The 54,363-nt window shown below is 71.1% G+C and carries 58 protein-coding genes and 2 tRNA genes (1 of these 60 running past the window's edge); 34 read left to right on the top strand and 26 right to left on the bottom strand.

Features of this window, described 5'->3' with window-relative positions; translation table 11 throughout:
- Positions 1–117: 117 nt before the first annotated feature.
- From CRP27_RS10335 to CRP27_RS10325, 3 genes are all read left to right on the top strand, one after another.
- Positions 118–834, top strand: coding sequence for an alpha/beta fold hydrolase (locus CRP27_RS10335; RefSeq protein WP_097180592.1), 717 nt, complete (start codon positions 118–120; stop codon positions 832–834).
- 49 nt (positions 835–883) lie between these two features.
- Complete coding sequence (locus CRP27_RS10330) at positions 884–1,720, top strand: alpha/beta fold hydrolase (RefSeq protein WP_097180591.1); 837 nt, start codon at positions 884–886, stop codon at positions 1,718–1,720.
- 177 nt (positions 1,721–1,897) lie between these two features.
- Entirely contained in the window at positions 1,898–2,293 is a 396-nt protein-coding gene (locus CRP27_RS10325; RefSeq protein WP_141399739.1) for a hypothetical protein, read from the top strand.
- Positions 2,294–2,458: 165 nt separating this feature from the next.
- Here CRP27_RS10325 and CRP27_RS10320 read toward each other — a convergent pair whose 3' ends face one another.
- Positions 2,459–2,866, bottom strand: coding sequence for a hypothetical protein (locus tag CRP27_RS10320; protein WP_097180589.1), 408 nt, complete (start codon positions 2,864–2,866; stop codon positions 2,459–2,461).
- Between the two features lie 176 nt (positions 2,867–3,042).
- On the opposite strand from CRP27_RS10320, the gene CRP27_RS18490 reads away from it, so the two are divergent.
- Entirely contained in the window at positions 3,043–3,177 is a 135-nt protein-coding gene (locus CRP27_RS18490) for a hypothetical protein (protein WP_255257537.1), read from the top strand.
- An 82-nt stretch (positions 3,178–3,259) separates the two neighbouring features.
- On the opposite strand, the gene CRP27_RS10315 is transcribed toward CRP27_RS18490, so the two are convergent.
- Positions 3,260–4,636 (bottom strand): MFS transporter, encoded by a 1,377-nt coding sequence (locus tag CRP27_RS10315; RefSeq protein ID WP_255257536.1) that lies wholly within the window; start codon positions 4,634–4,636, stop codon positions 3,260–3,262.
- Between the two features lie 101 nt (positions 4,637–4,737).
- On the opposite strand from CRP27_RS10315, the gene CRP27_RS10310 reads away from it, so the two are divergent.
- The gene (locus CRP27_RS10310) at positions 4,738–6,159 is read left to right on the top strand and encodes an LLM class flavin-dependent oxidoreductase (protein WP_097181020.1); all 1,422 of its coding nucleotides are present in this window, start codon (positions 4,738–4,740) and stop codon (positions 6,157–6,159) included.
- A complete protein-coding gene (locus CRP27_RS10305) occupies positions 6,156–7,421 on the top strand; it encodes an acyl-CoA dehydrogenase family protein (protein WP_097180588.1) in 1,266 nt (421 codons plus the stop codon). The genes CRP27_RS10310 and CRP27_RS10305 overlap by 4 nt, the downstream gene beginning before the upstream one ends.
- A gap of 162 nt (positions 7,422–7,583) precedes the next feature.
- Here the strand turns inward: CRP27_RS10305 and CRP27_RS10300 are convergent, their stop codons facing one another.
- The 5 genes from CRP27_RS10300 to CRP27_RS10280 all read right to left on the bottom strand — a co-directional run bounded on the left by CRP27_RS10300 (position 7,584) and on the right by CRP27_RS10280 (position 11,079).
- On the bottom strand, positions 7,584–7,928 hold the full coding sequence (locus CRP27_RS10300; protein ID WP_097180587.1) for a metallopeptidase family protein: 345 nt from the start codon (positions 7,926–7,928) through the stop codon (positions 7,584–7,586).
- Between the two features lie 81 nt (positions 7,929–8,009).
- Positions 8,010–8,085: transfer RNA gene (locus CRP27_RS10295), tRNA-His, on the bottom strand.
- A 66-nt stretch (positions 8,086–8,151) separates the two neighbouring features.
- Positions 8,152–8,778 (bottom strand): oligoribonuclease, encoded by a 627-nt coding sequence (gene orn, locus CRP27_RS10290; RefSeq protein ID WP_097180586.1) that lies wholly within the window; start codon positions 8,776–8,778, stop codon positions 8,152–8,154.
- A gap of 616 nt (positions 8,779–9,394) precedes the next feature.
- Positions 9,395–10,636: an MFS transporter gene (locus tag CRP27_RS10285; protein WP_097180585.1), complete on the bottom strand. Its 1,242-nt coding sequence runs from the start codon at positions 10,634–10,636 to the stop codon at positions 9,395–9,397.
- Entirely contained in the window at positions 10,633–11,079 is a 447-nt protein-coding gene (locus CRP27_RS10280) for a MarR family winged helix-turn-helix transcriptional regulator (RefSeq protein WP_176505552.1), read from the bottom strand. The genes CRP27_RS10285 and CRP27_RS10280 overlap by 4 nt, the downstream gene beginning before the upstream one ends.
- Positions 11,080–11,140: 61 nt before the next feature.
- On the opposite strand from CRP27_RS10280, the gene CRP27_RS10275 reads away from it, so the two are divergent.
- Complete coding sequence (locus CRP27_RS10275; RefSeq protein WP_097180583.1) at positions 11,141–11,431, top strand: hypothetical protein; 291 nt, start codon at positions 11,141–11,143, stop codon at positions 11,429–11,431.
- Positions 11,432–11,469: 38 nt separating this feature from the next.
- On the top strand, positions 11,470–11,730 hold the full coding sequence (locus tag CRP27_RS10270) for a thioredoxin family protein (protein ID WP_097180582.1): 261 nt from the start codon (positions 11,470–11,472) through the stop codon (positions 11,728–11,730).
- Here CRP27_RS10270 and CRP27_RS10265 read toward each other — a convergent pair.
- Genes CRP27_RS10265 through CRP27_RS10255 form a run of 3 tightly spaced genes read right to left on the bottom strand, consistent with a single transcriptional unit; the run spans position 11,674 to position 14,713 of the window.
- Positions 11,674–13,116, bottom strand: a complete 1,443-nt coding sequence (locus tag CRP27_RS10265; protein ID WP_141399737.1) for a DUF6716 putative glycosyltransferase — start codon at positions 13,114–13,116, stop codon at positions 11,674–11,676. The two genes, CRP27_RS10270 and CRP27_RS10265, sit on opposite strands and share 57 nt — an antisense overlap.
- Before the next feature lie 17 nt (positions 13,117–13,133).
- Positions 13,134–14,006 (bottom strand): N-acetylneuraminate synthase family protein, encoded by an 873-nt coding sequence (locus tag CRP27_RS10260; RefSeq protein WP_097180580.1) that lies wholly within the window; start codon positions 14,004–14,006, stop codon positions 13,134–13,136.
- Positions 14,003–14,713: an acylneuraminate cytidylyltransferase family protein gene (locus CRP27_RS10255; RefSeq protein WP_097180579.1), complete on the bottom strand. Its 711-nt coding sequence runs from the start codon at positions 14,711–14,713 to the stop codon at positions 14,003–14,005. The genes CRP27_RS10260 and CRP27_RS10255 overlap by 4 nt, the downstream gene beginning before the upstream one ends.
- A 158-nt stretch (positions 14,714–14,871) precedes the next feature.
- Between CRP27_RS10255 and CRP27_RS10250 the strand changes: the two genes are divergently transcribed.
- The 3 genes from CRP27_RS10250 (at position 14,872) to CRP27_RS10240 (ending at position 17,862) form a co-directional block, all read left to right on the top strand.
- Positions 14,872–16,956 carry a glycosyltransferase family 39 protein gene (locus CRP27_RS10250; protein WP_097180578.1) on the top strand — a complete coding sequence of 695 codons (2,085 nt, stop codon included), beginning with the start codon at positions 14,872–14,874 and terminating at the stop codon, positions 16,954–16,956.
- A 258-nt stretch (positions 16,957–17,214) separates the two neighbouring features.
- Positions 17,215–17,775 (top strand): AAA family ATPase, encoded by a 561-nt coding sequence (locus CRP27_RS10245; RefSeq protein ID WP_097180577.1) that lies wholly within the window; start codon positions 17,215–17,217, stop codon positions 17,773–17,775.
- A gap of 14 nt (positions 17,776–17,789) precedes the next feature.
- A tRNA-Arg gene (locus tag CRP27_RS10240) sits at positions 17,790–17,862 on the top strand.
- A gap of 57 nt (positions 17,863–17,919) precedes the next feature.
- Here CRP27_RS10240 and CRP27_RS10235 read toward each other — a convergent pair.
- Both CRP27_RS10235 and CRP27_RS10230 read right to left on the bottom strand, forming a co-directional pair.
- The gene (locus CRP27_RS10235) at positions 17,920–19,206 is read right to left on the bottom strand and encodes a hypothetical protein (RefSeq protein WP_097180576.1); all 1,287 of its coding nucleotides are present in this window, start codon (positions 19,204–19,206) and stop codon (positions 17,920–17,922) included.
- 92 nt (positions 19,207–19,298) lie between these two features.
- Positions 19,299–19,565 carry a hypothetical protein gene (locus CRP27_RS10230; RefSeq protein WP_097180575.1) on the bottom strand — a complete coding sequence of 89 codons (267 nt, stop codon included), beginning with the start codon at positions 19,563–19,565 and terminating at the stop codon, positions 19,299–19,301.
- 176 nt (positions 19,566–19,741) lie between these two features.
- Between CRP27_RS10230 and msrA the strand changes: the two genes are divergently transcribed.
- From msrA to CRP27_RS10215, 3 genes are all read left to right on the top strand, one after another.
- A complete protein-coding gene (gene msrA / locus CRP27_RS10225) occupies positions 19,742–20,269 on the top strand; it encodes a peptide-methionine (S)-S-oxide reductase MsrA (RefSeq protein ID WP_097180574.1) in 528 nt (175 codons plus the stop codon).
- A gap of 37 nt (positions 20,270–20,306) precedes the next feature.
- A complete protein-coding gene (locus CRP27_RS10220; RefSeq protein ID WP_079238537.1) occupies positions 20,307–20,510 on the top strand; it encodes a hypothetical protein in 204 nt (67 codons plus the stop codon).
- Between the two features lie 118 nt (positions 20,511–20,628).
- The gene (locus CRP27_RS10215; protein WP_097180573.1) at positions 20,629–21,273 is read left to right on the top strand and encodes a single-stranded DNA-binding protein; all 645 of its coding nucleotides are present in this window, start codon (positions 20,629–20,631) and stop codon (positions 21,271–21,273) included.
- A gap of 26 nt (positions 21,274–21,299) precedes the next feature.
- Here CRP27_RS10215 and CRP27_RS10210 read toward each other — a convergent pair whose 3' ends face one another.
- Positions 21,300–22,022 carry a hypothetical protein gene (locus CRP27_RS10210; RefSeq protein WP_079238539.1) on the bottom strand — a complete coding sequence of 241 codons (723 nt, stop codon included), beginning with the start codon at positions 22,020–22,022 and terminating at the stop codon, positions 21,300–21,302.
- A gap of 162 nt (positions 22,023–22,184) precedes the next feature.
- Between CRP27_RS10210 and ettA the strand changes: the two genes are divergently transcribed.
- Positions 22,185–23,870, top strand: coding sequence for an energy-dependent translational throttle protein EttA (ettA, locus tag CRP27_RS10205; RefSeq protein WP_097180572.1), 1,686 nt, complete (start codon positions 22,185–22,187; stop codon positions 23,868–23,870).
- 29 nt (positions 23,871–23,899) lie between these two features.
- The gene (locus tag CRP27_RS10200) at positions 23,900–24,355 is read left to right on the top strand and encodes a thioesterase family protein (protein WP_097180571.1); all 456 of its coding nucleotides are present in this window, start codon (positions 23,900–23,902) and stop codon (positions 24,353–24,355) included.
- A 55-nt stretch (positions 24,356–24,410) separates the two neighbouring features.
- Here the strand turns inward: CRP27_RS10200 and CRP27_RS10195 are convergent, their stop codons facing one another.
- Together CRP27_RS10195 and CRP27_RS10190 are read right to left on the bottom strand one after the other, a co-directional pair.
- A complete protein-coding gene (locus CRP27_RS10195; RefSeq protein WP_097180570.1) occupies positions 24,411–25,268 on the bottom strand; it encodes an acyl-CoA thioesterase II in 858 nt (285 codons plus the stop codon).
- A gap of 9 nt (positions 25,269–25,277) precedes the next feature.
- Positions 25,278–25,547: a hypothetical protein gene (locus CRP27_RS10190; RefSeq protein WP_097180569.1), complete on the bottom strand. Its 270-nt coding sequence runs from the start codon at positions 25,545–25,547 to the stop codon at positions 25,278–25,280.
- Between the two features lie 111 nt (positions 25,548–25,658).
- Here CRP27_RS10190 and CRP27_RS10185 point away from each other — a divergent pair, with 111 nt between their 5' ends.
- Both CRP27_RS10185 and CRP27_RS10180 read left to right on the top strand, forming a co-directional pair.
- Complete coding sequence (locus CRP27_RS10185) at positions 25,659–26,360, top strand: hypothetical protein (protein WP_097180568.1); 702 nt, start codon at positions 25,659–25,661, stop codon at positions 26,358–26,360.
- A gap of 37 nt (positions 26,361–26,397) precedes the next feature.
- Positions 26,398–27,240 carry an NAD(P)H-binding protein gene (locus CRP27_RS10180; RefSeq protein ID WP_097180567.1) on the top strand — a complete coding sequence of 281 codons (843 nt, stop codon included), beginning with the start codon at positions 26,398–26,400 and terminating at the stop codon, positions 27,238–27,240.
- Positions 27,241–27,322: 82 nt separating this feature from the next.
- Here the strand turns inward: CRP27_RS10180 and CRP27_RS10175 are convergent, their stop codons facing one another.
- From CRP27_RS10175 to pepN, 4 genes are all read right to left on the bottom strand, one after another.
- Positions 27,323–28,813, bottom strand: coding sequence for a chitinase (locus tag CRP27_RS10175; protein WP_176505551.1), 1,491 nt, complete (start codon positions 28,811–28,813; stop codon positions 27,323–27,325).
- Positions 28,814–28,951: 138 nt separating this feature from the next.
- Complete coding sequence (locus CRP27_RS10170; protein WP_097181019.1) at positions 28,952–29,356, bottom strand: globin; 405 nt, start codon at positions 29,354–29,356, stop codon at positions 28,952–28,954.
- A gap of 65 nt (positions 29,357–29,421) precedes the next feature.
- Positions 29,422–30,486, bottom strand: a complete 1,065-nt coding sequence (locus CRP27_RS10165) for a mechanosensitive ion channel family protein (RefSeq protein WP_097180565.1) — start codon at positions 30,484–30,486, stop codon at positions 29,422–29,424.
- 77 nt (positions 30,487–30,563) lie between these two features.
- Complete coding sequence (gene pepN / locus CRP27_RS10160; protein ID WP_097180564.1) at positions 30,564–33,143, bottom strand: aminopeptidase N; 2,580 nt, start codon at positions 33,141–33,143, stop codon at positions 30,564–30,566.
- 202 nt (positions 33,144–33,345) lie between these two features.
- Here pepN and CRP27_RS10155 point away from each other — a divergent pair, with 202 nt between their 5' ends.
- Together CRP27_RS10155 and CRP27_RS10150 are read left to right on the top strand one after the other, a co-directional pair.
- Entirely contained in the window at positions 33,346–33,906 is a 561-nt protein-coding gene (locus CRP27_RS10155; RefSeq protein WP_217990734.1) for a disulfide bond formation protein DsbA, read from the top strand.
- Between the two features lie 186 nt (positions 33,907–34,092).
- Positions 34,093–34,548, top strand: a complete 456-nt coding sequence (locus tag CRP27_RS10150) for a hypothetical protein (protein WP_097180562.1) — start codon at positions 34,093–34,095, stop codon at positions 34,546–34,548.
- A gap of 9 nt (positions 34,549–34,557) precedes the next feature.
- Here CRP27_RS10150 and CRP27_RS10145 read toward each other — a convergent pair whose 3' ends face one another.
- Positions 34,558–35,085, bottom strand: coding sequence for a GNAT family N-acetyltransferase (locus tag CRP27_RS10145; protein ID WP_097180561.1), 528 nt, complete (start codon positions 35,083–35,085; stop codon positions 34,558–34,560).
- On the opposite strand from CRP27_RS10145, the gene CRP27_RS10140 reads away from it, so the two are divergent.
- From CRP27_RS10140 to CRP27_RS10130, 3 genes are read left to right on the top strand one after another with little or no spacing between them, the layout of a single operon-like run.
- The gene (locus CRP27_RS10140; RefSeq protein ID WP_097180560.1) at positions 35,084–35,722 is read left to right on the top strand and encodes a helix-turn-helix domain-containing protein; all 639 of its coding nucleotides are present in this window, start codon (positions 35,084–35,086) and stop codon (positions 35,720–35,722) included. The genes CRP27_RS10145 and CRP27_RS10140 overlap by 2 nt on opposite strands.
- A gap of 45 nt (positions 35,723–35,767) precedes the next feature.
- On the top strand, positions 35,768–36,256 hold the full coding sequence (locus CRP27_RS10135) for a ribose-5-phosphate isomerase (protein WP_097180559.1): 489 nt from the start codon (positions 35,768–35,770) through the stop codon (positions 36,254–36,256).
- A gap of 27 nt (positions 36,257–36,283) precedes the next feature.
- Positions 36,284–37,213 (top strand): Fpg/Nei family DNA glycosylase, encoded by a 930-nt coding sequence (locus tag CRP27_RS10130; protein WP_097180558.1) that lies wholly within the window; start codon positions 36,284–36,286, stop codon positions 37,211–37,213.
- A gap of 9 nt (positions 37,214–37,222) precedes the next feature.
- On the opposite strand, the gene CRP27_RS10125 is transcribed toward CRP27_RS10130, so the two are convergent.
- Entirely contained in the window at positions 37,223–38,716 is a 1,494-nt protein-coding gene (locus CRP27_RS10125) for an amidohydrolase (protein WP_097180557.1), read from the bottom strand.
- Entirely contained in the window at positions 38,713–39,339 is a 627-nt protein-coding gene (locus CRP27_RS10120) for an FMN-binding negative transcriptional regulator (protein WP_097180556.1), read from the bottom strand. Before CRP27_RS10120 ends, CRP27_RS10125 begins: the two co-directional genes overlap by 4 nt.
- A gap of 157 nt (positions 39,340–39,496) precedes the next feature.
- Here CRP27_RS10120 and CRP27_RS10115 point away from each other — a divergent pair, with 157 nt between their 5' ends.
- From CRP27_RS10115 to CRP27_RS10085, 7 genes are read left to right on the top strand one after another with little or no spacing between them, the layout of a single operon-like run.
- Positions 39,497–41,086 (top strand): ABC transporter substrate-binding protein, encoded by a 1,590-nt coding sequence (locus CRP27_RS10115; protein WP_255257535.1) that lies wholly within the window; start codon positions 39,497–39,499, stop codon positions 41,084–41,086.
- Positions 41,087–41,094: 8 nt separating this feature from the next.
- Positions 41,095–42,492 carry a M14 family zinc carboxypeptidase gene (locus CRP27_RS10110; protein ID WP_097180555.1) on the top strand — a complete coding sequence of 466 codons (1,398 nt, stop codon included), beginning with the start codon at positions 41,095–41,097 and terminating at the stop codon, positions 42,490–42,492.
- A complete protein-coding gene (locus CRP27_RS10105; RefSeq protein WP_097180554.1) occupies positions 42,492–43,433 on the top strand; it encodes an ABC transporter permease in 942 nt (313 codons plus the stop codon). Before CRP27_RS10110 ends, CRP27_RS10105 begins: the two co-directional genes overlap by 1 nt.
- Complete coding sequence (locus CRP27_RS10100) at positions 43,430–44,320, top strand: ABC transporter permease (protein WP_097180553.1); 891 nt, start codon at positions 43,430–43,432, stop codon at positions 44,318–44,320. The genes CRP27_RS10105 and CRP27_RS10100 overlap by 4 nt, the downstream gene beginning before the upstream one ends.
- Positions 44,321–44,359: 39 nt before the next feature.
- Positions 44,360–45,769 (top strand): serine hydrolase, encoded by a 1,410-nt coding sequence (locus CRP27_RS10095; protein ID WP_255257534.1) that lies wholly within the window; start codon positions 44,360–44,362, stop codon positions 45,767–45,769.
- Positions 45,766–46,302 carry a GbsR/MarR family transcriptional regulator gene (locus tag CRP27_RS10090; protein WP_255257533.1) on the top strand — a complete coding sequence of 179 codons (537 nt, stop codon included), beginning with the start codon at positions 45,766–45,768 and terminating at the stop codon, positions 46,300–46,302. Before CRP27_RS10095 ends, CRP27_RS10090 begins: the two co-directional genes overlap by 4 nt.
- A complete protein-coding gene (locus CRP27_RS10085) occupies positions 46,299–47,951 on the top strand; it encodes an ABC transporter ATP-binding protein (protein ID WP_097180552.1) in 1,653 nt (550 codons plus the stop codon). Before CRP27_RS10090 ends, CRP27_RS10085 begins: the two co-directional genes overlap by 4 nt.
- Positions 47,952–48,049: 98 nt before the next feature.
- Here the strand turns inward: CRP27_RS10085 and CRP27_RS10080 are convergent, their stop codons facing one another.
- Positions 48,050–48,628 (bottom strand): hypothetical protein, encoded by a 579-nt coding sequence (locus tag CRP27_RS10080; protein ID WP_141399736.1) that lies wholly within the window; start codon positions 48,626–48,628, stop codon positions 48,050–48,052.
- A gap of 96 nt (positions 48,629–48,724) precedes the next feature.
- Between CRP27_RS10080 and CRP27_RS10075 the strand changes: the two genes are divergently transcribed.
- From CRP27_RS10075 to CRP27_RS10065, 3 genes are read left to right on the top strand one after another with little or no spacing between them, the layout of a single operon-like run.
- A complete protein-coding gene (locus CRP27_RS10075; RefSeq protein WP_097180550.1) occupies positions 48,725–50,224 on the top strand; it encodes a sensor histidine kinase in 1,500 nt (499 codons plus the stop codon).
- A 39-nt stretch (positions 50,225–50,263) separates the two neighbouring features.
- Positions 50,264–50,926: a response regulator transcription factor gene (locus CRP27_RS10070; protein ID WP_097180549.1), complete on the top strand. Its 663-nt coding sequence runs from the start codon at positions 50,264–50,266 to the stop codon at positions 50,924–50,926.
- 10 nt (positions 50,927–50,936) lie between these two features.
- Complete coding sequence (locus CRP27_RS10065; protein WP_097180548.1) at positions 50,937–51,812, top strand: DMT family transporter; 876 nt, start codon at positions 50,937–50,939, stop codon at positions 51,810–51,812.
- A 35-nt stretch (positions 51,813–51,847) separates the two neighbouring features.
- Here CRP27_RS10065 and CRP27_RS18235 read toward each other — a convergent pair whose 3' ends face one another.
- The 3 genes from CRP27_RS18235 to CRP27_RS10055 all read right to left on the bottom strand — a co-directional run bounded on the left by CRP27_RS18235 (position 51,848) and on the right by CRP27_RS10055 (position 53,708).
- Complete coding sequence (locus CRP27_RS18235; RefSeq protein ID WP_156794738.1) at positions 51,848–52,000, bottom strand: hypothetical protein; 153 nt, start codon at positions 51,998–52,000, stop codon at positions 51,848–51,850.
- A 101-nt stretch (positions 52,001–52,101) separates the two neighbouring features.
- The gene (locus tag CRP27_RS10060; protein WP_097180547.1) at positions 52,102–52,425 is read right to left on the bottom strand and encodes a hypothetical protein; all 324 of its coding nucleotides are present in this window, start codon (positions 52,423–52,425) and stop codon (positions 52,102–52,104) included.
- Between the two features lie 251 nt (positions 52,426–52,676).
- On the bottom strand, positions 52,677–53,708 hold the full coding sequence (locus tag CRP27_RS10055) for a LacI family DNA-binding transcriptional regulator (RefSeq protein WP_097180546.1): 1,032 nt from the start codon (positions 53,706–53,708) through the stop codon (positions 52,677–52,679).
- Between the two features lie 155 nt (positions 53,709–53,863).
- Between CRP27_RS10055 and CRP27_RS10050 the strand changes: the two genes are divergently transcribed.
- Positions 53,864–54,363: the 5' portion of a sugar ABC transporter substrate-binding protein gene (locus CRP27_RS10050; RefSeq protein ID WP_097180545.1), read on the top strand. 799 nt of this gene lie beyond the right edge of the window; the window shows 500 of its 1,299 coding nt (coding positions 1–500); its start codon is at positions 53,864–53,866; the stop codon falls past the right edge of the window.

The following is a 54,363-nucleotide window of genomic DNA, read 5'->3' as shown; positions in this document are numbered from 1 at the left end:
GGTCATCGTGACCGATGTGCCCAGCCGGCCCCCGGCCCTACCGTCACGGACGGGAGCACGTGCTCCCACCACCGACACAGGTCCACGGCATCGCCACGGACCGGGAAGCGACGCACCGTGCCCGGATCACCCACCATCGTCCTCGTCCACGGAGCCTTCGCCGACGCCGCCAGCTGGGCGCCCGTCACGAAGCTGCTCCTCGACCAGGGGTACGAGGTCCACGTCCCGCCCGTGTTCAACCGCAGCCTGTCCGGCGACGCCGCCTACATCAAGTCCTTCGTCGAGCAGATCGACGGACCGGTCCTGCTCGCCGGGCACTCCTACGGGGGCGCGATCCTCACCGTCGCGGGCGTCGCGGAGAACGTCGTGGGTCTCGTCTTCGTCGCCGCCTACGCCCTCGAGGAGGGCGAGAGTCTCGGCGCACTCCAGGGCGGGTTCCCCGACAGCGACCTCGCCGCGAACCTCGTCTACGCGCCGTACCCCGTCGAGGGCGCCGAACCCGGCACCGACGTCTCGGTCGCCGTCGACGCCTTCCCGGCGGTGTTCGCGGGCGGCCTCGACCTCGAGAAGGCGAAGGTCCTCGCGGTCTCGCAGCGCCCGTTGTCGGCCGTCGCGTTCGGCGAGCCCGCGTCCGTCGCGGCGTGGAAGACCAAGCCGTCCTGGGGCATCGTCTCCAGTGCCGACCACACCATCAACCCGGACGTCGAGCGCTTCGGCTACCAGCGCGCCGGCGTCCGCAGGGTGATCGAGATCGACGGACCGCACCTGGTGATGCAGACGCACCCCACCGAGGTCGCGGCGTTCATCACCGACGCCGTCGCCGAGCTCGGCTGACCACCCACCGACCACCACGACCGAACAACCACAACAGGAGCGAGCAACCATGGGTTACGTGACCACCGACGACGGTGCAGAGATCTACTTCAAGGACTGGGGTGACGCCGACGCGCAGCCGATCGTCTTCCACCACGGTTGGCCGCTGTCCTCGGACGACTGGGACGCGCAGATGCTGTACTTCCTGGCCGAGGGCTTCCGGGTGATCGCGTCCGACCGGCGCGGACACGGGCGGTCGTCCCAGATCGGCACCGGCCACGACATGGACCACTACGCCAGCGACGTGTCGGCCGTCGTCGAGCACCTCGACCTGCACGACGCGATCCACATCGGCCACTCCACCGGCGGGGGCCAGGTCGCCCGGTACGTCGCCCGGTTCGGCCAGCCGCAGGGGCGGGTGGCGAAGGCCGTGCTCGTGTCCGCGGTGCCGCCGCTGATGGTCAAGACCGACGCGAACCCGGACGGCACCGACATCTCGGTCTTCGACGGGTTCCGCGCTGCGCTCGCTGCCAACCGGGCCGAGTTCTTCCAGGCGGTGGCCTCCGGTCCGTTCTACGGCTTCAACCGTGACGGTGCGACGCCGTCGGAGCCGGTGATCGCGAACTGGTGGCGGCAGGGCATGACGGGCAGTGCTCTTGCCCACTACGAGGGCATCAAGGCGTTCTCGGAGACGGACCAGACCGAGGACCTGCGGGCCATCACCGTGCCCGTCCTCGTCCTGCAGGGTGACGACGACCAGGTCGTGCCGTACCGGGACGCGGCCCTGAAGCAGGCGGAGCTCCTCAGCGACTCGACGCTCACGATCTACGAGGGGTACCCGCACGGCATGCTGACCACGCACGCCGACGTCATCAACCCCGACATCCTCGCGTTCATCCGCAGCTGACGGTCGATGTGCCCGCCGGGGCGCGGCCAGCCGTGGCTGCGCCCCGGTCCACCGTCGCGGGTGCGGGCGCACTGCGGTTGGATGGTCCACGTGAGCGAGCAAACGCCTGCCCGGGTCCTCCGGCCTCCGAGTCGACTCCGACTGGCGATGCAGGTCGGATCGGCGATCGCCGTCGCGGTGGCCGTCACGCTGCCACTCGCACAACGGAGCGCCTGGCCGGTCAGCGCGGCACTGCTGGTGGCCGCGGCGCTCGTCCTGGCCCGTGGGGTGCGTGCGCGGGTCGAGCTGTGGGGCGACGAACTGGTGGTGCGTGACTACCTGTTCTCGACGCGGATCCCTCGCGACCGCGTCCTGACGGTGGACCGGTTCCCGTCGATCGACTGGCGGGGCGCGGACGGGATCCCCCGGGAGACACTGGTCAACGCGTTCAATCCGCAACGGCTGGAGCTCTTCGGTCCGACCGATGCGGAGCTCGACCGGATCCGTGCGGTGCTCCAGCGCTGGCTGACGGGCGTTGACGCGCACCATGAGAGCCCACGAGGCAGCACCGGCGTTGGGGAGCGGCCGGACTAGAGTCGCGGCATGCCCGACAGGACGCCGACGCAGGGCCATGCTGGATCACGAGGGTCCGCTTCTCGAAGTCGTGGTCGACGCATTCCTGCTCGGAGTGCCCCTGCCGGGGAGGGAGCGCGGCTGATCCGCACCAGCGGCTCGAGGATCGTCCGGTCAATGCCGTGCTCAGCGCCCCGGAATCGCCTCGAGACGACGGAGGTGCTCTGCGACCTCGACACGACTCGAGGAGCCGATTCGGTCGAGACCATCCACTGCGACGACCTTCGGCCACTCCTCGCCGTCGAACAGGACGTACCGGAGCCCGGAGGGCAGGTCCGGCCCGTGCTCGTCCGTGACGATGACGCCCTGCAACCCGACGAGGTGTCCGGAGCCGCTCGCGTAGTGCACACGGTCACCGACCACGGGCAGGATGACGGTGTCTGCCTCCGGCTCGTCGGTGTCGCGTTCGATCACCGAGGGCGAGGACACCGCGAGCGCCAGCCCACCCCAGGTGACGGGGGACATCGGTGCTGCCCGTGTGCCGTCCCGCGCGGTGCGCAGAGTGCGGAGCCGTCGTTCGTCGTGCTCGATCATCGGGTCGCCTTCGGGTCTGCTCGCAGCCTCGGGTCAGGCTGGTCCCCGGACCGTACTGCCGCTCGGGCATCGGTTGCGAGGGTTCCTCGATGACTTTGCGGGAAGCAGCAACGCTGCAGCGGCACCGCTGTCGAGTGAGCGTGTCAACCGGCACGACGGCCCGTTACCGTGAACGCATGAGTGCGCAGCAGCAGCGGCGGAACCCCTGGTGGGCGGTTGCCCTCGTGTTCGTGTTCGGCGGGTTCCTGTCCCTCGTCGCCGGCAGGATGCTGCCGTGGCAGGACCAGGACCGTCAGGATCCCGACTCCTGACGCGGACGCCCGAGTCGCGCGCGCTGCCCCGAGTCTCGGGCTGAGCGACGGGGCTCGGGGCTCGGAGCGCGAGAACGGTCGCTCAGCCCGAGACTCGCCCAGCCGTGCCGGCGCCGGCCGCGGCGGCCTCCCGCCGCGCCGCCGCCACCGGGTCCACCGCGAACACCGCCGCCACGATCGAGAGCACCGCGTACACCCCGAGGTACCCGCACAGGATCCACGGCGAGCCCCCACCGAGCTCGACGAACACGGCCGCGAGCAACGGCGTCAGCCCCACCGAGAAGATCGACCCGATCTGGTACCCGAGCGACATCCCCGAGTAGCGCCGACCGGTCGGGAACTGTTCCGCGAACCAGGCGGCCTGCGGCCCGTAGATGCTGTCGTGGAACACGCACATCCCGATCAGGGCGACGAGCGGCAGGAGCACGAGCGGTCCCGCGTCGAGGAACGCGAAGAACGGCCAGATGAGCACCGCGATCCCGACAGCAGACCAGATCGTCAGCACGCGCCGGCCGACCCGGTCGGAGAGCCAGCCCCAGAACGGCGTCGACACGAGCGACACCGCGGAGGTGACGAGCACGGCCTGGAGCCCGGCCGCCGACCCCGCCTCGCCGCGCTTCGCCAGCAGGTACGTCAGCGAGTACGTCGTCAGGATCGAGTAGAGCGCCGGCTGCACGAGCCGGAGGCCGGCGGTGACCAGGATCGCCCGCGGGTGGCGCCGGATCGCCTGCCAGACCGGGAACCGCTCGATGTTCCCGGAGGCGCGCAGCTCCTGGAACACGGGCGCGTCCTGCACGCCCAGCCGGATCACGAGCCCGACGGCGACGATCACGGCGGAGAACAGGAACGGCAGCCGCCAGCCCCACGCCAGGAACACCTCGTTGCCGAGCACGGTGCGCACGAGGGTGAAGACACCGGTCGCGAGCAGCATCCCGCCCGCCGAGCCCATCTGCGTGAACGCACCGAACAGGCCGCGGTGCCGGACGGGCGCGTGCTCGACGGACAGCAGGGCGGAGCCGCCCCACTCCGCCCCCGCGGCGACGCCCTGCAGCAGCCGGAGGAACACGAGCGCGACGACGGCACCGACGCCGATGGTCGCCGCCGAGGGGACGACACCGATCAGCGTCGACGCGACCCCCATCAGCACGAGCGACGCGACGAGCAGCTTCTTCCGCCCGATCCGGTCACCCAGGTGACCGGCGATGATCCCGCCGAGCGGGCGTGCGACGAAGCCGACGCCGTAGGTCGCGAACGACGCGATGACCCCGACGGCCGGGGTCACGGAGGGGAAGAAGGTGGGCGCGAAGACGAGCGCCGACGCGGTCGCGTACAGGTAGAAGTCGTAGTACTCGACGGTCGTGCCGACGAACGACGCCAGCGCGACACGACGGCGGGTCGCGTTGGTGGACGGTGCGGTGGAACGGACTGGAGGCGCGGCTGCGGTTGTCGGGTTCGGCACCCTCAGGAGCATGGTCGGGTCCGGCACCGCGGGGAACACCCCGCGTAACGCGAGGTCACGTCATGGCCTCCCGTGACGCCACGACGGGGAACATGGACCGCATGAGCGATGCACCGAACCGCCCGCTGCGCTTCGCGGCCTTCGTCATGAACACGACGTCGCACATCCAGCACGGCCTCTGGCGGCACCCGGACGCCCGCCAGACGGACTTCGACGACGTGACGCTGTGGACCGACCTCGCGAGGACGCTCGAGCGCGGGAAGTTCGACGCGATGTTCTTCGCGGACGTCGTCGGCACGTACGGCCCGGCGCGCGGGGACTACTCGACGAACCTCCGCGAGGGGCTCCAGATCCCCTCGAACGACCCGTCGGTGCTGCTGTCCGCACTCGCCGTGTCCACGGAGCACCTCGGGCTCGCCTTCACCTCGAGCGTCATCCAGTCGCACCCGTTCGACTTCGCCCGCAAGGTCTCGACGCTCGACCACATCACCCGCGGCCGGATCGGCTGGAACGTCGTCACGAGCGCGCTCGACAGCGCCGCCCGGAACTTCGGGCAGGACCGCCTGGAGGAGCACGACGAACGCTACGTCTGGGCCGAGGAGTACCTCGAGGTCTGCGCGAAGCTCTGGGAGGGCTCGTGGGAGGACGGTGCCGTCCTGAAGGACCCGGTGCTCGGCTACGCGGACCCGGCGAAGGTGCACCGCATCGACCACCACGGCAAGCGCTACGACGTGCAGGGCCCGCACCTGTCGGCGCCGTCGCCGCAGCGCACGCCCGTGCTGTTCCAGGCCGGATCGTCGCCCGCGGGCCGGGCCTTCGCCGCGCGGAACGCCGAGGCCCAGTTCATCCTCACCTCGAACCGCGACGCCACCGAGCAGCTCATCCGCGAGACCCGCGACCTCGCCGAGGCGGCCGGTCGGCAGCGGGACGACATCGCCTTCTTCCTCGGGCTGACGTTCGTCACCGGGTCCACCGAGGCCGAGGCGAAGGCCAAGGAAGCCGAGATCGACGAGTACCTCGCGGCCGACGGGTTCCTCGTGCACTCCAACCTCGGCTTCGACCCGGACACCGGGGAACCCCTCGACCCCGACACCCCGTTGTCCGAGGTCCGCACGCACGCCGGGCAGTCCCACCTGCAGTGGCTCCGCGAAGCGGCCGGCGACCGCGAGCCGACCATCGCCGACCTCGCTCGACTGTCGGCCAAGCTCCGCGCCCGGGTGGTCGGGACGCCCGAGCAGATCGCCGACGAACTCGCCGACTGGCAGCGCGCCGGCGTCGACGGGGTGAACGTCATCAACTGGACGCTCCCGGGGTCGTACGAGGAGTTCGTCGACCACATCGCGCCGACCCTGCAGGAGCGCGGACTCATGCAGTCCGAGTACCGGGAGGGCACGCTGCGCGAGAAGCTCTTCGGGCACGCGCAGCTGCCGGACACCCACCCCGCGCGGCGGTGGCGCGGTGCCTTCTCCGGTGGCGCGAGCGGCGCTGCGGACGCGGCCCGTGCCGTGGAGGTGACCGCATGACGGCGGCGACCACCGACGACGGACGCGGGACGGGCCTCCCGGCCGACCGCCTGGCCACCCTGCGGGCGCGCTTCGCACCCGTGATCGCGACCATCCGCGACGGCGCGGTCGAGCGTGAGCTCGCCTCCGGCACCCCCGGTGACCGGCCGATGCCGCACGACGAGGTCCGTGCACTCGCCGATGCCGGCTTCGGACGGCTGCGCGTGCCGGAGGACCGGGGCGGGTTCGGCGTCACGCTCGTCGAGCTCGTGCACCTGGTGGCGGACCTCGCGGCGGCGGACTCGAACATCGCGCACCTGTGGCGCGGACACTTCGGGTACACCGAACTCGTGCTGCTCCGGCCGTCGTCGACGGAACGGGACGAGTGGCTGCAGCGGATCGTCGACGGGGCGATCGTCGGGAACGCGACCTCCGAGCGGACCGGGACGACGCTGGCGGACATCTCGACGACGGTGACGCCTGCTGGCGATTCCCTGCGTCTCGACGGGCGGAAGTTCTACTCGACGGGCACGCTCTACGCCGACTGGATCTACCTGGCGGCGGACCGCTCGGGCGACCGCGTCACGTTCGCGGTGCCCGTCGACGCGCCGGGTGTGACGAGCATCGACGACTGGGACGGGTTCGGGCAGCGGCTGACCGCGTCCGGCACGACCGTCTTCGAGGGTGTGCCGGTCGACCCCGCCGTCGTGTCGGCGTACAAGGACGCGCCGCTGTCGCACATCCAGGCCTTCTACCAGCTGTACCTGCTGGCCGTGCTCGCGGGGATCGGGCAGGCCGTGTCCGACGACGCCGTCGCCTTCGTCCGGCCGCGGACCCGGACGTACATCCACGCCAACGCCGCCCGCCCCGGTGACGACCCGCAGGTGCTCGCCGTGCTCGGACGGCTGTCGGCGGGTGCGTTCACCGCTCGGTCGCTGGTCGTCGCCGCGGCCGGGATGCTCGACGAGGTGGTGGCGACGAACGTGCCGGGGACCGGCGTGGACCACGCCCTGCTCGACGCTGCGGAGAACGCCGTCTACCAGGCGCAGATCGAGATCGGGCCGCGGGTGCTCCGGTCGGCGTCCGAGCTGTTCGAGGTCGGCGGGGCCTCGGCGACCGATCGCACCCGGGCGCTCGACCGGCACTGGCGGAACGCGCGGGTGGTGGCGTCGCACAACCCGGCGGTCTACAAGGAGCGGCTCGTGGGGGAGTACGCGCTGCACGGGCGGGGGCCGGTGGACGCATGGGAGAAGTACCACGAGGTGGGTCCGACGCGGTTCTGAGGGCGGCGCGCGCGGCCGCGGCGCTGGCGGGCGGCGCGGCCGCGGCGCTGCCGCGCCGCGCTGGCGCGAGTCTCGGCCTGCGCGACGGTTCTCGCGTCCCGGGGCCCGAGATCGGTCGCCCCGCCCGAGTCTCGACCGCCGCCCGACGAGTCTCGGGAGCGGCTACGCCCAGCCGAGCTCGTGGAGACGCTCGTCGTCGATGCCGTAGAAGTGCCCGATCTCGTGGACGAGTGTGGTGTGCACCTCGTCCTTGAGCTCCTCGAGCGTGTCGCACTCGGCGAGGTGCTGCTTCCGGAACACCACGATCCGGTCCGGGAGCTCGCCGAAGCCGTACTGCCCGCGCTCGGTCGCCGCGATGCCGTCGTACACGCCGAACAGGTCGGACCCGTCCTCCGGTTCGTCCTCGACGACGAACACCACGTTGTCGAGCCCGTCGACCATCTCGTCGGGGAGCAGGTCGAGCTCGTCGGTCACGAGCTGCTCGAACTCGTCGAGGGACATCTCCATCACGGGGACGATCGTGGCACAGGTGCCTGGTCGCTTCCGGAACGACGAAGGCCCCGATCCAACGGACCGGGGCCTTCGTCTTGGGGTGAGTAACGGGTCTCGAACCCGCGACCTCCTAGACCACAACCAGGCGCTCTACCAACTGAGCTATACCCACCATGCACACGCCGGGCGACCGGCGCGACCGTTCAATAGTAGTACATGCCGGAGACTGGTCGGACCACTACTGCCCGAGGCGCGGTGCCCACTTCTCGACGACCTCGGCCTGGACGGCACGCACGTCGTCGGTGCTCGGGCCGGGCTCGGCGACGAAGCCCGCGCGGCGGTAGTACTCGAGCTCGCGGATCGACTCGAGGATGTCCGCGAGGGCCCGGTGCCCGCCGTGCTTCTCCGGGGCGTTGAAGTACACGCGCGGGAACCAGCGTCGGCAGAGTTCCTTGATGCTCGAGACGTCGACGCTGCGGTAGTGCAGGTGGTTGTCGATCCGCGGCATGTACTTCGCGATGAACGCCCGGTCGGTGCCGATCGTGTTGCCGGCCAGGGGAGCGGTGCCCTCGGCCGGGACGTGCTGGAGGATGTACTCGAGCACCTGGTACTCGGCGTCCGCCAGGCTCACGCCGTTCGGGATCTCCTCGATGAGGCCAGAGGTCGTGTGCATGTTCGTCACGAACTCGTTCATGTTGTCGAGCGCCGACTGGTCGGGCTTGATCACGATGTCGAACCCGGGGTGCACGGGGACGAGGTCGAAGTCGGTGACGACCACGGCCACCTCGACGAGTTCGTCGACCTCGAGGTCGAGGCCCGTCATCTCGCAGTCGATCCAGACGAGGCGGTCGTTCGCAGTTGCCATGGAGTCGATCCTATTCCGCGGTGCGGTCTGCTCCGGCGCGGGCGGGTTCCGTGCGGCTCGGCTCGTCTCCCGCGAGCGGGCGGAACACGCGCTGTTCGCGCGCCGGCCGGGCCGCACTTCGCCCGCTCGTGCGCCGATCCGGCCCGGTGCGCCCCGAGCGGGCGGAATACGCGCGGTTGGCGCGTCGGTCGGGCCGCATTTCGCCCGCTCGGCAGCGTGCCGGGTCGGAAGCTCGCGAGCGGGCGGAATACGCGCGGTTGGCGCGTCGGCCGGGCCCCATTTCGCCCGTTCGGCAGCGTGGCGGGTCGGAAGCCCGCGAGCGGGCGGAATACGCGCCGTTGGCGCGTCGGCCGGGCCGCATTCCGCCCGCTCGCGGTGGGTGGGCTGCCGTGGTCGTGACCGCCTGGAGGCGCGGTGCGGGTCCCGGGACCGGCACCGCGCCTCCAGGCCGTCACCTCCACTTCGCGAACGGGCGGAATCGGGCGGGCGTGGGACCTGGACGGGACGTGTTCCGCCCGCTCGCGCCGCGAGCGGGCGGGCGAGGCGGAACGGAGTCCGGGTCCAGTGAGCAGGAACCGTCGGGACCCGACGGTTCCTGCTCACTCGATGTGCGGCGCTAGGCCATCTCGCCGGCGCCGATGGCCTCGGCCTCGACGCGCTCCGGCTCGGCACCGTCGTCGACCCGGCGCAGCACCTTCGTGGTGCACACCACGACGACGAACGCGACGGCGACGGACAGTCCGGCGAAGACGTACGCGGCCGAGGGGGCGTAGGCATCGGCGAGGAGGGTGGCCACGGGCGGGGCGATCGCACCACCGATGAAGCGCACGGCGGAGTAGGCGCTCGAGGCGACGGAGCGGGGGAGGTCGGTGGCCTCCATGACGCACTCGGTGAGGACGGTGTTGAGGACACCGAGCACGAGGCCCCCGATGATCACGCAGATGATGAGGCCCAGTTGCGACCGCACCACGACGGCTGCGGCGAACAGGTCGAGCGCGAGCAGCGGGAGGGCGATCTTGAGCACGGTCGTCCGGCGGAGGCGGGCGGTGAGCATCGGGGCGACCCACACCGAGGTGATCGCGAGGCCGACGCCCCAGCCGAAGAACGTGAAGCCGATGCCGAGCGCACCGAAACCGAGCGGGAACGGTGTGTAGGCGAGCAGGACGAAGAAGCCGATGTTGTAGAACAGCGCGGTCGCGGCGAGGGCGGCGAGCGCCGGGCGGCCGAGCGCCCGGAACGGCGCGGAGAGCTTCGTCGGGGTGGGCTTCTCGAGGTTCTTCGTCTTGAGGAGCGTGACGATGGCGATGAACGCGATCGCCATGAGCGTGGTGACGCCGAAGAACGGGCCGCGCCAGCTCACCGATCCGAGCAGGCCGCCGACGAGGGGGCCGACGGCGATGCCGAGCCCGAGTGCCGCCTCGTACAGGATGATCGCGGACGCGGTGCCGCCGGAGGCCGCCCCGACGATCGTCGCGAGTGCGGTGGAGATGAAGAGCGCGTTGCCGAGACCCCAGCCGGCGCGGAAGTCGATGATCGTCCAGACGCTGTTCGACGTCGCCGCGAGCACCGAGAACACCACGATCAGGGCGAGTCCGATGAGCAGGGTGTTCTTCGCGCCGATGCGGCTCGACACCCAACTGGTGAAGAACATCGCGACGCCGGTGACGGCGAGGTAGCTCGTGAAGAGGAGCTCGGTCTGCGCCGGGGTCGCCTTCAGCGAGACGGCGATCGCGGGGAGGATCGGGTCGACGAGGCCGATGCCCATGAAGGCGACGACACAGGCGAAGGCGATCGCCCACACTGCTGACGACTGCTTGAGGATGCTGCCGGACTGGCCGGCTGGTGCGTGGGCGTTCACGCGAGGGTCTCCGTTCTGGTGGTGGTGGAGGTGCGCGAGGCGATGAGGGCGGCTGCGGTGTGCAGGGCGTCCCAGTCGTCGTCGTCGAGGTCGGCGAACATCGGGCCGACCGTGCGGGTCATGGTCGCGCGCCACTCGGCGAGTCGGGCGCGGCCGGCCTCGGTCAGCTCGATGAGCTGCCCGCGGGAGTCGTCCGGGTCGACGCTGCGGGTGATGAGTCCGTCAGCGGTCATGCCGGTGACGAGCCGCGTCATCGTGGGCTGCGCGACGCGGGAGGCGGCGGCGAGCTCGCCGAGGCGGAGCGGCTGGTCGGTCTCGAGGATGCCGAGCGTGCGCCAGACGGCGGCGGACGTGGTGTTGCCCGTCGCCTGGGCGGCGGTGCGGATGAGGCGGTTCACCGAGACGAGGAGTGTCTCGGTGGTCTGCTCACGACTCGTTTCCATAGCAAAACTATATAGCGAAGCTATGAATGAGTCAACAGGCGCCGCCTGGTAGAAGGGATGCATGAGCGACATCACCATCCACGAAGGCGACGAGTACACCGCGATCTTCCACGGCGGACCCTTCGACGGCACGACCGACACCCGCACCGCGACGAGCGACGCGCTGGACGACGAGGTCACGGTGTTCGCCGACGTCGAGGGCCTGCAGACCGCGTTCACCTACCGCATGACGAAGTCCCGCCAGGTGCTCGACCAGACCTCCGCCGAGTTCGAGTACGTGCCGGGGGAGTCCGACCCGGTGGATGACCTGCAGGACCGCGGCGACCGCAGCGGCGAGTTCGACCGGGAGTAGCGGGAGTAGATCCCCGCACCCCCGCGTTGCACGATCACATGCAGCTCGACCTCTGGACGTCCTCCTTCTGCGCCCCGTGCGCCGCCGCCCGCCGGGTGTCGGCCGAGGCGTCGGACCTCGTCCCCGGACTGCACGTGACCGAGCGCGACGTGGCGAACCACCCGGATCAGGCAGAGGACCTCGGCATCCGGTCGACCCCCACGATCATCGTGCGGCGGGACGACGGTGCCGAGGTCTTCCGTTCACCGGGGGTCCCGACCCGTGACCAACTGCTCCTCGCGATCGCCAAGGCGGTCTGACACGTCCGACCGGCGCGACCCGTCCCGCTGACTCGTCGGGGCGAGCACGACCGGCGCCTCCGCCGGACGGACGACCCGTACAACCCGCCGCCCGAGGCGCTTCGCGGCACGGACCGGTGCCCCGATCACGAGCGCGACGGTGCCCAGCACGCTGCGGTCGTCCGGCCCGAGTGCGTTCTTCCGCTCCCACGCTCGTCGGAGTCCGCCGCCCCGGCTCCGCCGCGCCGCCGGTCGGTCGACGAGTCCACCCGCGTCGCGCAGTGCCATCAGCGCCTCGGTCCGCGTCGCCCAGTCGTTCTCGGACTCCGGGTGGAAGTGGTTGTCGTGCATCCACTCCGCCCGCACGGTGCCGAAGCGGCCGTCGACCAGGTCGCGGGCGTCGCCCTCCAGGCCGCTGCCGACGAACACCTCGTTGATGAGGTGTCGCCCGGTGCCGAAGTCCGTGAGCGTCAGGGCCGGGACACCTCGGGCAGCGGCCTCGAGCACGGCCGTCGAGCTGATCGTCACGAGGGCCACGGCTCGGTCGAGGTGCTCGGACATCGGCCCGCTCTCGACCACGAGGTTCGCCGGTGCACCAGCCGGCACGAGACCCGGGTACGGGTCCTGCTCGCGGTGCGTCTGGTGCTCGCCGGCGGCGGCACGGACCTTGATCACCACACGCCACGACGGGTGCCGGCGGGCCGTCTCGACCAGCCAGCCGACGACGCGCTCGCGGTCGGCGCGTTCGGCGGGGACGCTCGGCTGGGCGGCGAAGACGACGGTGTCACGGACCGACGCACCCCCGTCATCGCCCGCGGCGAGTGCACCGGGACGTGCGAACGGCAGCGTCGCGAGCGCGAAGTGCGGCTCGACGCCGCCCTCCGCGGCGAGTTCCTCGTACGCGCGCACCTCGCGGTGGCTGTGCAGCACGAACAGGTCGGCCCGGGCGCGGAGGAACACGCCCTTCCACTTCGCCGGGTACGAGATCCCCGGCAGCCCCGTCACGAGCACCGGCCGCCGCCGGACCCGACGGAGCACCTCGTCGATGACGAGTTCCGCGACCGGGCCGATCACCGACACGAGCACGGCGTCCGGCGGGTCCTGCCGGAGCCGCTCGACGATCGCGTCGACGTGCAGCGGCGTCGGCGGCGCGGCGGCGAGGTGCGCCAGCCGGTCGTCGAGGCCCCGGAACGCGGACCGCAGCTGCGCGCGACTCGCGGACCGTGGCGTCGCGACGGTCAGCAGCTCCAGGCCCCAGTGCGCGGGTGCGGTGGCGAGCAGGTGGGCACCCCACTTCGCGAACGAGTCGGTGTCGACCAGGCCGACCACGCGTCGGGCGCGTGGCGCCGTACCGGACTGGAGGCGCGCCTCCAGTCCGCCCGTCGGCTTGCCTCCGTCAGCCGTCACGTCCAGACCGCCGCCGGTCACGCTCCGACGCGGCGCAGCTTCGCGAGCGGTGCCCGCTCGCCAGGCATGACCCGCTTGACGCCGTCGCCGAGCGCCGTCTCGATGATGCGCACGTCGCGCGCCAGCGTCTGCAGCCCGTGCGGCTCGAGCGAGGCGGCGTGGTCGGAACCCCACATCGTGCGGTCGAGGGTGATGTGCCGCTCGACCGCGGTGGCACCGAGGGCGACCGCCGCGATCGAGATCTGCAGGCCGGGCTCGTGGCCCGAGTAGCCGACCGGCACGCCCGCGTAGCGGTTCGCGAGGGTGTCGATCATGCGGAGGTTCGCCTCCTCGGGCGGGAGCGGGTACGTCGACGTGGCGTGCAGGAGCACGAGGCGGTCGGTGCCGAGGGCCTCCACCGCGCGGTCGATCTGCTCCAGCGTCGACATGCCCGTCGACAGGATCACGGGCTTGCCGGTCGCGGCGACGGCGGCGAGCAGGCCGAGGTCGGTCACCGAGGCCGAGGCGATCTTGTACGCGACGACGTTGAGGTCCTCGAGGAAGTCCACCGACGGCTCGTCCCACGGCGACGCGAACCAGTCGAGCCCGCGCATCGTGGCGTGGTCGCCGATCTCGATGTACTGGTCGCGGTCGAACTCCACCCGGTAGCGGTACTCCAGGTAGGTCATCTCGCCCCACGGCGTCGACCGGGGCGTGTTCTTCATGTGCTCGGGCGTGGAGATCGCCGGCGTGCGCTTCTGGAACTTCACCGCCTGCAGCCCTGCGTCGGCCGCGACGTCGATGAGCCGCTTCGCGATGTCGACGTCGCCGTTGTGGTTGAGGCCGATCTCGCCGATCAGGTAGGCGGGGTGGCCCGCGCCGATCGTGGACGTGCCGATGGTGACCGTCATGGTGCTCCGTTCAGGACTGGGTCGAGGTGCGGCGCGAGGGCTTCGGCGACCGCGAGGTCACCGGGGTCGTCGATGTCGATCGCGCCGCGGGGGTCGACGACGACGAGTTCCACCCGACCGTGGAAGCGGTGGCGGTGCTGCCGGAAGGCCGCGGTCCGGAAGGTGTAGAAGGCGCCGGTCTCGCGGTACTCGGGCTCGCGGTCCTGGCGGCGCGGACGGACCGCGGCGTCGTGGTTCACGGCGCGGGCGGTACCGTCCTCGGCGATGCGCCAGAGGAAGGCGTGCGACGGTGCCGCCGCGAACACCGAGTCCGCGTGACCGTCCCGCACGCGTGCGACGGCGGTGTCGAGGTCCGCCGGGTCGGTGAACGGTGATGTGGCCTGCAGGAACACGACGACCTCGGGCTCCTCGCCCCCTGCCACCAGTTCGTCGAGGACGTGCAGCAGCGCCGACTCCGACGAGGCCTCGTCACCCGCCAGCTCGGTCGGCCGTCGGACCACACGGGCACCGGCGAGCGCGGCCTCGGCGGCGATCGCGTCGCCGTCCGTCGAGACGACCACGAAGTCGATCGACGTCGTGTCCAGCGCCGCCTCCACAGCACGGCGGACAAGGGACCGGCCGGCGACCGCGCGGAGGTTCTTCCCCGGGATCCCCTTCGACCCGGCACGGGCGGGGACGACCGCGACGACGGAACCGGTGAAGCGCATGTCCGGACGCTACGAAGCGCCGGTGACCCGGAAGCGAACACCAGGCAGACGCGCGCGGAACCGTTCCGGAACCCGCCCTGCGGAGCCGACCCGTGCCTCCCGGCAGTTGCACAGCGGTACCAACGGATGCCGAAAGCCGGCGCGGTGACCCTGGGACCATGAGCGCCACGTCCCGCACACCCGTCGTCCAGCGAGCACGCTGGGAACGCCCGGCGTTCCTCGGGCTGCTCCTCGCCACCGGGGTGCTGTACATCGTGGACCTCGGGGTGAACGGGTACGCGAACGCGTTCTACTCCGCCGCCGTGCAGGCCGGCAGCACGAACTGGGAGGCGTTCTTCTACGGGTCCTCGGACGCCGGCAACTCGATCACCGTCGACAAGCCGCCCGCGTTCCTGTGGGTCATGGAGCTGTCCGTGCGGCTGTTCGGCCTGAACTCGTGGGCGATCCTGGTCCCCGAGGCGCTCATGGGCGTCGGAGCCGTCGCGCTGCTGTACGTCATCGTGCGGCGACGGTTCTCGGCCGGATCGGCGCTGGTCGCCGGAGCCGCCCTCGCGACGACCCCGGTGGCGACCCTGATGTTCCGGTTCAACAACCCGGACGCGCTGCTCACCCTGCTCATGGTGCTGTCGCTCTGGCTCGTCCTGCGCGGTGTCGAGAGCGGGCGTGTGCGGTGGGTCGTGCTCGCCGGCGTCGCCGTCGGGATCGCGTTCCTGACGAAGCAGCTCCAGGGGTTCCTGATCCTGCCCGTGCTCGTCGGCGTGTACCTGTACTGCTCGTCACTGCCGTTCGTGAAGCGCGTCGTGCACCTGCTGTGGGCGGCGCTCGCCGTGGTCGTGGCCGGCGGCTGGTGGGTGGCGATCGTCGAGCTCGTACCGACCTCCGCGCGGCCGTACGTCGGCGGGTCGCAGACGAACTCGTTCCTGGAGCTGACGTTCGGGTACAACGGCCTCGGGCGCGTGACCGGAGACGAGACGGGCAGCGTCACCGGCGGTGGCGGGGGCGGTACCGCGGGAGCCGGCTCGTGGGGTGCCACCGGGCTCCTCCGACTGTTCGGCTCGGAGTTCGCCGGGCAGATCACGTGGCTGCTGCCGACCGCGCTCGTCCTGCTCGTGGCGTCGCTCGTCGCCCTCGGGTTCCGGCAGCGGACCTCGGCCCGGCTCGCCACGGTGCTCGCGCTCGGCGGCGCGCTGCTGCTCACCGCGCTGGTGTTCAGCTTCATGGGCGGGATCTTCCACCCGTACTACACGGTCGCCCTCGCCCCGTACATCGCCGGGCTCGTGGGGATCGGGGCCGGGCTGCTGTGGGAGCGACGCGGGTCGTGGTGGTGGCGGGGGACCGCGGCGTTCGCGGTCGTGGTGACCGTGGTGTGGCAGTGGCACCTGCTGACGGCGGCCTCGGGGTGGCAGCCGTGGATCCGGTGGGTGGTGCTCGTCGTCGGGGTGGTGACGGCGGTGGCGGTGCTCGTGCCGGTGCGGCGGGGTGGCGGGTGGGGAGACGTCCCTCCGATCGAGGCACCTGGTGGTGGCCGTCGGGAGCGGGGGCTGCCCGCTCGGTGGGGTCGGCCCGTCGGCGGCGTGGTCGTCGTGGGCGCGCTCGTCACGGGACTGCTCGGTCCGACGGCGTACTCGATCGACACCGTGACGACGGCGCACACGGGATCGTTGCCGTCGGCGGGACCGAGTGTGGCGGGGGCAGGGTTCGGCGGAGCGGGCGGCCGGGGCGGCTTCGGCGGTCCCGGGGGTGCGGGCCGGGGCTTCGGCGGTGGCGGTGGAGGGGCGGCGGCCGGCGGTGGTCCCGCTGGCGGTGCTGCGGCCGGCGGTCCGGGCGGGTTCGGCGGGCAGGGCGAGGGCGGCCGTGGTGGCTTCGGTGGGCGCGGTGCCGGCAGCCTGCTGGGCGGGTCGACCGACGTGGCGTCCGCGCTGCGGAAGGCGCTGCTCGAGGACGCGTCCGACTACCGGTGGGTGGCCGCCGCGATCGGTTCGAACAGTGCGGCGACGTACCAGCTCGCCACGGGGGAGTCCGTGATGCCGATCGGTGGGTTCAACGGGTCCGACCCGTCACCGACGCTCGCGGAGTTCAAGGAGTACGTGACTGCGGGCGAGATCCACTACTTCATCGCCGGGAGTGTCGGACGGTCGAACGGCGGGAGCGACGCCGCCTCGGAGATCTCCGCGTGGGTGGAGTCGAACTACACCGCGACGACGATCGGGGGCGTGACCGTCTACGACCTGACGGCCGGGTGACGTCGGGGCGGTGCCGCGGTGTCGAGACGCCGCGGTGCCGCGGTGGCCGTGCCCGACCGAGACGCCGCCGTGTCGCGCCCGACCGAGGCACCGCCGTGTCGGCGAGACGCCGCGGTGTCGGCGAGACGCCGCGGTGCCGCCGAGACGCCGCCGAACGGGGCGGTGTCTCGCGTCACCGCCGGCGTCCGACGGGACGCGCGGTGTCGCCCCCGACCGAGACACCGCGGGCGACGCACGACGCCGGGTTAGGGTCGAGGGATGCTCGGCGCTGACGACCCACTCGATCCGACCCCGCGGCGCATCCTGGTCGCCGGCACGACCGGCGTCGGGAAGACCACGACGGCCGGACGCATCGGTGCCGTGCTCGGCGTGCCGCACACCGAGATCGACTCGCTGTTCCACGGCCCGGACTGGGAACCGCGGGAGACGTTCGTCGCGGACGTCGAGGCGTACACGAGCGAACCGGCCTGGGTCACGGAGTGGCAGTACACGCCGGTACGAGCGCTGTTGGCCGAGCGAGCGGACACCCTGGTGTGGATCGACCTGCCGACACCGGTGGCGCTGTGGCGGCTGCTCCGCCGGACCCTCCGGCGACGACTGCGACGCGTCGAGCTCTGGAACGGGAACGTCGAGCCATCGCTCTGGACGTTCTTCACCGACCGGGGGCACATCCTGCGCTGGGGCATCCGGACCCGCAACGTCTCTCGGCGCCGCGTCCCCGAACTCGTCACGTCGGCGCCGCACCTGCGGATCGTGCACCTGCGATCGCAGCGGGAGGTCGACCGGTTCGTGCAGCACCTCGGCGGAGGCCGCGGATAGAATCGTGGCCGTCCGCCTCCGTAGCTCAGTGGATAGAGCAGGTGGTTTCTACCCACCGTGCCGCGGGTTCGATTCCTGCCGGGGGCACACACGACGAAGGCCGCCGTCCCGAGGGGCGGCGGCCTTCGTGCTGGAGACGGGGGACTACTCGTCGTCCTCCGCCGCACGACGACGGAGCTCGCTCGCGCTGATCGGCTGCGTGTACGGCGCCTCGGAGGTCTCGTTCGCGTCGGTCGGCTCGGCCGGTGCACCGGCGATGCGTGTCGGGACCGAGGTCGTGCTCGGAGCGGTCGGGGTCTCGGCCTTCCGGCCGTCGGCGGCAGGTGCACGGTTGACGTGCGCATCGGCCGAGGTCGGCTTCGCGACGGGCGGCGGAACCGAACCCGTGGTGCGGCCAGCCGGGGAGGTCGGAGCGGCCTGGTTCTGCTTCGCCCCGGCAGCGCGTGCGTCGTCCACCGCATCCGCGTTGTCGGCGTCGGAGTCCTTGCCGACCGGTGAACCGAGCGTCGGGCGGACCGGCGCCCCGGACAGTGGCGTGGTCGCACGGTCACCGTAGGCACGCGTCGTGTTCGCATCCGAGATCGGTGTGGTGGCGTTGGTGCCGTTCGTGTCGGAGATCGGCGTGGTGGCGTTCGGGTCGGCCGGAGTGGCGCCACGGGCGGTGCCGCCTCGGGTGACCGAGAAGCCGGCACCGGCGCCTGCTCCCGCGGCGGCGGGTGCGGCCGGAGCAGCCGATCCCGTTCCGGCCGCAGCCGACGGGGCGGAGGAGGTCGGGCCTCCGGGTCGCTGCGGAGCAGGCCGGAGCGACGTCGTGGTCGGGGTGGGGCGCTCGGCGGCCGGAGCCGGCGTCGTCGCGGGCGCGGCGGTGTCGGCCGGGGTGACCTGGTCGGCGTTCCAGTCCTGCTGGCGCTTGATGAGGTCGGCGTCGGGGTCCGGGGAGTCGAACTTCCAGCGCTCGAGGTCGCTCTTGAACAGCTTCCGGGCACGGCCGGGGCGCGCCTGCCACTCGAGGAGTCGGTCGCGGAACTCGGCGAGCGACTGGTCGGCCTGGAAGCTGAAGGTCGACGAGTTCTTCTTGATGTCGGCGATCTCGTGCTGCGTCCAGTTCGCGGCGAGCGGCGCGCCGACGACCGGGAGCAGGCGGAGGCGGATGTCGGCGTCCTCGGCCAGGTGGTCGGCGTAGGCGCGTTCGTCGTGCCCGAGCGATCCCCATGCCGCGGCCTTGCGCGCAGCGGAGACGATGCCCGCAACGGCTGCGTTGCGTGCCTCGCGCTCCTGCATCGCGACGACGCGCTTCGTCGCTCCGCGTCCGATGAGTGCCGCGATGACGCCGGCGACGACGATCGCGACGAAGGGGATGAGCGCTCCGGAGATCACTCGCCAGCCGTCGTCCGACGAGGTCCAGTCGGTCAGGTCGTTCCACCAGTCCATGCGCGCACCATACTCACGAAACGGTCAGGCATCGGGGAGATCGGTCGGCGTTCCGTACACCCGACCGGAGATGATTCCAATGTGGAACATCATCACCCCCAGCGCAGGCAGTCGACGGCGTCGTCGGCGGACCACACGTTGGGGAACTCGACGAACCGGCGCTCGGTCGACACGTACCGGCGGGCGCGGTACGCGGTCCCGCCGGCGACGTCGACCCGGTCCACGTAGCCGACGATCTCCCCGTTCGCTCGGGTCACGCGACTCAGGTCGTCGCGGACGTCGAGGATCCTGAGGTCACCGCGAGAACGGGCGACGGGCACGGTGCGGATCCGCAGTGCGGGTTCGGTCGTCGTGTGCATCGTGGTGCCTCCGGTTCGTCGTGCGTCTGGTCGTCCTGGGACGGACGCTACGGCGCACCACCGACACGCCGGGCGTCGACCAACCCTGTTGGGGAACGCCGACAGCACCAGGGGCGTTGTGGAGGACGATGCCGTGGTCGCGGCTCGCTCGAAGCCCCGGAAGGTAGGTTGAAGTCATGACCACGTTCGTGCTCGCAGGTGGATGTTTCTGGTGTCTCGATGCCGTGTACCGCACGCTCCAGGGTGTGCAGGACGTGGTGTCCGGCTACATCGGCGGTGGGGTGGAGAACCCCTCGTACGAGTTGGTCTGCACCGGGACGACCGGCCACGCTGAGGCCGTCGCCGTCACCTTCGACGAGGCGGTGATCCCCGCGGACGTGATCCTCGACGTGTTCTTCACGCTGCACGACCCGCGGCAGCTGAACCGGCAGGGCGCCGACGTCGGCACCCAGTACCGGTCGGCGATGTTCCCGGCAGACGACGACCAGAAGGCGCGGTTCGAGCGTGCGATCGAGCGCGCTTCGGACATCTGGGACGGTGGCATCGTGACCACGATCGAGCCGATGGGTACGTTCTACCGTGCGGAGGAGTACCACCAGGACTTCTTCGCGAAGAACCCCGGTCAGGGCTACTGCCTCGCGGTGGCGCTGCCGAAGGTGAACAAGGTCCGCAAGGCCTACAGTCAGTACATCCTGGCGTCCTGACACCCGGGCGTCGGGGCCACGAGGAGGTGGTCGAACGATGACGAACAACACCGGGACCTGGGTAGCGGTCGGACCGGCGGGAGCGGTGGGCAGCATCCACCGTGCCGACGGCGGCTTCCGGGTCGAGCTCTACGGTCACCGTGGCTCCGGCGGGACGTACCCGTCGCTCGAGTCCGCCAAGGGCGCGGTCCACGCGGCGCTCGGACCGCTCGCCGACCGGCCCGAGTTCCGGGCGCACTGACCCGTCCGGACCGGAGGTTCGGGGGACTTCTCCTCCACAGCTCACCTGTCCGAGACATCCAGTCACAGATCGAGCCCCGGGGTGCTTCCGCACCCCGGGGCTCGATGACGATCGACCCATGAACGACACCATCACCGTCTGCGGGATCATCGCCACCGAACCACGTCACCTCGTGACAGACACCGGCATCGCCATCACGAGCATGCGACTCGCCTCACCGTCGCGTCGCTGGGACCGCGCCACGTCCACGTGGACCAACGGCGCGACCAACTGGTACACCGTCACCGCCTTCCGGTCCCTCGCCGCCAACGTCCACCGGTCGCTGAAGAAGGGCGACCGCATCGTCGTCACCGGGCGGATCCGCATCCGGACCTGGGAGCGCGACGGCCGGGGCGGCACGTCGGTGGAGATCGACGCCGAGGGCCTCGGGCACGACCTCGCGTGGGGCATCAGCAACTGGGTCCGCGTGCCTCGGCACACGGGGGAGTCGACGGCTCCTCCGGGTGCCGCGCCGGTCGTCGACCTGCGGACGGGTGAGATCGGCGCCGTCCCGGGCGGGGCCGCCGACGACGAGCTCCCCGACGAGTCAGCCGCCGAACACCCCGACGACGGTCCGTCGAGGCTCCACGACGTCGGGGCCGCCGACCACGACGCACTCCGGTACGCGGTCACCGTCGACCCGGACGGGCCGGACCCGGACGGGCCGGACCCGGACGGTCCTCACCTGGACGGTGCCCACCCCGACGTGCGGGAAGCCGCGTGACGGGTCGCGTTCGCGTGGGCCGTGGGTCACCAACGCTGGGTGATCATCGCGATCCCCGCGACCTCGGTGGTGTCCCAGTTGCCGCCCTTGGGCAGCCCGCTGACACGGCCGTCCACCCAGAACGTCGCGCCCTGGACCGCCGGCGAGTTGGTCTGCCGTGCCTTCAGCCCGTGGAACGAGAAGTTCGGGTTCCAGGTGCCCTGCAGGCCGCTCACGCCCGGCTTGTTGCGGACGGTGATCTTCACGTCGCGCATCGACGAGTGCACGACGTCGCCGTTCAGGCGGCCGTTCCCCTCGACGTTGAAGAAGAGTCGGCCCTTCAGGGTCAGCCCGACCGCGGCGATCGTGTGGCCGTTCGCGAAGAACGTGCCGACGTTGTTCGGGTAGAACCGCAGGCCGACGGGTGTCACGTTGTGGGTGGCCGGGCCGAGGTAGCCGTACGAGAACTTCCCGTTCTGCACCCGCTCCCAGATGAACCGCGGCGCGCCCTTGCTCACGGTGGACCCCTTGTCGGACTGGATCCCGACCGAGAACGCGTTGTTGTAGGCGTCGTGGACGTTGATGTACGACGAGTACCCGGTGCCGGACCCGCCCTCGGTGATGTTCGCCGTGTACTCGACGAGCGGGGTGCCGTGCGGTGCGACCGTGGCGGCCGAGGCCGTGGCGCCCGTGGGTGCGATGGCGCCGACGACGAGTGCGATCGCCCCGATGACGGGGAGCGTGATGCGGTGGAGTCGTGTCCTGGACATGTCCCTGGTCCTGATCCTGATCCTGATCTGCGTGCGCCTGTTCCGTGCACGTGCGACGAGGCCTCTGGTGGGAGGCGAGGCCACGGTACGTCGAAGTCGGCAAGCGCAACAGCCCCCGTGCGCGTTCCGGCGTGCGGGTGCTGTCGGTAGACTCATCCCGATATGGCTGAGTACATCTACCAGATGGTCCGCGCCCGCAAGGCGGTCGGCGACAAGCTGATCCTCGACGACGTCACGATGTCGTTCCTCCCCGGCGCCAAGATCGGCGTCGTCGGACCGAACGGTGCGGGCAAGTCGACGATCCTGAAGATCATGGCGGGTCTCGACCAGCCGTCCAACGGCGAGGCGAAGCTGACCCCCGGCTTCACCGTGGGCATCCTCATGCAGGAACCCGAGCTCGACGAGTCGAAGACCGTGCTCGAGAACGTGCAGGAAGGCGTCGGCGAGATCCACGCCAAGGTCACCCGCTTCAACGAGATCTCCGCGTTGATGGCGGAGCCGGACGCCGACTTCGACGCCCTCCTCGCCGAGATGGGCACCCTGCAGGAAGAGATCGACGCGGCCGACGCGTGGGACCTCGACTCGCAGCTCGAGCAGGCCATGGCCGCGCTCCAGTGCCCGCCCGGGGACGAGCTCGTCACGCACCTCTCCGGTGGTGAGAAGCGTCGCGTCGCGCTCTGCAAGCTCCTGCTGCAGAAGCCCGACCTGCTCCTCCTGGACGAGCCCACCAACCACCTCGACGCCGAGTCCGTGCTCTGGCTCGAGCAGCACCTGCAGCAGTACCACGGTGCCGTCCTGGCCGTGACCCACGACCGGTACTTCCTCGACCACGTCGCCGAGTGGATCGCCGAGGTCGACCGCGGTCGTCTCTACCCGTACGAGGGCAACTACTCGACCTACCTCGAGAAGAAGCGCGCCCGACTCGAGGTCCAGGGCAAGAAGGACGCCAAGCTCGCGAAGCGCCTGTCGTCCGAGCTCGACTGGGTCCGCAGCAACACGAAGGGTCGCCAGGCGAAGTCGAAGGCCCGTCTGGCCCGCTACGAGGAGATGGTCACGGAGGCCGAGCGCACGCGCAAGCTCGACTTCGAGGAGATCGTCATCCCCGTGGGTCCGCGCCTGGGCTCGCAGGTCATCGACGCCGACAAGCTGCACAAGCGGTTCGGCGAGCGCGTCATCATCGACGACCTGTCGTTCACGCTGCCCCGCAACGGCATCGTGGGCGTCATCGGCCCGAACGGCGTCGGCAAGACCACGCTCTTCAAGACGATCGTCGGTCTCGAGCCCCTCGACGGCGGCACGCTGAAGATCGGTGAGACGGTCGACATCTCCTACGTCGACCAGAGCCGTGGCGGCATCGACCCGAACAAGAACCTGTGGGAGGTCGTGTCCGACGGGCTCGACTACATCCAGGTCGGCAAGACCGAGATCCCGTCGCGTGCCTACGTCTCGCAGTTCGGGTTCAAGGGCCCGGACCAGCAGAAGCGTGCCGGCATCCTGTCCGGTGGTGAGCGCAACCGTCTCAACCTGGCGCTCACGCTCAAGCAGGGCGGCAACCTCCTCCTGCTCGACGAGCCGACGAACGACCTGGACGTCGAGACCCTGGGCAGCCTCGAGAACGCACTGCTCGAGTACCCGGGCTGCGCCGTGGTCATCACCCACGACCGGTGGTTCCTCGACCGCATCGCGACGCACATCCTCGCGTGGGAGGGCCTCAACGAGGACGGCACCCCGAACTGGTACTGGTTCGAGGGCAACTTCGAGGCCTACGAGGAGAACAAGATCGAGCGCCTCGGCGCCGAGGCCGCGAAGCCGGGCCGGGCGACGTACCGCAAGCTCACCCGCGACTGACCGTGGCGCGATTGCACGCTCCCATCCGCATGCGGTGGAGCGACATCGACGCCTACGGTCACGTCAACAACTCCGCGATGCTGCGTCTCCTCGAGGAGGCGCGCATCGTGGGGTTCTGGGGGCCGGACCCGGACGAGTTCGCGTCGGACGGGTCCATCCCGGAGCCGATCATCGACGGTCGTCCGGGGTCCGGGACGATGACGGTGATCGCGGGCCAGCGGTTGGAGTACCTGGCGTCGATCCCGTACTTCCGGCAGCCGCTCGACATCCAGATGTGGATCGGGCGGATCGGGGGTGCGAGCATCGACGTCTCGTACGAGGTGTGGGCACCCGTCGGGCACGATCCCGCGGTGCTCTACACCCGCGCGACCACCGCCCTCGTGATGGTCGACGCCGCCAGCAACCGGCCACGGCGGCTCACCGAGGCGGAGCGTGCGGCGTGCGCGCCGTACACCGAGCCGGCGGTCGAGTTCTCCCGCCCGTAGGCGGGGCGGGCCAGCCACACGACCGGGCGGGCCAGCCGCACGACCGGGCGCCGCGTCAGCGCGGGATGCGCATCATCCCCTCCTGCGCGACCGACGCCAGCAGCCGACCGTCCTGCGCGAACATCCGGCCGAACGCGAGTCCCCGACCGCCCTGCGCGCTCGGGGACTCCTGCGTGTAGAGCACCCACTCGTCGGCGCGTCCGTCGCGGTGCCACCACATGGCGTGGTCGAGGCTCGCGCTCTTCACCCCCGGTGTTCCCCAGGCGACACCGTGCCGACGCATGATCGGTTCGAGGATGGACAGGTCGCTCGCGTACCCGAGGACCGCACGGTGCAGCGCCGGGTCCTCCGGCAGGTCACCCTCCACGCGGAACCAGACAGCCTGGTGTGGCACGTGCTCGCCCTGCACGTCGACGAACACGGGCCCCTCGACGTGCCGGAGGTCGATCGAGCGCTCGGCCCACGCTCGTGCGACGGGGTGGTCGATCGCGGAGAGGATCGACGCTGCCGACGGCAGGGACTCCGGCGCGGGGACGTCCACGGGGAACGGGTCCTGGTGCTCGACGCCCTCGTCGGGCCGTTGGAACGACGCGATCATCGAGAAGATCGGGACGCCGCGTTGGTACGCCTGCACCCGCCGGGCGGCGAAGGACCGGCCGTCGTGGATGCGCTCCACGCCGAACGTGATCGGCACGTCGATGTCACCGGGGCGGAGGAAGTACCCGTGCATCGAGTGGATGTCCCGGTCCTCGATGGTGGCCTGCGCGGCGACGATGCACTGCGCGAGGACCTGACCGCCGAAGACACGGCCGCCGGGGGACCAGTGGCTCGCGCCGGTGAGGATCGTCTCGCCCGTGCTCGCGCCGGTGTCCTCGAGTCGGAGGGTGCTGAGGAAGTCCGGTTCGCGGTTCACACGAGCAGTCTACGAACGACGCCGTGCGGGAGCGGTCGGCACCACCGAGCGTGCGACGGCCCACGCGACGACGGCGAGCAGCGCGCCGACGACGCTGCACACCCAGGCACTCAGCAGGTTGGTCCACAGCGACGGCGCGGCCATCCAGAACAGGAAGTTCGCGGTCGTCGCTCCGCCGAGCCCGAGCAGGACCGCGATCCGGCGCTCCATGCTCGGGACGGCCAGTGCCGTGGTGACGACGAGGACCGAGACGACGAGGTTCGCGAGCAGGAGCACCATGGACGCCAGCGTCGTCGGTGCGCATCGGTGTGTGCCCGGCACCGGCAGGGAGCGGACCGTGAGGTCGCCCAGCCCCCGCTGACAGGGGCGCCCGGTAGGATCCGTCGTGACATGGGCACCTCGTTCACGCTTCCCGACGCAGCCTCCCTCGGAGACCTCCGTACCTACCTCGGACGGGCCGCCCGCATCGAGGACGGATCCGTCCGCCTCATCGCCGACTCGGGCGTCCTGGCGGTGTACACCGCGATCCTCTACCCGATCGGTCTGCTCGACGAACTCCCGACGGTCCTCGGGCTCCGGACGTTCTCGCTCGCGCAGCCGGCCACGATCGACGCCGTCGTGCCGCTCGCGTCGCTCCAGGAACGCCTGCGTCTGCTGGCCGAGGCGCACGACGCCGAGCACGCCGAGGGTGCGGACCCGACCCGTGCCACCCCGATCGAGGTCGAGCTCCCGCACGAGGTCCACACCGTGACGTGGGCGGCGATCTCCCCGCCCCGCGGCGGGTGGGTCCCGCTGCCGGACGTCTCGCCGGAGCACCTCCGCCGTGCCGCGCGGGACGGCATCGCCGAGGTCGCCGACGCGGTGCCGTCGAATGCGGGCGAGGCGATCGTCCGGAAGATCCGCGCCGAGGTGTGGGGCCGTCCGGTCGCGGGCATCGAGCACGTGCCGGCCGGAGCCGGGTTCGCGGGGGAGAGCCTCGGGTTCCTGGGGCACGACCCCGTCCGGCTCTTCGAGACCGGCCCCTGGAGCCGCCTGACGACCAGCCGTGGTCACGTCCTCGTGAAGCGTCGGGCCTGGACCCTCACCCTCTAGGCAGCGTCCGCCGAACGCAGCGTGGTTGGCTGGTGGCATGCACGTCTTCCTCACCGGCGCCTCCGGCTACATCGGTTCCTCCGTCCTCCGCGCCCTCGTCGCCCACGGGCACGAGGTCACCGCGCTCGTGCGGACGGACGAGAAAGCGCAGGCGGTCCGCGACGCCGGCGGGCGAGCGCTCGTCGGGGACGTCACCGACACCGACGTCGTCCGCCGCCTCGCGCACGAGGCCGACGCCGTCGTGCACACGGCGTCGGCGCAGGGCGTCGACGAGTCCTTCATCGCCACCGTCCTCGAGGCACTCCACGGCACCCCGAAGCCCTTCGTGCACACCGGTGGGATCTTCACCTTCGGCGACTCGACGGACATCTCCGAGCAGTCGCCCGCCTCGCCGCCGGCGATGACCGCGTGGCGTGGTCCGAACGAGGCGGTCGTCCGCGCCAGCGACGTCCGCACCACGATCGTCGCCCCGGGCATCGTCTACGGGCGTGGCGCCGGCATCCCCGCGATGTTCGTCGGTGACGGCGAGCACGAGGTCCGACTCGTCGGCGACGGCTCGCAGCGGTGGTCGACGGTGCACATCGACGACCTCGGCGAGCTCTACGTCCTCGCGCTCCACCGCGGTGAGCAGGACGGCTACGTCCTCGCGGCGACCGGGGACAACCCGACGGTCCGCGAGATCGCCGAGGCGGGGGCCCACGGCTCGCCGGTGGTCGCCGAGAGCGTCGACGCCAGCCGGGAACGCCTCGGCGCGGTCTCCGCCGACGCCCTGCTCATGCACCAGGAGGCCTCCGGCGCGCATGCGCGCGCCGCCTTCGGGTGGAACCCGACCCGCCCGTCGCTCCTCGACGACCTGGCAGACGGGTCCTACGTCCGCTGACGCGACCGGAAGGCGGACTGGAGGCACGTGGCGGCGCCGCCACGTGCCTCCAGTCCGATGGGGCGTCAGCCCCGGCACATCGCTAGCCGAGCGCGTTCAGCACCGGTCGCACCGCGTTCGCGAACGCGTACCCGTTCGACGCATCCCAGTTGATCGACCAGGTCATCGCGCCGCGGAGGCCGGGGTACTTCGCGGACGGGACGAACGAACCGCAACCGGTGCCCTTCGCGAGGCAGGTCATCGCGTTGTTCACGATGCCCGGTGCGACGTACCCGCTGCCCGCGCCGCTGGTCGACGCCGGGAAGCCGAGTCCGACCTGGTCGGCCCGCAGGCCGCCCTGCAGCGAGGTGCAGGCGAGCGCCGTCGCAAAGTCGACCGATCCCTGTGCGTAGACGCCGCCGTCGCACCCGTTCATCGATCCCGAGTTGTAGTACTGCGTCTGCACGATGGTCAGGACGTCCTTGATGTTCAGTGCGAGCGCGAAGTAGTCCGACGACGTGCTGAGCATGTCGATCGTCTGCGGCGCCATCGTGATGATCATCCCCGGGTGCTTCGCGGCGACCGTGTGCAGTGCCTGCGCCATGTACGTCGGGTTGACGCCGTTCTCGAGGTCGATGTCCACGCCGTCGAACCCGAACGTGTTCATGAGCGAGTCGACGCTGCCGGCGAAGTTCGCGGCCGAGGCGCTGTCGGACACCGAGATCGTGCCGTTCTGCCCGCCGACCGAGACGATCACCTTCTGTCCGCGGGCGTGCACGGTCGCTACGTCCGCCGTGAACTGCGCGTCGGTGTAGCCGCCGAGCTTCGTCGCGAGGCCGGGGTCGACCGAGTAGGACACTGCGCCCGGCTTGGACGGGTCGGCGTTCGCGAAGGCGACCGCGATGAGGTCGTAGCTCGTCGGGACGTCGCTGAGCCTGAGTGCCTTCGCGCCGTTGTCGAAGTCCTGCCAGTACCCGGTGAGGGTGTGCTTCGGGAGCTGCGCGGCCGCGCCCGTCCCGGTGCCGGGTGTCGGCGTGGGCGTGGGCGTGGGTGTCGGCGTGGGTGTGGCCGACGCGGTCGGCGTCGGCGTGGGCGTCGCTGTCCCTCCGGCACCGGCCGGCCCGGTCAGCGAGACGTCGTCGGCGAAGTACGCTCCCTGGCCGTACCACCCGTGGACGTACACCGTGGCGCTCTTCTGCGACGCGCCCGTGGTGAACGTGGTGGACAGCTGGTGGTAGCCCGAGCTCGAGGTCCACGTGCTCGCACCGGAGACGCTCTCGCCGAGGTAGACGTAGCTGCCCGAGACCCAGCCGGACAGCGTGTACGAAGTGCTCGGCAGCACGGCGATCGTCTGCGAGCACTGCGCGGTGTCCGACGAGGACGGCGTGCCCGACACTGCCTTCGCACCGGAGTGGACCGGCGTGGAGACGACGGATGCGCCGGAGCACACCCAGCCGCTCGTGGTGCCCGTCTCGAACCCCGGGTTCGACACGAGGTTGCCACTCGCCGCGTCAGCGGTGTGCGGCAGGAGGACGGCCGCGGCGAGCAGGGCGACCCCTGCTCCGACGGCGGCGAGTTTCGGAACGACCTGCATGGTTCTCCTCATGAGGCGTCGCGGCCCTCGGGAGTGGGCGCCGTGCCCGGACCACACCATTCCGCAAGGACGTTGCGGAATGGTGTGGGGAGGTTATGACCAGTGGGAGCCGACCGTCAAGGGATCAGTGCTCGGACGTCAGTCGAACGTGTTCGTCATCGCGTGCGCGGCGCGGTCGAGGTAGGCCCAGAGCTCGGCCTCGTCGAGCGGTGCGAGCCCGAGCGACTCGACGGCGTCGCGCATGTGGTGGAGCCAGCGCTCCCGTGCTTCGGAGGTGATGCGGAACGGCATGTGGCGCATCCGCAGGCGTGGGTGACCGCGTTCCTCGCTGTACGTGCCGGGGCCGCCCCAGTACTGCTGGAGGAACGCGGAGAGGCGCCAGATCGCGCCCTCGAGGTCGTCGGCCGGGTACATCGGCCAGATGACCTCGTCCTGCTGGACGCCCTCGTAGAAGCGCCGCACGAGTCGTTCGAAGGTGGGTGCGCCACCGATGCGGTCGTAGAGCGAGCCGGTCGCCGAGACGCCGTGTTCGCCGACGCGCAAGGTGATCGGCTGCGCCGGGGTGGGGGCCGGGGCCGCGGGCGTTGGTTCTGCGGGGGTCGGTTCGGTCACTTCGGGTCCCTCCCGGCGTCGGGCTCATCGGTCCGGATCGCCTGACCGAGGATGTTCTTGCGGCCGCGCCGGGGCTTCGTCGGCGCGGGCGTCGGCTGCGTCCGCACGGTGCGGAGGCCGTTGATCGAGGTGGCGTTCTCCCAGCCCGCAGGCATGATCATCGCCATCGCCGGCAGGGTCACACCGAGCTCGTCGACGGCGTGCTTCAGCCGGATGCGGAGCTCGCGGCCGACGACGTCGAGCTCCGAGGCCCGGGTCTTCACGACGAGACGGAACACCATGCCAGCGTCGGTGATGGACTGCAGGCCCCAGATCTCCGGCTTCTCGACGATGCGCTGGCGCCACCGGGGCTCCTGCGACATCGTGACCGCTGCCTTGAGCAGGGCGTCCTGCACGGCGTCGATGTCGGTGTCGTACGGCACCGTGATGTCGACGAGGACGCGCGACCAGCCCTGGGACAGGTTTCCGACGCGCAGGATCTGCCCGTTCGGCACGAACCACAGGATGCCGTTCACGTCGCGGATCTGCATGACGCGCAGCCCGACGTTCTCCACGACGCCCGTGGCCTGCCCGGTGTCGACGACGTCGCCGACGCCGGCCTGGTCCTCGAGGATCATGAAGACGCCGGACAGCAGGTCCTTCACGATGCTCTGCGCGCCGACGGCCAGACCGGCGGCGACGAGTGAGGCGCCGCCGACGATGCCGACGGCCGCGTTCGGGATCGTGACCGGGATGATGATCGCGAGCGCGATCACGACGACGATCACCGTGGCCAGGTTCTCGAGCACGCTCCCGAGGGTGCGGGTGCGCTGCACGACCCGGGCGGTCTGCACGGGGGAGGCGATGAGCGCCTGGGTGTCGGTCGCGCCCTGGCGCTTCTTGACGCCGTTCACGACCCGGTCGACGATCCCCTTGATCGAGTGCCGGAGGATGAGTCGGACGATGATCGCCGCGATGATCGTGATGACGATCGTGATCGGGACGTGCCAGGTGCCGACGAACTCCGTGAACGCGTTCGAGATGAGTTTCGATGTGTCTTCGGTCGTTGCAGCCAAGGTCATGATCCGCCCGATGCTAAAGGGCGGGGCCTCGGCGTTCCATGGGGAACGCCGAGACCCCGCCGATGGTCACGCGATGCTCAGGCGTCCGCCGCCTGCACCCGGAGGGCACGCTCGGTGCCAGCCAGGCCCTCGGACACGATGCGCCGCAGCGCCGGGGTCTCCGGGTGCTGCTCGAGCCACGCCACCGCCGCGTCACGCAGCTCGGCCGACGCGAGCGGCGCCGGGTAGAGGCCTGTGACGATGGTGTCGGCGATGTGGTAGCTGCGCTCGGCCCAGATGCGCGTGAGCACCTCGAAGTACTTCGGCACGAGGCCCTCGAGCACGACCGGGCTGTTCACGTGCTGGTACCCGACCGTGGTCTGCCGGACGATCGCGTTCGGCAGCTCGGACGAGTCGACGAGCGACGAGAACGCGGCGAGCTTGCCCTCGGCGGTCGGGATCGTCGCCCGGGCACGCGCGGCGGCCTGCTCACCCGACGCGGTCTTGTCCGCGGCGAGTTCGGCGTCGATCTCGGCGCCCGACGCAGCGCCCGCGAGCACGAGGCCCTCGAGCAGCTCCCAGCGCAGGTCGGTGTCGATCTCCAGGTCGTTCAGCGTGACCGAGCCGTCGCGCAGCCCGCTCAGGGTGGCGACGTGCTCCGGTGTCGAGGCGATCTGCGCGAAGAACTTCACGAACTGGAACTGTGCGTCGGAACCGGCTTCGGCGCTCGACGCGAGGTTCCAGAGCGTGTCCCCGACCGTGCGGACGGTCGCGTCGACCTTGGCCGGCGCGACGTAGTTGCGGGTCGTCAGGAGCAGCTGCGACAGCGTCGTGCGGATCGTCGTCGACTCGGTCTCGGTCGCGATGTTGCCGAGGACGAGCCGGACGTAGTCGCTCGCGGGCGACTCGGCGTCACGCGTGGCGTCCCACATCGCGCCCCAGACGATGGAGCGGGCGAGCGGGTTCGCGATCGAGGCGAGGTGCTCGATCGCGGTGCGGCGGGACTGCTCGTCGAGACGGATCTTGGCGTACGCCAGGTCGTCGTCGTTGAGGAGCACGAGGTCGCCACGGTGGACGCCGACGAGCTCGGGGACATCGGTGCGGGCACCGTCGACGTCGATCTCGACGCGGTGTGCGCGCTCGAGCTTGCCGCCGGCCGACGCGGTGTCGGCGCCGAACGGTGCGTCGGCGTCCTGCGCGAACGCGTAGACGCCGATCGCCAGGCGGTGCGGGCGGAGCGTCGGGTAGTCCGCCGGCGCTTCCTGCAGGACGGCAAACGACGTGATGACGCCGGACTCGTCGACCTCGATCTCCGGGCGGAGCGTGTTCACCCCGGCGGTCTCGAGCCAGAGCTTCGACCACTCGGAGAGGTCACGGCCGCTCGTCGCCTCGAGCTCGACGAGCAGGTCGCGGAGCTCGGTGTTCGAGTGGTGGTGCTTCTTGAAGTACGCCGAGACGCCCGCGAAGAACGCGTCGATGCCGACCCACGCCACGAGCTGCTTGAGGACCGAGCCGCCCTTCGCGTAGGTGATGCCGTCGAAGTTGACCTGCACGTCCTCGAGGTCGTTGATCGTCGCGACGATCGGGTGCGTCGAGGGGAGCTGGTCCTGGCGGTAGGCCCAGGACTTCTCCATCGCCTGGAACGTCGTCCACGCCTCGGTCCACTCGGTGGCCTCGGCCGTCGCGATGGTGGACGCCCACTCCGCGAAGGACTCGTTGAGCCACAGGTCGTTCCACCACTTCATGGTGACGAGGTCGCCGAACCACATGTGCGCGAGCTCGTGCAGGATCGTGACGACCCGGCGCTCCTTGATCGCGTCGGTGACCTTCGACCGGAACACGTACGTCTCGGTGAAGGTGACCGCGCCGGCGTTCTCCATCGCACCCGCGTTGAACTCCGGGACGAACAGCTGGTCGTACTTCTCGAACGGGTACGCGACGTCGAACTTCTCCTCGTAGTAGGCGAAGCCCTTCTTCGTGATGTCGAACACGTACTCGGGGTCGAGGTACTCGGCGAGCGACTTGCGCGCGAAGACGCCGAGGGGGATCGTGCGGCCGTCACGGCTGGTCAGTTCGTCGCGGACGACCTCGTACGGGCCGGCGACGAGCGCGGTGATGTAGCTGGAGATCTTCGCCGTCGGCGCGAACGCCCACGTGGCGATCTCGCCGTCGACGTCGGGCTCGGGCGTCGGGGAGTTCGACACGACCTGCCACCGCGACGGCGCCGTCACGGTGAAGGTGAACTCGGCCTTGAGGTCGGGCTGCTCGAACACCGCGAACATGCGGCGCGAGTCGGGCACCTCGAACTGGGAGTACAGGTAGACCTCGTCGTCGACCGGGTCGACGAAGCGGTGCAGGCCCTCGCCCGTGTTCGTGTACAGCGCGTCGGCGACGACGACGAGCTCGTTCTGCTCCTGCAGGCCGTCGAGCTGGATGCGCACGCCGTCGTTCACGGCGGCGACGTCGAGCGCGGTGCCGTTCAGGGTGATCGAGTGCACGGTCTTCGTGATCGCGTCGATGAACGTCGACGCACCCGGCGTGGCCGTGAACCGGACGCGCGTGGTGCTGCCGAACGTCTCGGCGCCACGCGTCAGGTCGAGCTCGACGTCGTACGTCTGCACGTCGACGATCGCGGCACGTTCCTGGGCTTCGATTCGGGTGAGGTTCTCTCCGGGCACGGACGCTCCATCTTCGCTGCGGACGCGGACGATCGGTGTCCGCGTGGGGGAGTCCCGGCACGGCGTCGTGCACCGGCGGGACGGTCGACTCCAGCCTAGCGAGCACGCGTACAGTCGCATCGTGACCGAGACGACTGTGGACAAGACGACCGAACGCACCGCCGTGGAGTTCTGGTTCGACCCGAACTGCCCCTGGGCCTGGATGACGAGCCGCTGGGTCGGTGAGGTCGCGCGGCACCGTGACCTCGACGTCACGTGGAAGGTGATGAGCCTGTTCGTCCTCAACGAGGACCAGGACATCCCCGACGAGTACCGCGAGCGCATCAACAAGGGGCAGCTGTACCCGCGCATCGTCACGGCGGCGCGGCTCCGTGTCGGCCAGGACATCGTGAAGCCGCTCTACGACGCCCTCGGCGAGCACATCCACCACCGCCAGGAGCAGGACCCCGAGCAGGTCGTCCCCGCCGTGCTCGCCGAGCTCGGCCTCGACGCCGACCTGCTCGAGTACGCCTGGACGGACGAGGTCGACCAGGCTGTGCGTGTCAGCCACCAGGACGGCATCGACCGCGTCGGGCAAGACGTCGGCACCCCCGTGATCGCCGTCGAGGGCACCGCGTTCTTCGGCCCCGTGATCTCCCCGGCCCCGAAGGGCCAGGAAGCGCTCGACCTGTGGGACGGCGTCGTCGCCGTCGCGAAGGTCCCCGCCTTCTTCGAGCTGAAGCGGTCCCGCACCGTCGGCCCGATCTTCGACACCACCGCCTGAGACAGCGTTCGCTGTCGGACTGGAGGCACGGTGCGGGCTGGCACCGCGCCTCCAGTCCGACATCCGCGCCCCGTCCCGAACACCGCGCCCCGTTCAGCGGGGGCGCAGTGTTCGGTGCGGGGCGCGATCGCGGCCACCTGCCGGGTTTCCCGAGATCGCTCCCCACGAAGAACCAGAGGACGCGCGATGAACGAACTGACGTACCGCTTCCTCGCGGCGGTGTCCGACGGCCTCGGGGACGACCTCTACGGCTGGCACACCGGAATCGCGTACCGAACCCGTGAGTCAGAGGACCAAGTGGAAGGCCGCGTGCTCGGGTACGTTCGTCAACTGCTGACGGCCGACCTCATCGGTCTTGGTTCGATCGAGGCGGATGAGCAAGGGCACGGGGTGTGGACCGACTGGCGGGGGAGCGTCGACGAGCTGCTCTCGCGAGCAGCAGCACGCTACGGCCGCTCGGACACCGTGTGGAACCTCTACGCCACCTCGACTGGGCGCGGTCGCCGCATGTTCGATTCGGAGGCGGCTCGGCGCGAAGCGGCGGGAGTCGACCCGTGGGAGCACGGAGGACAGGTGTTCCGGGACATCTGGGACGCCGACGGCAACGTCATCGAGCCGCACGGGGACGAGATCGTCGTCTGACGCCGCGCGTCAGACCAACGGCAGCCGCATCAGCGTCAGGTCGAGCCACCGGTCGAACTTCCGCCCGACCTCCGGCACCACGGCCACCGTCGTGAACCCGAGCCGCTCGTGCAGCGCGATCGACCCCGCGTTGGTGCTGCAGATCCCGGCGATCATCACGTGCCGCCCCTCGGCCGTCGCACGCTCGACGAGGGCGCCCATCAGGGTCGTGGCGACGCCCTTGCCGCGGAACTCCTCGACGACGTAGACACTGTGCTCGACGGTCAGCCGGTACCCCTGGTGCGGCCGCCACTGCGAGTACGTGGCGTACCCGGCGACGCGCCCGTCGACCTCGGCCACGATGACCGGGTACCCGTCGGCGCGACGCTCGGCGAGCCAGCCGTCGAAGTACGAGCGCGGGTGCGGTTCCTCCTGCCAGATGGCGGTGGAGTGCAGGACGGCGTCGACGTGCAGCGCGTGCACGATGTCGAGGTCGCGCGGTTCGCAGTCACGGACGGTGACCGGCCCGCCCGCATTCGTCGCATATGCTGTCGCCATGTCTCAGATCGTAGACGACGTGGAGCCGGAAGCGGAAACTGGAGAGCACCCCGACGACGCCGACCAGCGACGACTCGGCGAGCGCCTGCAGCGCCTCCGCACCGAGCGGAAGTGGAGCCTCACCGAGCTCGCGGAGGAGTCCGGCGTCTCCCGCGCCATGATCAACCGCGTCGAGCGCGGGGTGTCCAGCCCGACGGCGACGATCCTCGGCCGACTGTCGGGAGCGTTCGGGCTCACGATCTCACAGCTCCTCGACGAGGCGCTCGACCACGAGGTGCCGCGCGGGGCCGATCCCGACGAGGCGCGCGGCGTCCAGCGCGGGGTGACCGCCGACTCCTGGACCGATCCCGACACCGGGTACCGGCGCCGTCCCGTCTCGAGTGCGGCGTTCCCCGCGGACGTCACCGAGGTGCGCCTCCCGGCCGGCCGCGAAGTGGCCTACCCGGCGTCCGCGTACGCGTTCCTGCGGCACTGCATCTGGGTGGTCGACGGCGTGCTCGAGGTCGTCGTCGGCGGCGAGCCGACGCGGCTCTCCGTGGGGGACCGGATCGAGCTCGGCGAGCCCGCCGACGTCGTCTACCGCAACCCCGGCGACGAGGCCGTGCGGTACGTCGTCGTCGTGGTCCGGGGTCAGTGACGCGAGCGTCCGGACCGGGTCCCGCGCGGGAATAGGATCGGTTCCATGCGCATCCACCTCGGAACGGACCACGCCGGCCTCGAGTTCAACAAGACCCTCGCGACGCACCTCACCGAAGCAGGACACGAGGTGGTGGACCACGGTCCGACCGAGTACGACGCGCTCGACGACTACCCCTCGTTCTGCATCAACGCCGCCCACGCCGTCGTGGTGGACCAGCGCGCGGGCGTCGAGGCCCTCGGTGTCGTGTTCGGCGGTTCCGGCAACGGGGAGCAGATCGCGGCGAACAAGGTCGAGGGCATCCGTGCAGCGCTGGTGTGGAACGAGTCGACCGCGCTCCTCGCTCGGCAGCACAACGACGCCAACGTCATCTCGATCGGCGCCCGCCAGCACACCGAGGAAGAAGCGATCCGCTTCGTGGACCTCTTCATCGCCGAGCCGTTCTCGGGCGAGGAGCGCCACGCCCGCCGCATCGCCCAGCTCGCCGAGTACGAGACGACGGGGCACATCGCCGGCAAGCAGGTCGACCAGTAGGTCAGCGGTACCGAGTAGACAAGAGCAATGCCCGAGGGTCACTCCGTCCACCGCATCGCCAACCAGTTCTCCCGGCACTTCGTCGGCAAGCGCTGCGAGGTGTCCAGCCCGCAGGGGCGCTTCGCCGCTGGGGCTGCACAGCTCGACGGCAGGACGATGATCGCCGCGCGCGCGGTCGCGAAGCAGATGTTCCTCGAGTTCGAGGGGGACCTGTTCCTCCGCGTGCACCTCGGCCTGTACGGGGCGTGGGACTTCGCGGGCGACCTCTCGACCGCCACCGCCCTGTCGTCCGACGCCGACGGTGAGGAGTCCCTGACCTCGATCGGGGCACCGCGGCTCGCCCGGTACCGGATGGCCGAGCAGGAGAAGGTCGAGGACCCGATCGAGTCCTTCCCGCCGGACCCCGTCGGCCAGGTGCGCGTGCGGATCCTCACCGAGGACACCGTCGCCGACCTCCGCGGGCCGACCGCCTGCGTCGTGGAGACCCCGGCCGAGGTGCAGCAGGCGCTCGACAAGCTCGGCCCTGATCCGATCAACGACGACGGACCGGAAGCCGAGAAGACCTTCGTCGACAACGTCCGGAAGCGCAACGTCGCGATCGGCCAGCTGCTCATGGACCAGTCGGTGGTGGCCGGGATCGGCAACATCTACCGCGCCGAACTGCTGTTCCGGCAGCGCATCGACCCGTACAAGCCGGGCAAGAAGATCACCGTGAAGCAGGCGAAGGCGCTGTGGGCGGACTGGTCGAAGCTCCTGCACGACGGCGTCCGCGACGGCCTGATGCTCACCATGGACGGCCTGTCCGAGGCAGAGCTGAAGAAGGCGAAGCGCTCCCGGAAGGACCGGCACTGGGTGTACCACCGCGAAGGGGAGCCCTGCCGGGTCTGCGGCACGGAGATCCGGATGGCGGACATGGCGGGCCGCAAGCTCTACTGGTGCCCGAAGGACCAGAAGTAGCGGCGGACCTCACACCTCTCGGTGGGTGAACCGCCCCTCGACCGCGGTCGCGAGCACCCGCATCGACCGCAGCGCCGCCGACGACACCGAGGACGCGAGCGGGTCGTCCGCCACCAGCACGAGGTCCGCGACGTCCCCGACCGCCACACCGACCCGTCCGTCGGTCGACCCGCGCCACGCCGACAGCGCCGAGAGCCGCTCGGCAGGGTGCCAGGCGGGACGGCCGTCCCGGTCACGTCCCACTGCCGCTGCCAGCGACACCCACGGGTCGAGTGGCGCCACGGGGGCGTCCGACCCGAGCAGCAGCCGGGCTCCGGCCCGGTCGAGCGACGCGAACGCGAACGCCCGGTCGGTGCGACCCGCCCAGTAGCGGTCGACGATGTCCCGGTCGTCCATCGCGTGCTCGGGCTGCACGGACGCCGCGACGCCGAGCCGCGCGAACCGTTCGACGTCGTCGTCGGCCAGCAGCTGCGCGTGCTCGATCGTGCCGCGGGTGCCGACCGCCTCGAACACGTCGAGGGCGAGGGTGTTCGCCCGGTCGCCGATCGCGTGGATCGCCGGCACGAGCCCGGCGTCGACCGCGCGGCGGACCATCGGGACGACCTCGTCGAGGGGCCAGGTGAGCACGCCGTGTCCACCGAGCTCGCCGTACGCGTCGACGACCGCTGCGGTGCGCGTGCCGAGGGACCCGTCGGTGATCACCTTGAACGGCCCCATGGTGAGGAGCCCGTGGGTCCCCGGAACGACGTCGCCGGTGCGGAGCCCGCGTGCGAGCACGGCGTCGAGCTCGATCGGGTAGACGCCGGACGACACCCGGAGTCCGTCGGTGCCGGCGTGGATCCGCCGGGCCCACCGGTCGAGGCCGAACCGCATCTCCAGGTCGACGATCCGTGTGAGTCCACGGGCGCTCGCCGCCTCGACCGCGTCGGCGACGTAGCCGTCGAGCACGTCGTCCGGCACCAGGGAGAGTGCGCCGGTCACGTCGAAGGCGTCCTGCTCGCGCAGGACGCCGTCCTCGCCGGCGACCAGCGGCCGCCCGACGAGTTCCGAGAAGTGCGCGAGGGCCGCGGTGTTGCACCAGACGGCGTGCAGGTCGCCGCTGATGACGACGGCCGGGAGGCGCGGTGCGGCCTGGTCGAGCAGCGCACGGCGGGCGGGGCGGGGCCACATCCCGTCGCGGTAGCCGTGCCCGATGAGCACGCGGTCGGTGACGCCGGTGCGCGCGACCTCGGCGAGGAGGTCGGCGGTCGCCTCGGCGGAGTCGCAGCCGGAGACGTCGACGCGTCGGCGGACGAGGGCCCACTGGTCGAAGTGGACGTGGTGGTCGACGAGGCCGGGCGCGAGCCACGCGCCGGCTGCCTCGAGCACGTCGGTGTCGGGGCCGGCCGCGTCCAGCGTGCCGGTCGGCGCGATCTCGGTGACGCGACCGTCGACGATGCGGACGTCGGCAGGGGCTCCGGAGGTGCCCACCCGCCGGACGGTGCGCAGCAGGACCTCCGTCACCGTGCCTCCAGACCGTGTGTTCGTTCCATCTCGTCGGCGAGGGCCGGCGACGCGTAGGGGCCGTCCCCGCGGAGGCCCGCGATGATCCGGTCCACCACCTCGGGTGCCTTGTTCTGCGAGAGCTTCGCGCGGGCGTCGAACCGGGTGACCCGGATGCGGATGCCGACGGTGCCCTTCGCCATCCTGCGGGCGGTCTCCTCGTCGACCTGCAACGACACGGGCGACGGCATGACCCGTTCGAAGTGGTCGACGAGCTCGCCGAGGACCCGGAAGTTCTCGTCGTCGGACAGGATCTCGGGGGTGCCCCAGCAGTGCGCGGTGACGTGGTTCCAGGTCGGCACGAACTGCTCCGGCGGGTACCAGGCGGGGGAGACGTAGCCGTGCGGGCCCTGGAACACGACGAGGACCTCGTGCTGCCCGAGTTCGTGGGCGACCTCGTCGGGCCGGCCGACGTGGGAGACCAGGACGAGCTCGTCGTCGTGCCCAGCTTCGAGCAGGAACGGGTAGTGCGACGCCACGAGCCCGGAGTCGGTGTGCGACACGATCGTGGCCCACGGGTGGGCGTCGATGAGCCGCTTCACCTCGTCGACGTCCGTCATCAGGAAGTGCGGTGTGTGTCGCATGGTCCGAGCGTGGCACACCCGGTCCGTCGAGCGCGACGGCCGGCGTTTCCCGAGTGTTTCAGATCGGTAAAAGTTTCAGAGTTCATTGAAAGAAGCATTGCCTCGGAGGCTCCGACGGGCCTAGCTTCACTCTCCAACGACGACCCGAGGAGACTTCATGCGACGCAGGACGATCGCCGCGCTGGCAGCGACCACCGTGGTGCTCATGGCCGCCGGCTGTTCGGCGAGCGGCACCGCCGACCAGCCGGGCGGATCGGGCGGGAGCCTGGTCTACGCCACCGGCGAGCCCGACCACCTCACCCCGGGGCGTCAGACCGTCGCGTTCGACCAGGTGCAGAGCCTGTTCGCGCCGCTGACGGAGACCGACTCGAAGGGCACGCTGCACGACGTCGCCGCGAAGAGCGTCGAGTCGAGCGACAACGTCACGTGGACGATCACGCTCCGTGACGGGTGGAAGTTCCAGAACGGCGAGACCGTCACGCCGGAGAGCTACGTCAAGGCGTGGAACCACACCGCGTACGGCCCGAACGCCTGGGAGAACAGCGGCCAGCTCGCGTCGATCGTCGGGTACGCGGACCTGAACCCGACGAAGGGGACGCCGAAGACCAAGGAGATGTCCGGCCTGAAGGTCACCGGCGACGACACCTTCACGGTCACGCTCACCCACGCCGACAGCCAGTTCCCACTCCAGCTCAGCCAGGCTCAGACCGCGTTCTACCCGATGCCCGAGGCCGCGTACGAGGACCTCACGGCGTACGACAAGAAGCCGATCGGCAACGGCCCGTACGAGATGACGGCCGCGTGGAAGGCGAACCAGGAGTTCACCGTCACCGCGTGGAAGGGCTACGAGGGCACGAAGCCCGCGACGAAGGACGTCACCTTCCGCAGCTACTCCGACATGAACACGGCCTACACCGACGTCCTCGCCGGCAACGCCGACGTGCTGTTCCTGCCCGCCGACAAGATGACCAGCGCGAAGGGCGACTTCGGCGACAAGCTGCACTCGTTCGACGCCCCCGGCATCGACTACATCGGCTTCCCGCTCTGGGACGAGCGCTACTCGAACGCCGACGTCCGCCGCGCGATCTCGATGTCGATCAACCGCAAGCAGGTGAACAAGGCGATCTACGGCGGTCTGTACGAGCCCGCGACCGCACTCACCCCGCCGTCGATGTCCGGCACGCAGGAGGGCATCTGCGGTGACGCCTGCGAGTTCGACCCGGCAGCGGCGAAGCAGCTCCTCGCGAAGGCCGGCGGGTTCGACGGCACGATCACCCTCGTCTACCCGGGCGGCAACGGCCTCGACTCGCTGTACCAGGCGTACGCGAACCAGATCCGGCAGAACCTCGGGGTCGACGCCGAGGCGAAGGCCACCACCGACTGGGCCTCGTACTACTCCGAACTGACGGACAAGAAGATCGAGGGGCCGCACTTCGGCCACTGGGGCGCGCTGTACATCAGCCAGCAGAACACCCTCCGGGCCCTGTTCACCACGGCCGGCGGCTGCGCACCCTGCACCGGGTACTACCAGTCCGACGAGGTCGACTCGCTGCTCGCGAAGGCCGACTCCGCCGGGTCGCAGGCCGAGGCGAACGAGTACTACGCGCAGACCCAAAAGGCCGTCCTGCAGGACTTCCCGGTCGTCCCGACCTTCTTCGACAAGTACTCGTACGTGACGAGCGACAAGATCGCCTCGCTCCCGGCCGTCGCCGGCAGCCCCGTCGTCTCGCAGATCACCGTCAAGTAGGGCACCACATGGACACCGACGCCGTCCTCCGCCTCGTCGCCGAGGTCCCCGACCACGACGGCTTCCCGCTCGTCGACGACCTGCACGCCCGGTTCGACGCGCTCGCCGCGGCCCACCCGGAGCAGGTCACGGTCACCCGGATCGGCACCAGCCGGCTCGGCGAACCGCTCCACTCCTACCGGGTCGGGTCCGGGTCGCACGCCGCCGTCATCGTCGGCGGCGTGCACCCGAACGAACCGATCGGCTCGTGGACGGCGCTGCACCTGGCGACGTGGGCGGCCGAGGGCGGATCGGCGGAGCTCGACGTCACGTGGCACATCGTCCCGACGATCGACCCGGACGGCATGCGGCTCAACGAGGCCTGGTTCCACGACCCGCACGACCGGGTGTCCTACTCGCGGCACTTCCACCGTCCGGCCCCGGACAGCCAGGTGGAGTGGACGTTCCCGAACGCGTACAAGTCGGTGTACTTCGACCAGGTGCTGCCGGAGACGCTCGCGTTCATGCGGCTCATCGACGACACCGAGCCGGACCTGCTCGTCAGCCTGCACAACGGCGAGATGGGCGGCGTCTACTACTACCTGTCCGAGGACCTCCCCGACGTGATCGACACCCTGCACGCCGTGCCCGCGGCGCTCGGGCTGCCGCTCGACACCGGAGAGCCCGAGTCGCCGTACCTGCGGGAGCTCGCGCCGGCGGTGTTCGCGATGGACGGCATCGAGACGGCGTACGAGTACCTCGAGGGTCTGGGCGTCGACCCCGGGGAGCACATCCACGGGGCGTCGAGCGCGGCGTGGGCGATGCGGCACGGTGCGCTGTGCATGGTCGCCGAGCTGCCGTACTGGAGTCACCCGGACGCCGACGACCAGACCCCGACGGCGGAGTCCTACGCGGACCTCCTCCGCCGGTGCGCGGACGAGCTCGGGGCCTCCGGCACGGAGCTGCAGGCGATCCTCGACGAGGCGTCGCCGATGCTCACCATCGAGACGCCGTTCCTCGAGGGCTCCCGGGCGTTCATCCCGATGCTCACCGCCACCCCGGCGACCGACCACGCCCGCGCCGACCGGGAACCCGCCGACCGGATGGCCACCGTCGCCGAACGATTCGGGTGCGAGGACCTCGTCCGCTGCTTCCGCCTGCGCTACGGCGGGATGCTGCTCCGCGCGCTCGAGGCGGAGACGACGGCCGGCACGGCGCCGGCGCCGGTCCGGCGGCTGCGCGACCGCCTGGCCGAGCGGTACGCGACCTGGCAGGCGGACGCGGCCACTGGAGCCGAACCGATCCCGATCCGCAAACTGGTGGGGGTGCAGTTCGGGGCGATCCTCGCCTGCGCGAGCCACGTGGCGGGCGCGAGCGGCGCCTCCAGTCCGTCACTGGTCACCACGAGTCGGCCGGGAGGCGCGTGATGCGTCCGGCGCTCGCCGTCGGCAGGCGGGTCGGCGGCCTGGTCGTCGTCTTCCTCGGCGTGACCTTCCTCATCTACGCGATGACGTTCGCGCTGCCGGGGGACCCGATCAGGGCGCTCGGCGGGGACCGGCCGCTCAGCGACTCGGTCGTCCGGGCGCTGCGGGCGGAGTACCACCTCGACCAGCCGCTCTGGCTGCAGTACGTGCAGTACGTCGGCGGGCTCTTCCGCGGCGACTTCGGCACGGACTTCAGCGGGCAGTCCGTCGGGGAGCAGATGGCCTCGCGCTGGCCGGTCACGATCACCCTGGCGCTCACCGCGTGGGCGCTCGAGATCGTGCTCGGCATCGGGCTCGGCGTCGTCTCGGCGCTCCGCCGCGGGACCGTCCTCGACAAGACCGTGCTCGTCGGCACCATCGTCGTCGGGGCGATCCCGGTGTTCGTGCTCGGCGTGGCCCTGCAGCTCGTGTTCTCCGTGCGCCTGCACTGGTTCCCCGTGGCCGGCGTGACGGCGGGCTGGCCGGAGGCGTACGTGCTGCCGGCGTTCGTCATCGCGCTGTTCGGGCTGGCCGCGGTGTCCCGGCTCACCCGGACGTCGATGATCGAGACGCTCGACGCCGACTTCGTCCGGACCGCCAGGGCGAAGGGCCTGACGCCGGGACGGATCGTGGGCGTGCACGTGATGCGGAACTCACTCATCCCGACGGCGACGTACCTGGCGACGGACCTCGGCTACCTGATGGGCGGCACGGTGATCATCGAGGGCATCTTCAACCTGCCCGGCGTCGGCAACCTGCTGTTCCAGGGGATCCGGTCGCACGAGGGCGCGGTCGTCGTCGGCATCTCCACCGCCCTCATCCTGGTGTTCCTCGTCACGAGCGTGCTCGTCGACCTGCTGCACGCCGCCCTCGACCCGCGCGTTCGGACGGGAGCCTCCGCATGACCACCTCCGCCATCGGCGCCACCGTCGAACCGTCCGTCGTCACGAAGCGCCGCCCGCTGCGCGCCGCGGTCCGGAAGCCGGGCTTCTGGCTGCCGGCCGGGGTGCTCGTCGTCGTGCTGCTCATCGCGGTGTTCCCGTCGTTCTTCGCGGGCTTCTTCGGCCACGGGGACCCCCGCGTGTGCCAGCTCGGCCGGAGCGGGGCGTCCCCGACCGCCGGGCACCCGTTCGGATACGACCTGCAGGGCTGCGACGTGTACGCCAACGTGGTCTACGGCACCCGGTCGTCGATCGCCGTCGCACTGCTCACCACCGTGCTCGCGGGCGTCGTCGCCGTGGTCGTCGGGACCGTCGCGGGCATGGTCGGCGGCTGGGTCGACGCCGTGCTCGCCCGGCTCACCGACGTGTTCCTCGGCTTCCCGTTCCTGCTCGGCGCCGTCGTCGTGCTGAACAGCGTGGGGGAGCGCTCGGTGCTGACCGTGTCGCTCGTGCTCGCCCTGTTCGGCTGGCCGACGATGGCGCGGCTCGTCCGCTCGAGCGTGCGGAGCGTCCGGAACGCCGAGTTCGTGCTGGCCGCCCGCACGATGGGGCTGTCCACGTGGCGGATCACCACGCGGTACGTGCTGCCGTCGTCGATCTCGCCGCTGCTCGTCCTCGCCACCATCACGGTCGGCGGGGTCATCGTGTCGGAGTCGACGCTGACGTACCTCGGCATCGGGTTGGAGAGCCCGGCGATCTCCTGGGGACTGCAGCTCTCCGCCGCCACGTCGCAGTTCCTCCGGGCACCGCACGTGCTCATCGCACCCGCGGTGTTCCTCGCCGTGACGGTGCTGTCCGTCATCGCACTCGGGGACACGCTCCGCGCGGCGCTCGACCCACGACGGCGCTGACGCGCCAGACTCGAACCACCGCCCCTCGAAAGGACCACCGTGACCGACACCCTCGCCGCCTACCGGAAGACCCTGCCGTACATCCACGACTGGGTGTCGTACAAGGTCTGGCAACTCCGGGTCCCCGGCGTCCAGGTCGCGATCGGGTACGGCGGCGAGGTCCTGTTCGACGAGGCCTGGGGCTACGCCGACGTCGAGGCCGGCCGCCGACTGACCACCACGGACCTGTTCCGCATCGCCTCGCACTCGAAGACCTTCACCGCGACCGCGCTCCTGCAGCTCGCCGAGCGCGGGTCGCTCCGTCTCGACGACACCGTCGGCACCTACGTCCCGGCGCTCGTCGAGGGCGGGTCCCCGCTCGCCGACGCCACGATCCGCGAGCTCATGGAGATGGGCGCCGGGGTCATCCGGGACGGCCACGACGGGGACTACTGGTCCCTGCTCCGCCCGTTCCCGGACGAGCAGGAACTCCTCGCGCTCGTCCTCGACCGCGGGCAGAAGGTCCCCACGGGGTCGTCGTTCAACTACTCGAACCTCGGCTACTCGCTGCTCGGGCTCGTCATCGCCGCCGTCTCCGGGCAGTCCTACAACGACTTCGTCCGCGAGTCGATCACCGAGCCGCTCGGCCTGCGGAACACCGGTCCGGACTGGGACCCGACGCGCGCCGACGACTTCGTGGTCGGCTACACCGGCTTCCACACCGCCAGGTCCCGGCAGCGGATCGACCACGTCGACACCCGCGCGATGGCCGCGGCGACGGGGTTCCACGGCACCGCGTCCGACCTCGTCCGGTACTTCTCGCAGCACGTCATCGGCCAGGGCACCCTGCTCGACGACCACTCGAAGCGGCTCGCCCAGCGCAAGGCGTGGAGCGCCACCGACGACCCGGCGGCCCGCGGCTACGGCGCCGGGTTCATCGTCGACCGGATCGGTGGACGCGAGGTCCGCGGTCACTCCGGCGGCTTCCCGGGGCACATCACGCAGTCGCTGTTCGACCCGGCGTCCGGGCTCGTCGTCTCGGTGCTGACGAGCGCGGCAGCCGGCCCCGCGACGCTCATCGCCACCGCGATCATCACCCTGCTCGACGCCGCGGCCGACGCCGACGCCCCCGGGACCCCGGTGCCGGACGACGTCGACACCGACACGTTCACCGGCCGCTTCGCGAACCCCTGGGGCGTCAGCGACATCGCGCGCCTCGGCGACCGGCTCGTCGAGCTCGACCCCTCCGCACCGGCGCCGCTCGAGACGCCGACCCGGCTCAAGGTGGTCGACGCGGACACCCTCCGGATGACGCACGGGAACCGGTTCGGGTCCATCGACGAGGACATCACCTACGAGCGCGACGCCGACGGCTCCGTCCGCCGGATCCGCGCCGGCGGCGGCATGACCGAGGAACCCTGGGCGATCCCGTCCGAGTCGCCCGAGGTGGCGGCGGGGCTGGCACCGTGAGCGCCGACGACGTCGTCCTCGAACCCGAGCGTCAGGCGTTCGTCGAGGAGTTCGCCCTCATGCTCAACGACGGCGCGGGCATGCCCCTCACCGACGCCCGGGTGCTCGGCTACCTCATGATGACCCGCGCGCCGCACTCGTCCTCCGCCGACCTGCAGGCAGCACTCGGCGCCAGCTCGGGCTCGGTCTCGATGGCCACCCGCCGGCTCGTCGACTCCGGGTTCGTGAAGCGGCACATCGTCCCCGGTGAGCGCAGCCACTACTTCCGCGCCGAGGCGGACGTCTGGGGTTCGTGGCTGGCGAGCGAGCGGAAGTACCTCGACCGGCAGCGCGACATCATCGGCCGCGGACTCACCGTCGTCGAGGCGGCCGGACGCACCGGCACGGGCGACGTCGACGCCGAGGTCCGTGAGCGCCTGCTCAACGGCCGCGACTACATGCAGTGGCTGCAGGGCTACCACCGCAAGATGCTCGAGGAGTGGGAGGCCTTCAAGGCCGCCCGCGACGACACCGGCCGATCGGAGACCCCATGAGCGACGTCCTGACCGTCGAGCACCTCACCGTCACGTTCGACGTCGACGGGGACGAGGTCCGCGCGGTCGACGACGCCTCGTTCACGGTCGCGGCCGGCGAGGTCGTCGCGGTCGTCGGGGAGTCCGGCTCCGGCAAGAGCATGACGGCGATGACCGCGATGGGCATCGCCCCCGATGGCGCCCGTGCCTCCGGAAGCATCCGGCTCGGCGACCTCGAGGTCCTCGGCGCCGACGAGCGCACCCTCCGAGCCGTCCGGGGCCGCCGCGTCTCGATGATCTTCCAGGACCCGTCCGCCGCCCTGAACCCCGTGTTCACCGTCGGGTTCCAGCTCGCCGAGGCCGTCCGCCGGGCCGACGCCGCCGCCGACCGGTCCACCGTGCGCGAGCGCTCGCTCGAGCTCCTGCGCGCCGTGGAGGTCCCCGAGCCCGAGCGCCGACTCGGCCAGTACCCGCACGAGCTCTCCGGTGGGCAGTGCCAGCGCGTGATGATCGCGATGGCGCTCGCCGCCGACCCCGACCTCCTCATCGCCGACGAGCCGACGACCGCCCTCGACGTCACCGTCCAGGCCGAGGTCCTCGACGTCCTCCGCGCCCTCCGCGAGCGCACCGGCACCGCGATCCTGCTCATCACGCACGACATGGGCGTCGTCGCCGACATCGCGGACCGCGTGGTCGTCATGCGCCGGGGGCGCGTCGTGGAGACCAGCACCGCCGGCGCGGTCTTCGCCGCCCCGGCAGCGGACTACACACGCGAACTGCTGGCTGCGGTCCCACGCATGGGGACGAGCGTCGGACTGGAGGAGCGGGTCGGCTCCGCCACGGAGGCACCGTCGGCCGTCCTGGACGTCCGGCACCTCGTGGTCGAGTACGGCGGAGCGCTCCGCGGCCGCTTCCGCGCGGTCGACGACGTGTCGTTCCGCGTCGGTCGCGGCGAGATCGTCGGCCTGGTGGGGGAGTCCGGCAGCGGCAAGACGACCATCGGCCGCGCCGCCATCGGCCTGGCGCCGATCACGTCCGGGTCGGTCGTCGTCGAGGGCACCGACGTGGCGGTCGCCCGGCGCGCAGCCCGTCGGGAGATGCGACGGCACGTCGGCGTGGTCTTCCAGAACCCGCTGCGCTCCCTGAACCCGCGCTACACGGTCGGGCAGACCGTGGCCGAACCGCTCCGCCAGATCCTCCGCCTGCCCGCGGCCGAGGTGGAGTCCCGCGTCGATCGGCTCCTCGAGGACGTCGGGCTCGACGGCGGCTTCCGGGAGCGGTACCCGCACGAACTCTCGGGCGGCCAGCGGCAGCGCGTCGCGATCGCCCGCGCCGTGGCACTCGACCCGGCGCTGCTCATCGCGGACGAACCGACGAGCGCGCTCGACGTCTCGGTCCAGGCGCGGGTGCTCGACGTGTTCCGGGAGCTCCAGGAGCGCCTGGGCTTCGCGTGCCTGTTCGTCACGCACGACCTCGCCGTGGTCGACACCCTGTGCGACCGGGTCGTGGTGCTGCACGGCGGACGCGTCGTCGAGGAGGGCACTTGCGACGCCATCCTCCGCGATCCCCAGGACCCCTACACGCGGCGACTGATCCAGGCCGCCCCGGTGCCGGACCCCGTGGAGCAGGCGGAGCGCCGCTCCGCCCGCCTGGCCTCCCTGTCGTCCTGACCCCGGCCCCGAAGTGGGCCATCGAGTGAGCAGAAATCGTCGGGTTCGGGCGACCGACTCGACGATTCCTGCGCACTCGACGATCGCCGGAGAACGGGTCAGCGGACCTCGGCGGAGTCCCAGAGGCGGCCGGCTCCCGCGCCGAGCGTGCGCAGGAGGGGGACCGCGACGAGGACCACGGCGGCGAGGTACGCAACGGCCTGGAGCAGGCCCGGGATCGCGTACACGACGACCAGGAACTCCTGCGACGTCGACAGCGGCGGGACGGTCTGGGTCAGCAGACCGACCACGAACCAGAGTGCGGCAGCGACGGTGACGATCCACCCGAGGGTCCGCTGCGCGCCGTGAGCTGTCCAGACGGTGAGCAGCCCGAAGGCGACGAGTGCAGCCTGGGCGACGAAGTACAGCGCGGAGCCGACCGGGCCCGGGACTCCCCACGCGAGCGCGAACGCGAGCACGGAGACCGCGATCGCGAGGGCACGGCGGTCGCGTGCCCGGACGGCCGGGACGAGCACGACGAGGCCAGCGAGACCGCCGATCACCGTGGCCGCGAGCAGTACCGACTGCGGCAGACCGAACGCGAACGGCAGGCTCCCGACCAGCCCCCGCACGCCGAAGACCAGTGCCGCGACCGTGGCCGCCGCCGAGACCACCCGAACCCCCGTGATGTCCTGCATGCCCTGCAGGGTACGCGGGCACGGGGGATAACCCCACCTCGGGTTCGGGAGGGGGCAGGATGGGGGGACGAGCCCGGAATCGCGAGGCTTGACGTCATGACCGACACCGCCCGCCTCGACCAGGCCGAGACCGTCCCCCTGAACGACTCCGTGCCACCAGGAGCCACCGAACCGATGCCGACGCAGCCGAACCAGCACGACCACACGCCGGCGGGGCGGCCCCCGGCGTCGTGGAGCGCGACGCCTCCCGTCAGCGGCGGCGGCTCGGGGTCCGGTTCCGGCATGACGGCTGGTGCGTTCTACGGCGAGGCCTGGAAGCGCCTGCCGCGCGACTTCGGGTACATGGCGCTGACGGCGGTGCTGCTCTGCACGCTGTACTTCGCGTTCCCCGCGGCGATCTTCGGCGGCGGCTCGCAGGACCTGTTCAACCCGTTCACGCTGCTGATGTTCTTCATCGCCCTGTTCGTCGCGCGGTGGCTCGGCCAGTTCGAGCGGCTCCGCATCGGGTGGGCCGACGGGCGTCCGATCCGCCCGGTCGACTGGACGCCCCGCTGGCAGCAGAACTGGTGGACCCGCACGGGTTCGGCCGTCGCCAACCCGCACTACTGGCTGTACCTGCTGCACGCTGCGGTGGTCTACCCGCTCGTGGCCGTCGTCACCGTCGGATCCGGCGCCCTCCTCCTGGTCGGTTTCGGCTGGCCGATCGTCGTCGGCGGCATCGCGTTCGTCAACCGCCTCGACGCGGGGTACTTCGACGGGCTCGACAGCACGTCCGTCGTCGCCATCGGTCTGCTCGGGCTCCTGTCGATGGCTGCCTCGGTCGCGCTCTTCCCGCTCTGGGCGCGCGGCTCCGTCATCGCGCACTACTGGGTGGACTTCGGCCTGCTCGGCGGCTTCCGTGCGGAGCAGCTCGAGCAGCGCGTCGCCGGACTGCAGGCCTCCCGTGCCGGGGCCGTGACCGCCGAGGGCCAGGCGCTCCGGCAGATCGAGCGCGACCTGCACGACGGTCCGCAGCAGCGCCTCGTCCGGCTCCGCATGGACCTCTCCGCCGCCGAGCGTGCGTTCGACAAGGACCCGGTGAAGGCGAAGCAGCTCATCGGCGAGGCGTCGGAGCACGCCAAGGACGCCCTCGACGAACTCCGTGCCCTGTCCCGCGGCTTCGCGCCGCCGATCCTGCTCGACCGCGGGCTCGTCGCCGCCCTCGAGGCACTCGTCGCCCGCACGCCGATCCCGGTGGGCCTCGACGTCCGCCTGCCCGAGGGGCTCGAGCTCGCCACGGAGATCCAGCGCAACGTGTACTTCACGGTGAGCGAGCTCCTCACGAACACGACGAAGCACGCCGGCGCCTCGACCGCCGGGGTCTACCTCGGCCTCGTGGTGGACGCCTCGGGTCTCTGGTACCTCACGCTCAGCGTCACGGACGACGGCCGCGGCGGTGCCCGCCCGCAGGAGGGCCACGGCATCGAGGGGCTCATGGGGCGGATGCGCGCCCTCGACGGTGAGCTCACGGTGTCCAGCCCCGAGGGCGGCCCGACCGAGGCCACCGCACGGATCCCGCTCGGTGCGCTGAACGGGGTGCCCACGGCGCGCGCCTGACACCACGGGAGCGCCACCGCTCCCACTAGGCTGGTCGGCATGAGCGACGGCCCGGATGCAGCACGCATCCGGGCCGTCGTCGTCGACGACGCCGTGCTGCTCCGCGAAGGGCTCGCCCGCGTGCTCGACGAGGCCGGCATCGACGTCGTCGGGCAGTACTCCGATGCCGACTCGTTCCTCGCGACGCTGCCCGAGCACGCCCCCGACGTCGTCGTGATGGACGTCCGGATGCCCCCGACCTTCACCGACGAAGGCGTCCGCGCCGCCGTCGAGACCCGCCGCCTGGCTCCCCGCACCGGTGTGCTCCTGCTGTCCCAGTACGTCGAGGCCACCTACGCCGAGGACGTCCTGGCGTCCGGCGCGACGGGTATCGGCTACCTGCTGAAGGACCGCGTCACCCGGCTCGAGGAGATCGACGACGCCGTCCGCCGCATCGCCGCCGGTGGTACCGTGCTCGACCCCGAGGTCGTCACCCAGCTCATGAGCCGTCGCCGCAACCCGCTCGAGGCGCTCACGCCGCGGGAGCGCGAGGTCCTCGGACTCATGGCCGAGGGCCGCACGAACGCCGCGATCGCCCGCGCACTCGTCATCGGCACCGGCGCCGTCGAGAAGCACGTCTCCAGCATCTTCGGCAAGCTCGCGCTCGAGGACACCGGCGAGGACCACCGCCGCGTCCTCGCCGTGCTCGCCTACCTCGGGTGACGGCGCACCGGTGAACCGGGTCCCGGCACCACTCCTCGCCCTCGCCGCGATGGTCTCCGTACAGGTGGGGGCCGCGATCGCGAAGACGAGGTTCGACGACGTCGGCTCGGTCGGCGCCGCCACGCTCCGGCTCGTCATCGGTGCGGTCGTCCTCGCCCTCGTGGTGCGCCCGCGCGTGCGGCACTGGACCCGGGCGCAGTGGCTCGGGGCGATCGGCCTCGGGCTGGCCCTCGGCGGCATGAACGTCTTCATCTACATCGCGTTCGCGAGCATCCCGATCGGGGTCGCCGTCACCATCGAGTTCCTCGGCCCCCTCGCGCTCTCCCTCGTGCACACCCGACGCTGGCGTGACGTCCTCTGGGCGGTCCTCGCCCTCGCCGGGGTCGTGCTCCTCGGCGTCGGTCCGGCAGCGGTCACCGTGGTCGGGGGCGTCGTCTTCGCCGTGCTCGCCGCGGTGTGCTGGGCGGGCTACATCGTGATGAACCGACACGTCGGCGCCGCGATCCCCGGCGTCGACGGCCTGGCGGTGTCGATGCTCGTGGCGATGGTCGTGTCGCTGCCGTTCGGGCTCCGGTCCGCCGTCGACGGGGTCGTCCGCGAGCCGTGGCTCCTCGTCGTGTTCGGCGCGGTCGCCGTGCTGTCGAGCGTGCTGCCCTACGCCCTCGAGATGCTCGCCCTCCGGCGCATGCCGACCCGGGTGTTCGGGGTGCTGCAGAGTCTCGGTCCGGCGATCGCGGCCCTCGCGGGCCTGCTGATCCTGCACGAGGGACTCGCGCCGCTCGAGATCGTCGCACTCGCGTGCGTCACCGCGGCGAGCGTGGGCGTGACGCTGTCCGCCCGTCGCGAGCGGGGCAGTCGAAAAGGAGGCACGGATCCCGTTCCGTGAATCCGGAACGTGATCCGTGCCTCCAGTAAGACCGCCTATTCGTCGCGGAGGAAGTCCGCGTACGTGGGCTCCGTGTGTTCACCCGTCAGCAACGCCGGATCGTTGACCCGTCGTTCGACGTAGGCCGCGATGACCTCGGGTGGGGTGAGCACGTGGGCGACCCAGGACGGCACCTCGCTCTTCTTCATGGTGCCTCCTCCCCGTCCCAGCACTCGGATCGAATGCCTCGATCGTTGAGTTACTTGCTGTACCGGTGTTCCGTAAACGATCCTCGTGATGCCCGACGAAGTCAATGCGGTGCGTTCTCCGGACTGCGCCTGTCGACGTCGGCGCGGAGGGTGCGGTGCTTCACGGCCGACCGCCACACCCACGCGTTCGCCTGTTGGCCGAACTGCGCCCACTCGACCATGACGGCGTCGCGGGTCCAGCTCTTCGCGAAGGCCTTCACCCGGACGTGGAAGGTGGGGAACTGGATCCACGCCCACACCGGCACGGGCGTGACGGCGTGGCAGACGTCGGGGCCGCGGGCGTCCTCCGACAGGGAGTAGGCGCGCGGGCGTTCGACCTCCGGGTGTTCCGGGGGCTGCCACCGGTTCTCGCGACGCCGTCCCACGACGGTATTCGAACGTGTGTTCGAATCGGCGTCAAGTCGGCCGCGCGGTTGGTGCGCCCACGCGACCGACGATCGGCGTGTCGCCGCGGGTCGCGCGTCGGTGCCGCGGGTGGTGCGGGCGGTGCGGGCGCCGCGGGTGGTGGGGCAGTGTGCGAGGTTCCGCGCTCGGTGCGAGGCCCGCGGCGTCCCACGGTGCACGGAACCTCGCACCGTGTGGGCGGCCCCGCGCACCGTGCGAGGGGCGCACCGCGTCAGGGGGCGGCGCGCCCCGTCGAATCGCGGACGCTGAGCGTCAGGGACGGCCCCGGGCGTGACGACAGCGGGGTCCCGGCGTCGATCTGCTCGCGGAGCAGCGTGGCGGCGCGCTGTCCGAGCTCGACCGTGTCGCGGGTCAACGAGGTGATCGACGGGCGCACGAGTCGGACCATCGCCGAGTCGTCGAACGAGACGATCGAGACGTCACCCGGGACGGCGACGCCCATCTCGCTCGCCACGCCGAGTCCGGCGACCGCGAGCACGTCGTTGTCGTACACGATCGCGGTGGGACGGACGCTCCGCGAGAGCAGGGTCCGGGTCGCGTTCGCGCCGGCCTCGGCGGAGTAGTCGGTCGGGATCGATCCGGAGCCCTCGTGTCCCTCGGTCACGGTGAACGCCCGGACGCGCTCGATCCGCATGGCCGTGTGCTCGAACTCCGGTCGTCCGGCCACGTGGGCGATCCGCCGGTGGCCGAGTGCGTGCAGGTACCGCAGGACGGTGTCCGTCGCGTCCGAGTCGTCGATCCAGACGCTCGGCGCCGCGCCCTCGGCCGACGGGTGCGACCCGACGACCACGGTCGGCATGCCGAGTTCGGCGAGGAGCGCGAGCCGCTCGTCGTCGCGCCGCGGGTCGATCACGATCACGCCGTCGACCCGGTGCCCGCGCCACCAGTCCCGGTAGGTGTCGAGCTCCTCGGCGGCGTCACGCGCCACGAGGAGGTTCATGCCGACGTGGGTGCCGGCGAGCCCGAGCTGGATGCCGGAGATGAGGTCACCGAAGAACGACTCGGTGCCGAGTGTCCGGGCCGGCCGGTTGAGCACGAAGCCGATCGACCCGGCCTTCGCCCCGCCCAGCGCGCGTGCGGCGGTGTGCGGCTGCCAGTCGAGTTCGCGGGCGACCGCACGCACCCGGGCGCGGGTCTCGTCGGAGACCCCGGGGCGGTCGTTGAGCGCGAACGAGACCGCGCTGATGGACACGCCGGCTCGCGCGGCGATGTCGGCGATCGTCGTGCGACGGTTCTTGGCCACGGGCTTGACTATAGCGCTTTAGTTCGCAAACATCACTGCATTCGGCCGGTTCCGTGCAGGGAACTGAACCGGTTCAGCATGAACGCAGCGCGACGAAAGCAGCTGTCGCAGCGCGACGAAGCAGCAGTCGCAGCACGACGAAGGAGTCACGAGCGATGAAGAACACCACACGCAGGACGACGGGACGCGCCGTGGCGCTCCTCGCAGGAGCGGCCGTCACGGCCCTCGCACTGACGGCGTGCTCGGGCGGCGGCAACGCCTCGGGCAGCGACGGCGGCGACGGGAAGGTCGAGGGGTCGATCACCCTGCAGACGTGGGCGCTGACCCCGACCTACACGGACTACCTCAACGGCGTGATCAAGGACTTCGAGGCGAAGTACCCGGACGCCAAGGTGAAGCTCGTCGACCAGCCCGGTGACGGGTACGCCGACAAGGTCCTCAGCCAGGCGTCCTCGAACTCCCTGCCCGACGTGATCAACCTGCCGCCGGACATCGCCCTGCCCCTCGCCAAGCGCGGCTTCCTGCAGGACGTCGCGAAGGACGACCCGAAGCTCTCGAGCACCTACGTCAAGGGCGCGCTGGCGGCCTACGACTACAAGGGCGTCGACGGCACGTTCGGGTACCCCTGGTACCTCAACACCGACGTCGACTACTG

Source organism: Curtobacterium sp. 314Chir4.1 (assembly GCF_900215175.1).
GTDB classification, from domain to species: Bacteria; Actinomycetota; Actinomycetes; order Actinomycetales; family Microbacteriaceae; genus Curtobacterium; species Curtobacterium pusillum_A.
The sequence above is the reverse complement of the archived record's forward strand: the minus strand, read 5'-3'. Positions and strand labels throughout refer to the sequence as shown.

What these genes read in the sequence shown, in the direction of transcription:
- CRP27_RS10085 (WP_097180552.1), top strand. Translation starts at nt 46,299, where the DNA reads ATGAGCGACGTCCTGACCGTCGAGCACCTCACCGTCACGTTCGACGTC.
- CRP27_RS10140 (WP_097180560.1), top strand. Translation starts at nt 35,084, where the DNA reads ATGTCTCAGATCGTAGACGACGTGGAGCCGGAAGCGGAAACTGGAGAG.
- CRP27_RS10075 (WP_097180550.1), top strand. Translation starts at nt 48,725, where the DNA reads ATGACCGACACCGCCCGCCTCGACCAGGCCGAGACCGTCCCCCTGAAC.
- CRP27_RS18235 (WP_156794738.1), bottom strand. Translation starts at nt 52,000, where the DNA reads ATGAAGAAGAGCGAGGTGCCGTCCTGGGTCGCCCACGTGCTCACCCCA.
- CRP27_RS10250 (WP_097180578.1), top strand. Translation starts at nt 14,872, where the DNA reads ATGAGCGCCACGTCCCGCACACCCGTCGTCCAGCGAGCACGCTGGGAA.
- CRP27_RS10185 (WP_097180568.1), top strand. Translation starts at nt 25,659, where the DNA reads ATGGGCACCTCGTTCACGCTTCCCGACGCAGCCTCCCTCGGAGACCTC.
- msrA (WP_097180574.1), top strand. Translation starts at nt 19,742, where the DNA reads ATGACCACGTTCGTGCTCGCAGGTGGATGTTTCTGGTGTCTCGATGCC.
- CRP27_RS10200 (WP_097180571.1), top strand. Translation starts at nt 23,900, where the DNA reads ATGCGGTGGAGCGACATCGACGCCTACGGTCACGTCAACAACTCCGCG.
- CRP27_RS10130 (WP_097180558.1), top strand. Translation starts at nt 36,284, where the DNA reads ATGCCCGAGGGTCACTCCGTCCACCGCATCGCCAACCAGTTCTCCCGG.
- CRP27_RS10220 (WP_079238537.1), top strand. Translation starts at nt 20,307, where the DNA reads ATGACGAACAACACCGGGACCTGGGTAGCGGTCGGACCGGCGGGAGCG.
- CRP27_RS10255 (WP_097180579.1), bottom strand. Translation starts at nt 14,713, where the DNA reads ATGCGCTTCACCGGTTCCGTCGTCGCGGTCGTCCCCGCCCGTGCCGGG.
- CRP27_RS10210 (WP_079238539.1), bottom strand. Translation starts at nt 22,022, where the DNA reads ATGTCCAGGACACGACTCCACCGCATCACGCTCCCCGTCATCGGGGCG.
- CRP27_RS10305 (WP_097180588.1), top strand. Translation starts at nt 6,156, where the DNA reads ATGACGGCGGCGACCACCGACGACGGACGCGGGACGGGCCTCCCGGCC.
- CRP27_RS10330 (WP_097180591.1), top strand. Translation starts at nt 884, where the DNA reads ATGGGTTACGTGACCACCGACGACGGTGCAGAGATCTACTTCAAGGAC.
- CRP27_RS10245 (WP_097180577.1), top strand. Translation starts at nt 17,215, where the DNA reads ATGCTCGGCGCTGACGACCCACTCGATCCGACCCCGCGGCGCATCCTG.
- CRP27_RS10135 (WP_097180559.1), top strand. Translation starts at nt 35,768, where the DNA reads ATGCGCATCCACCTCGGAACGGACCACGCCGGCCTCGAGTTCAACAAG.
- CRP27_RS10190 (WP_097180569.1), bottom strand. Translation starts at nt 25,547, where the DNA reads ATGGTGCTCCTGCTCGCGAACCTCGTCGTCTCGGTCCTCGTCGTCACC.
- CRP27_RS10145 (WP_097180561.1), bottom strand. Translation starts at nt 35,085, where the DNA reads ATGGCGACAGCATATGCGACGAATGCGGGCGGGCCGGTCACCGTCCGT.
- CRP27_RS10105 (WP_097180554.1), top strand. Translation starts at nt 42,492, where the DNA reads ATGCGTCCGGCGCTCGCCGTCGGCAGGCGGGTCGGCGGCCTGGTCGTC.
- CRP27_RS10110 (WP_097180555.1), top strand. Translation starts at nt 41,095, where the DNA reads ATGGACACCGACGCCGTCCTCCGCCTCGTCGCCGAGGTCCCCGACCAC.
- CRP27_RS10270 (WP_097180582.1), top strand. Translation starts at nt 11,470, where the DNA reads ATGCAGCTCGACCTCTGGACGTCCTCCTTCTGCGCCCCGTGCGCCGCC.
- CRP27_RS10175 (WP_176505551.1), bottom strand. Translation starts at nt 28,813, where the DNA reads ATGCAGGTCGTTCCGAAACTCGCCGCCGTCGGAGCAGGGGTCGCCCTG.
- CRP27_RS10230 (WP_097180575.1), bottom strand. Translation starts at nt 19,565, where the DNA reads ATGCACACGACGACCGAACCCGCACTGCGGATCCGCACCGTGCCCGTC.
- CRP27_RS10155 (WP_217990734.1), top strand. Translation starts at nt 33,346, where the DNA reads ATGACGAGCCGCTGGGTCGGTGAGGTCGCGCGGCACCGTGACCTCGAC.
- CRP27_RS10215 (WP_097180573.1), top strand. Translation starts at nt 20,629, where the DNA reads ATGAACGACACCATCACCGTCTGCGGGATCATCGCCACCGAACCACGT.
- CRP27_RS10070 (WP_097180549.1), top strand. Translation starts at nt 50,264, where the DNA reads ATGAGCGACGGCCCGGATGCAGCACGCATCCGGGCCGTCGTCGTCGAC.
- CRP27_RS10150 (WP_097180562.1), top strand. Translation starts at nt 34,093, where the DNA reads ATGAACGAACTGACGTACCGCTTCCTCGCGGCGGTGTCCGACGGCCTC.
- CRP27_RS10280 (WP_176505552.1), bottom strand. Translation starts at nt 11,079, where the DNA reads ATGGAAACGAGTCGTGAGCAGACCACCGAGACACTCCTCGTCTCGGTG.
- CRP27_RS10100 (WP_097180553.1), top strand. Translation starts at nt 43,430, where the DNA reads ATGACCACCTCCGCCATCGGCGCCACCGTCGAACCGTCCGTCGTCACG.
- CRP27_RS10275 (WP_097180583.1), top strand. Translation starts at nt 11,141, where the DNA reads ATGAGCGACATCACCATCCACGAAGGCGACGAGTACACCGCGATCTTC.
- CRP27_RS10180 (WP_097180567.1), top strand. Translation starts at nt 26,398, where the DNA reads ATGCACGTCTTCCTCACCGGCGCCTCCGGCTACATCGGTTCCTCCGTC.
- ettA (WP_097180572.1), top strand. Translation starts at nt 22,185, where the DNA reads ATGGCTGAGTACATCTACCAGATGGTCCGCGCCCGCAAGGCGGTCGGC.
- CRP27_RS10320 (WP_097180589.1), bottom strand. Translation starts at nt 2,866, where the DNA reads ATGATCGAGCACGACGAACGACGGCTCCGCACTCTGCGCACCGCGCGG.
- CRP27_RS10165 (WP_097180565.1), bottom strand. Translation starts at nt 30,486, where the DNA reads ATGACCTTGGCTGCAACGACCGAAGACACATCGAAACTCATCTCGAAC.
- CRP27_RS10115 (WP_255257535.1), top strand. Translation starts at nt 39,497, where the DNA reads ATGCGACGCAGGACGATCGCCGCGCTGGCAGCGACCACCGTGGTGCTC.
- CRP27_RS10235 (WP_097180576.1), bottom strand. Translation starts at nt 19,206, where the DNA reads ATGGACTGGTGGAACGACCTGACCGACTGGACCTCGTCGGACGACGGC.
- CRP27_RS10300 (WP_097180587.1), bottom strand. Translation starts at nt 7,928, where the DNA reads ATGGAGATGTCCCTCGACGAGTTCGAGCAGCTCGTGACCGACGAGCTC.
- CRP27_RS10260 (WP_097180580.1), bottom strand. Translation starts at nt 14,006, where the DNA reads ATGACGGTCACCATCGGCACGTCCACGATCGGCGCGGGCCACCCCGCC.
- CRP27_RS18490 (WP_255257537.1), top strand. Translation starts at nt 3,043, where the DNA reads ATGAGTGCGCAGCAGCAGCGGCGGAACCCCTGGTGGGCGGTTGCCCTC.
- CRP27_RS10080 (WP_141399736.1), bottom strand. Translation starts at nt 48,628, where the DNA reads ATGCAGGACATCACGGGGGTTCGGGTGGTCTCGGCGGCGGCCACGGTC.
- CRP27_RS10120 (WP_097180556.1), bottom strand. Translation starts at nt 39,339, where the DNA reads ATGCGACACACACCGCACTTCCTGATGACGGACGTCGACGAGGTGAAG.
- orn (WP_097180586.1), bottom strand. Translation starts at nt 8,778, where the DNA reads ATGGCAACTGCGAACGACCGCCTCGTCTGGATCGACTGCGAGATGACG.
- CRP27_RS10310 (WP_097181020.1), top strand. Translation starts at nt 4,738, where the DNA reads ATGAGCGATGCACCGAACCGCCCGCTGCGCTTCGCGGCCTTCGTCATG.